Source organism: Pedobacter sp. N36a (assembly GCF_014472395.1).
In the GTDB taxonomy this organism is placed as follows: Bacteria; Bacteroidota; Bacteroidia; order Sphingobacteriales; family Sphingobacteriaceae; genus Pedobacter.
The window spans coordinates 173,015-230,685 of the sequence record NZ_JACSZW010000003.1 but is presented as its reverse complement, the minus strand read 5'-3'; the positions used below and the strand labels follow the sequence as shown (position 1 = coordinate 230,685).

General features: G+C 40.9%; 50 protein-coding genes (2 of these 50 running past the window's edge). 13 read left to right on the top strand and 37 right to left on the bottom strand.

Annotated elements, in window-relative coordinates:
- From H9X96_RS07410 to H9X96_RS07320, 19 genes are all read right to left on the bottom strand, one after another.
- Positions 1-515: the 5' portion of a DUF2461 domain-containing protein gene (locus H9X96_RS07410; protein WP_187665690.1), read on the bottom strand. 145 nt of this gene lie to the left of the window's left edge; only the first 515 of its 660 coding nucleotides appear in the window; its start codon is at positions 513-515; its stop codon lies beyond the left edge, outside the window.
- On the bottom strand, positions 512-910 hold the full coding sequence (locus H9X96_RS07405; protein ID WP_187665689.1) for a DUF983 domain-containing protein: 399 nt from the start codon (positions 908-910) through the stop codon (positions 512-514). The genes H9X96_RS07410 and H9X96_RS07405 overlap by 4 nt, the downstream gene beginning before the upstream one ends.
- A gap of 51 nt (positions 911-961) precedes the next feature.
- Positions 962-1,210, bottom strand: coding sequence for a hypothetical protein (locus tag H9X96_RS07400; RefSeq protein ID WP_187665688.1), 249 nt, complete (start codon positions 1,208-1,210; stop codon positions 962-964).
- 127 nt (positions 1,211-1,337) lie between these two features.
- Positions 1,338-1,907 (bottom strand): DUF420 domain-containing protein, encoded by a 570-nt coding sequence (locus tag H9X96_RS07395; RefSeq protein WP_187665687.1) that lies wholly within the window; start codon positions 1,905-1,907, stop codon positions 1,338-1,340.
- A gap of 22 nt (positions 1,908-1,929) precedes the next feature.
- Positions 1,930-2,637 (bottom strand): SCO family protein, encoded by a 708-nt coding sequence (locus H9X96_RS07390; protein WP_187665686.1) that lies wholly within the window; start codon positions 2,635-2,637, stop codon positions 1,930-1,932.
- Positions 2,637-2,987, bottom strand: coding sequence for a cytochrome C oxidase subunit IV family protein (locus H9X96_RS07385; RefSeq protein ID WP_187665685.1), 351 nt, complete (start codon positions 2,985-2,987; stop codon positions 2,637-2,639). The genes H9X96_RS07390 and H9X96_RS07385 overlap by 1 nt, the downstream gene beginning before the upstream one ends.
- A 19-nt stretch (positions 2,988-3,006) precedes the next feature.
- On the bottom strand, positions 3,007-3,714 hold the full coding sequence (locus H9X96_RS07380; RefSeq protein ID WP_062550593.1) for a cytochrome c oxidase subunit 3: 708 nt from the start codon (positions 3,712-3,714) through the stop codon (positions 3,007-3,009).
- 30 nt (positions 3,715-3,744) lie between these two features.
- On the bottom strand, positions 3,745-4,335 hold the full coding sequence (locus H9X96_RS07375) for a cytochrome c oxidase subunit 3 (RefSeq protein WP_062550594.1): 591 nt from the start codon (positions 4,333-4,335) through the stop codon (positions 3,745-3,747).
- 10 nt (positions 4,336-4,345) lie between these two features.
- Positions 4,346-5,221, bottom strand: coding sequence for a heme o synthase (gene cyoE, locus H9X96_RS07370; RefSeq protein ID WP_187665684.1), 876 nt, complete (start codon positions 5,219-5,221; stop codon positions 4,346-4,348).
- A 17-nt stretch (positions 5,222-5,238) separates the two neighbouring features.
- Complete coding sequence (locus H9X96_RS07365; RefSeq protein WP_187665683.1) at positions 5,239-6,297, bottom strand: heme A synthase; 1,059 nt, start codon at positions 6,295-6,297, stop codon at positions 5,239-5,241.
- A 92-nt stretch (positions 6,298-6,389) separates the two neighbouring features.
- A complete protein-coding gene (locus H9X96_RS07360) occupies positions 6,390-8,270 on the bottom strand; it encodes a cbb3-type cytochrome c oxidase subunit I (protein WP_187665682.1) in 1,881 nt (626 codons plus the stop codon).
- Between the two features lie 20 nt (positions 8,271-8,290).
- The gene (locus tag H9X96_RS07355) at positions 8,291-9,529 is read right to left on the bottom strand and encodes a cytochrome c oxidase subunit II (RefSeq protein WP_187665681.1); all 1,239 of its coding nucleotides are present in this window, start codon (positions 9,527-9,529) and stop codon (positions 8,291-8,293) included.
- Positions 9,530-9,597: 68 nt separating this feature from the next.
- Entirely contained in the window at positions 9,598-10,812 is a 1,215-nt protein-coding gene (locus tag H9X96_RS07350) for a quinol:cytochrome C oxidoreductase (protein WP_187665680.1), read from the bottom strand.
- Positions 10,813-10,826: 14 nt separating this feature from the next.
- Positions 10,827-11,414 (bottom strand): cytochrome c, encoded by a 588-nt coding sequence (locus H9X96_RS07345; RefSeq protein WP_255431036.1) that lies wholly within the window; start codon positions 11,412-11,414, stop codon positions 10,827-10,829.
- The gene (locus tag H9X96_RS07340) at positions 11,407-11,943 is read right to left on the bottom strand and encodes a DUF3341 domain-containing protein (RefSeq protein WP_187665678.1); all 537 of its coding nucleotides are present in this window, start codon (positions 11,941-11,943) and stop codon (positions 11,407-11,409) included. The genes H9X96_RS07345 and H9X96_RS07340 overlap by 8 nt, the downstream gene beginning before the upstream one ends.
- A gap of 2 nt (positions 11,944-11,945) precedes the next feature.
- Positions 11,946-13,418, bottom strand: coding sequence for an NrfD/PsrC family molybdoenzyme membrane anchor subunit (gene nrfD / locus H9X96_RS07335; protein WP_062550602.1), 1,473 nt, complete (start codon positions 13,416-13,418; stop codon positions 11,946-11,948).
- Between the two features lie 23 nt (positions 13,419-13,441).
- Entirely contained in the window at positions 13,442-16,516 is a 3,075-nt protein-coding gene (locus H9X96_RS07330; protein WP_187665677.1) for a TAT-variant-translocated molybdopterin oxidoreductase, read from the bottom strand.
- A gap of 44 nt (positions 16,517-16,560) precedes the next feature.
- Entirely contained in the window at positions 16,561-17,856 is a 1,296-nt protein-coding gene (locus H9X96_RS07325; protein ID WP_255431035.1) for a cytochrome c3 family protein, read from the bottom strand.
- Between the two features lie 252 nt (positions 17,857-18,108).
- A complete protein-coding gene (locus tag H9X96_RS07320; protein ID WP_187665676.1) occupies positions 18,109-19,089 on the bottom strand; it encodes a deoxyhypusine synthase family protein in 981 nt (326 codons plus the stop codon).
- A gap of 160 nt (positions 19,090-19,249) precedes the next feature.
- Here H9X96_RS07320 and H9X96_RS07315 point away from each other — a divergent pair, with 160 nt between their 5' ends.
- The gene (locus tag H9X96_RS07315) at positions 19,250-20,383 is read left to right on the top strand and encodes a BamA/TamA family outer membrane protein (protein ID WP_187665675.1); all 1,134 of its coding nucleotides are present in this window, start codon (positions 19,250-19,252) and stop codon (positions 20,381-20,383) included.
- A gap of 8 nt (positions 20,384-20,391) precedes the next feature.
- Here the strand turns inward: H9X96_RS07315 and H9X96_RS07310 are convergent, their stop codons facing one another.
- Positions 20,392-21,174, bottom strand: a complete 783-nt coding sequence (locus tag H9X96_RS07310) for an O-methyltransferase (RefSeq protein WP_187665674.1) — start codon at positions 21,172-21,174, stop codon at positions 20,392-20,394.
- Between the two features lie 44 nt (positions 21,175-21,218).
- On the opposite strand from H9X96_RS07310, the gene H9X96_RS07305 reads away from it, so the two are divergent.
- Positions 21,219-22,088 carry a transglutaminase-like domain-containing protein gene (locus tag H9X96_RS07305; RefSeq protein WP_187665673.1) on the top strand — a complete coding sequence of 290 codons (870 nt, stop codon included), beginning with the start codon at positions 21,219-21,221 and terminating at the stop codon, positions 22,086-22,088.
- 1 nt (position 22,089) lies between these two features.
- Here H9X96_RS07305 and H9X96_RS07300 read toward each other — a convergent pair whose 3' ends face one another.
- From H9X96_RS07300 to H9X96_RS07285, 4 genes are all read right to left on the bottom strand, one after another.
- The gene (locus H9X96_RS07300) at positions 22,090-23,007 is read right to left on the bottom strand and encodes an alpha/beta hydrolase (protein WP_187665672.1); all 918 of its coding nucleotides are present in this window, start codon (positions 23,005-23,007) and stop codon (positions 22,090-22,092) included.
- A 2-nt stretch (positions 23,008-23,009) separates the two neighbouring features.
- A protein-coding gene (gene prfB / locus H9X96_RS07295; protein WP_187665671.1) for a peptide chain release factor 2 occupies positions 23,010-24,087 on the bottom strand; the annotation gives its coding sequence in 2 pieces (ribosomal slippage) (positions 23,010-24,026 and positions 24,028-24,087; 1,077 coding nt in all).
- 83 nt (positions 24,088-24,170) lie between these two features.
- Positions 24,171-24,671, bottom strand: coding sequence for a hypothetical protein (locus H9X96_RS07290; protein ID WP_187665670.1), 501 nt, complete (start codon positions 24,669-24,671; stop codon positions 24,171-24,173).
- Between the two features lie 83 nt (positions 24,672-24,754).
- Positions 24,755-26,059, bottom strand: coding sequence for an amidohydrolase (locus tag H9X96_RS07285; RefSeq protein ID WP_187665669.1), 1,305 nt, complete (start codon positions 26,057-26,059; stop codon positions 24,755-24,757).
- A 100-nt stretch (positions 26,060-26,159) separates the two neighbouring features.
- Between H9X96_RS07285 and pgi the strand changes: the two genes are divergently transcribed.
- Both pgi and H9X96_RS07275 read left to right on the top strand, forming a co-directional pair.
- Entirely contained in the window at positions 26,160-27,806 is a 1,647-nt protein-coding gene (gene pgi, locus H9X96_RS07280) for a glucose-6-phosphate isomerase (protein WP_187665926.1), read from the top strand.
- 75 nt (positions 27,807-27,881) lie between these two features.
- On the top strand, positions 27,882-28,409 hold the full coding sequence (locus H9X96_RS07275) for a DUF4251 domain-containing protein (protein WP_187665668.1): 528 nt from the start codon (positions 27,882-27,884) through the stop codon (positions 28,407-28,409).
- A 66-nt stretch (positions 28,410-28,475) separates the two neighbouring features.
- On the opposite strand, the gene H9X96_RS07270 is transcribed toward H9X96_RS07275, so the two are convergent.
- The 9 genes from H9X96_RS07270 to secA form a co-directional block, all read right to left on the bottom strand.
- The gene (locus H9X96_RS07270) at positions 28,476-29,555 is read right to left on the bottom strand and encodes a glutaminyl-peptide cyclotransferase (protein WP_255431034.1); all 1,080 of its coding nucleotides are present in this window, start codon (positions 29,553-29,555) and stop codon (positions 28,476-28,478) included.
- Positions 29,556-29,559: 4 nt separating this feature from the next.
- A complete protein-coding gene (locus tag H9X96_RS07265) occupies positions 29,560-29,922 on the bottom strand; it encodes a YraN family protein (protein ID WP_187665666.1) in 363 nt (120 codons plus the stop codon).
- Positions 29,923-31,929, bottom strand: a complete 2,007-nt coding sequence (gene dnaG, locus H9X96_RS07260; protein ID WP_187665665.1) for a DNA primase — start codon at positions 31,927-31,929, stop codon at positions 29,923-29,925.
- A gap of 54 nt (positions 31,930-31,983) precedes the next feature.
- Complete coding sequence (locus tag H9X96_RS07255; protein WP_187665664.1) at positions 31,984-32,649, bottom strand: SGNH/GDSL hydrolase family protein; 666 nt, start codon at positions 32,647-32,649, stop codon at positions 31,984-31,986.
- Positions 32,650-32,661: 12 nt separating this feature from the next.
- On the bottom strand, positions 32,662-32,868 hold the full coding sequence (locus tag H9X96_RS07250; protein ID WP_187665663.1) for a hypothetical protein: 207 nt from the start codon (positions 32,866-32,868) through the stop codon (positions 32,662-32,664).
- A gap of 43 nt (positions 32,869-32,911) precedes the next feature.
- Positions 32,912-33,853, bottom strand: coding sequence for a hypothetical protein (locus tag H9X96_RS07245; protein WP_187665662.1), 942 nt, complete (start codon positions 33,851-33,853; stop codon positions 32,912-32,914).
- A gap of 61 nt (positions 33,854-33,914) precedes the next feature.
- Complete coding sequence (locus H9X96_RS07240) at positions 33,915-35,102, bottom strand: M20 family metallopeptidase (RefSeq protein ID WP_187665661.1); 1,188 nt, start codon at positions 35,100-35,102, stop codon at positions 33,915-33,917.
- On the bottom strand, positions 35,086-35,544 hold the full coding sequence (locus H9X96_RS07235) for an SPOR domain-containing protein (protein ID WP_255431033.1): 459 nt from the start codon (positions 35,542-35,544) through the stop codon (positions 35,086-35,088). The genes H9X96_RS07240 and H9X96_RS07235 overlap by 17 nt, the downstream gene beginning before the upstream one ends.
- 70 nt (positions 35,545-35,614) lie before the next feature.
- A complete protein-coding gene (gene secA, locus H9X96_RS07230; RefSeq protein WP_187665659.1) occupies positions 35,615-38,926 on the bottom strand; it encodes a preprotein translocase subunit SecA in 3,312 nt (1,103 codons plus the stop codon).
- A gap of 622 nt (positions 38,927-39,548) precedes the next feature.
- On the opposite strand from secA, the gene purD reads away from it, so the two are divergent.
- Positions 39,549-40,820 carry a phosphoribosylamine--glycine ligase gene (gene purD, locus H9X96_RS07225; RefSeq protein WP_187665658.1) on the top strand — a complete coding sequence of 424 codons (1,272 nt, stop codon included), beginning with the start codon at positions 39,549-39,551 and terminating at the stop codon, positions 40,818-40,820.
- Positions 40,821-40,919: 99 nt separating this feature from the next.
- Here purD and H9X96_RS07220 read toward each other — a convergent pair whose 3' ends face one another.
- From H9X96_RS07220 to H9X96_RS07205, 4 genes are all read right to left on the bottom strand, one after another.
- The gene (locus H9X96_RS07220) at positions 40,920-41,930 is read right to left on the bottom strand and encodes a hypothetical protein (RefSeq protein ID WP_187665657.1); all 1,011 of its coding nucleotides are present in this window, start codon (positions 41,928-41,930) and stop codon (positions 40,920-40,922) included.
- Between the two features lie 86 nt (positions 41,931-42,016).
- On the bottom strand, positions 42,017-42,874 hold the full coding sequence (locus tag H9X96_RS07215; RefSeq protein ID WP_187665656.1) for a DUF6266 family protein: 858 nt from the start codon (positions 42,872-42,874) through the stop codon (positions 42,017-42,019).
- A gap of 422 nt (positions 42,875-43,296) precedes the next feature.
- The gene (locus H9X96_RS07210) at positions 43,297-44,445 is read right to left on the bottom strand and encodes a TlpA disulfide reductase family protein (protein WP_187665655.1); all 1,149 of its coding nucleotides are present in this window, start codon (positions 44,443-44,445) and stop codon (positions 43,297-43,299) included.
- 124 nt (positions 44,446-44,569) lie between these two features.
- A complete protein-coding gene (locus tag H9X96_RS07205; protein ID WP_187665654.1) occupies positions 44,570-45,751 on the bottom strand; it encodes a formimidoylglutamase in 1,182 nt (393 codons plus the stop codon).
- A gap of 74 nt (positions 45,752-45,825) precedes the next feature.
- Between H9X96_RS07205 and H9X96_RS07200 the strand changes: the two genes are divergently transcribed.
- The 8 genes from H9X96_RS07200 to H9X96_RS07165 form a co-directional block, all read left to right on the top strand.
- A complete protein-coding gene (locus H9X96_RS07200) occupies positions 45,826-46,803 on the top strand; it encodes an NAD-dependent epimerase/dehydratase family protein (RefSeq protein ID WP_187665653.1) in 978 nt (325 codons plus the stop codon).
- Between the two features lie 4 nt (positions 46,804-46,807).
- Positions 46,808-48,106, top strand: coding sequence for an HAD-IB family phosphatase (locus H9X96_RS07195; RefSeq protein ID WP_187665652.1), 1,299 nt, complete (start codon positions 46,808-46,810; stop codon positions 48,104-48,106).
- 114 nt (positions 48,107-48,220) lie between these two features.
- Positions 48,221-49,183, top strand: coding sequence for a tryptophan 2,3-dioxygenase family protein (locus tag H9X96_RS07190; protein ID WP_187665651.1), 963 nt, complete (start codon positions 48,221-48,223; stop codon positions 49,181-49,183).
- A 120-nt stretch (positions 49,184-49,303) separates the two neighbouring features.
- Positions 49,304-50,368, top strand: coding sequence for a branched-chain amino acid aminotransferase (locus H9X96_RS07185; protein WP_187665650.1), 1,065 nt, complete (start codon positions 49,304-49,306; stop codon positions 50,366-50,368).
- Between the two features lie 98 nt (positions 50,369-50,466).
- On the top strand, positions 50,467-52,587 hold the full coding sequence (locus H9X96_RS07180) for a S9 family peptidase (protein ID WP_187665649.1): 2,121 nt from the start codon (positions 50,467-50,469) through the stop codon (positions 52,585-52,587).
- Between the two features lie 262 nt (positions 52,588-52,849).
- Positions 52,850-54,460, top strand: a complete 1,611-nt coding sequence (locus H9X96_RS07175) for a tetratricopeptide repeat protein (RefSeq protein WP_187665648.1) — start codon at positions 52,850-52,852, stop codon at positions 54,458-54,460.
- Between the two features lie 300 nt (positions 54,461-54,760).
- Positions 54,761-57,535, top strand: a complete 2,775-nt coding sequence (locus H9X96_RS07170; RefSeq protein ID WP_187665647.1) for a TonB-dependent receptor — start codon at positions 54,761-54,763, stop codon at positions 57,533-57,535.
- A 75-nt stretch (positions 57,536-57,610) separates the two neighbouring features.
- Positions 57,611-57,671: the 5' end (the start) of a right-handed parallel beta-helix repeat-containing protein gene (locus tag H9X96_RS07165; RefSeq protein ID WP_187665646.1), read on the top strand. 1,193 nt of this gene lie beyond the right edge of the window; only the first 61 of its 1,254 coding nucleotides appear in the window; its start codon is at positions 57,611-57,613; its stop codon lies off the right edge, out of view.

Genomic DNA, 57,671 nt, shown 5'->3' with positions numbered 1-57,671 from the left:
TCTATCTGCGGATGATCTTGCTCATATCCTTTGGGTGCATTTTTCAAAGTATCTTCTGTACTCAGCTTAAACGTACTTTTAAAACTTTTAGCATGAACAATATCTAAAAACTCCGAGGTATTATAGTCAATTTCTTCTCTTATTTTTTTCAGTACAGGTGCTTCAGGCATCCAAAAGCCTGCACCTAAAAAGCATTCCCCCGGCTGAAGGTGGAGATAATATCCAGGGCCCTGAATACCTCCTTTGATATTAAAAGAAATACCAAAGTTATTTTTATAAGGATCTTTATTTTTACTGAAGCGAACATCCCTATAAATACGCAACAAACATTTCTTTGCAGGGGTATCTATGGAAAAATCTGGATCTATTCCTGCGAGCACAGGGATCAGCTGATCTACAAAAGCCAGTACCTCTTCCTTTGCGTTTTCATATCTTGCTTTGTGTTCAGCAAACCATTCCCGATTGTTATTCCGGGCTACATCGGTGATAAAAGCGAATGTTTCAGGTTTAATCATGGTGTATCGTATGCGAGTTTGTATTTTATTTTAGGCGATAAGAAATGTAATAACATCACTCTAGAGTAGCGATAATTGAAAGGTGCTAATATTAAACAGCCCGTAAAGATGACCGTAATGTACATCCAGAAAGATTCATATTCCAGCCAACCTCCAGACAATATATAAGCAGCCACGCCTAAACTGATCATTTCGGCGCAATTCATCGCATAGCTGACATACATGGCGGCATAAAAGTAACCGGGTTCAATCTCAAATCGGAAACCACAATGACTACAATTGGTATTGGTATGCTGAATATTAAATCCATACAGACTTCCTGTAAAGATATCGCCTCTGCGACATTGAGGGCATTTACCATGCACAACTGCATACAATTTTGATGTTTTCTTCATAGAGTTCAGTAAATCGCAACAGGCGATGAGCGGGAATGGCAGGCTAAAATGTTAGGCGACTCCTTCAGTGTTTTTCTTACGGAACTTCACATACCAAAGGATGCCCATTCCAGTAATTAACAAATAGGGAATTGACAAAAGGTAAAGAATTCCTGAGTTCAGGCCATTCCCTTGTGTATTTCCATTTTTCACACTTTGTTCTGCACTCACAGTACACATGGCACATTGTGCATGAGCAACAGGAACATTAGAGATCAACAAAGTGACCATAAAAAGGAAGATAAAAACTATCTTTTTCATCCTGCAAATATAGAGAAAGAACGCTAGGAATAAGGCAATTACTATTGTAAAAAATATCACATAAAAAAAGTCGGTGAATTTAAATCCACCGACCTCAGTATCTTGTTTCTTAATGAAAGATCTAAAATTAGAAATTATAATAAGGAGAGATCATCAGATACACAATCACACCCGTTACGGCTACATATAGCCATACCGGATAAGCCCAGCGAACGATCTTTCTATGGAGCTCCACCTGCATCGTTAATCCTCTGTAAAAACTAACCAGGATTAAAGGCAATACCACTACTGCAAGGATGATATGCGTAGCTAAGATGAAGAAATAGACATACCTTGTACTGCCCACTGCTGCCAGTTCTGCTGCAGATAAGATACCGTTATGGTCAAGATCACCAAATTTGGTATCCTTTTCATACAAATGGAACAGAATATAAAATATCAAAAATATCGCCGACAAGATAAAGGTGATGATATTTGTAATTTTATGCGCTGAAATATTTCCCTTTTTAATGAAGATCAAGGATATGATCAGTAAAACTGAACAAACTGCATTGATTCCTCCAATAATATGAGGCAGTAAATAAATGAAAGCAGGTTTATTGCTGGGTGGTGGAACTAGTTTCAAAGCAATTACAACGGCTAGTACCACTGCAGTCACTATCCAAATTAGTCTTAGAAAAAACTTATCATTATTCATCTTAAATGGTATTTCGAAAGGTTTACCTTCCGTCGTTATTGTTTCTTAATTCTTCTGTGATCAATACTTTGATCTCATCATTCAACTGGGAGAGTGCTTCCTGACTACTTGCTGGGTAATAACCGCGAATGCGGCGCTGAGGATCCAGCAAGACAAACATATTACTGTATATAAATTTACGGTTTCCACTTTCGAATTCCTGATGTGCATCGATAGATAAACCTTGATTCACCAGTCTGTAAACTGCGGTACTGTCGCCGGTTAGCAAATCCCATTTCCCAGGCAGTGCGCCTAATGTCTGTGCATATTTCGCCAATAGCTCCGGAGTATCCCTTACAGGGTCTATGGTTAAACCAACAAAGTTCACCGTCTTATTGCCATTATATGTTGCTTCAAAAGCTTTCATCGCTTTATTCGCAAAACTTACTTTTCCAGGATTTTCGTTGGTATAAAATACATTTAACACCAATATCTTTCCTTCGTAGTTTTTCCAGGTGATGCTGTCCGCATTTTGATTGACCAGCTTAAAGTCGGGAACCTGGTAATAAATCGTGTCAGGAATTTGTTTCCCCTTTACAGAATGAAAGGTAGAGGCTACTTCTTTCTTACCAAAAATGGGAAGCGGTCTATACCTGTTCTTTCCTTTTTCCTGTAGTAAATAATACAAAAATCCTGGTACCGCTAAAATGGTGACCAGGATTAATATTTTTTTTATTTGTGAACTACTCATTAAACAAGGGGCATATGAAGATGCAGATATCCGCCTTCAATTAGCATTAGTGTTGTAAAATAGAAAATAAAAATAAACGATACGGTTAATGCTAATTGTAGTCCCAGCTTCTCATACTTTAAGTGCATGAAGTAAGCTACAATATAAAATGCTTTCACTAAAGTAAGCGCGATGTAGAAGAAGTTACCTACACCATGGCTCATGTAACCATGTGGCAATACCCAAAGGGCGATAAAGAATTCAATTACTGTGATCAGTAATAGAATACCAAATACCTGCCATATTTTTTTCTTGGTTAAGCCTTCGTGCTCTCCGTGTCCCTGCTCTGTGCTATGTGCGTGATCTGACATAATATTTTTTATTGAATGATTAAACTAAATAGAAGAATGTAAATACAAATACCCATACTAAATCCACAAAGTGCCAGTATAAACCAACTTTCTCTACCATTAGGTAATGTCCGCGTTTTTCGAACGTACCATTGATGGTCATAACCAAGATGATAATATTGATCAATACTCCAGTAAATACGTGAAATCCGTGGAATCCTGTGATCGTGAAGAATAGATTTGAAAACTGTAAAGCAGAAACGGTAGAAACCTCTCCGTTAAACAGGTGGTGAAGTGTTTCCATCGGAGGAATTTTACCCCATCCAAATCCTTCATGGAATAAGTGTGTCCACTCTAAAGCCTGACAGCCTAAGAACATGAAACCACCAATGATTGTAGCAACCATCCACCATACTACTTCTTTCTTAGAACGTCTGTGACCAGCTTCTACAGCCAATACCATGGTTACAGAACTCATGATCAGAATAAAAGTCATGATACCTACGAACACTAATGGCGCGCCTGTATCTACAATACCAGGGATCGATTGGAAAACCAAATCCGGATCTGGCCAGGTTAACTTAGTGAAACGCTGCGCTCCATAATAAATCAATAATGACGAGAATGTGAATGCATCAGATAGCAAGAAAAACCACATCATTAATTTACCGTACTCTACCGACCACGGCGAGCGACCTCCGCTCCAAGGAGTAGTTTTTACCTGATCTAATTGTGATAATGAATTCATTTTATAAATTGTAATAGTTTGTTAACAAATCTAACTGTTCAAAAGTAAAAAAACATACAGATATATCCATAATATATCTATAAAATGCCAAAATATAGAGGCAATTTCCATTCTATATTTCGCTCTAGGCAGTGATATCCCACCGTAAGCACCGAATATACAATTCAATATGAAACAAAGCCCACCAAAAATGTGCAATAAGTGAAATCCAGAAACGATATAAATTAAAGATATCGCTGCATTATTGTTCACTAATGTTGCTCCTGTTTGATACAAGGTGCTCCATGCGTCTACCTGAAGATAAGCAAAAACCAATGCTAATGCCATAGTTCCCCAAAGAAGAATTTTTTCCGAGCCGATATTTCCGGCCTTCAATGCTTTGGCAGCAAGAAACAGACAGATGCTGCTTCCGATTAGAATCAATGTGCTGTACATAAAGGCATCTGGAAGTACTAATCCATGTCCTTTACCTTTTGATGCTGCAAATACGATGTAAAAACTCGTAAAGCCTCCAAACATGATCGTGGAAGACACTACAAACAACCAAAGAATAAACTTCTTAGGCTTTGAGTTGACTACCTCTTCATATTTTACATCCTGCTCTTTTAACGTATGTACCATATTTAAATTATTAAGCTATAAAATCAAATAATAAAACCAACTGAACGATGGGTAGATAAAAGAAAGAGCAAAACATGACCTTCCTCGCACTGACCAAATCCAGATTCATCCACATTTTAAACGCCAGCGCTGCAAAAACCAGCCCGCCGAGGATAGATACTCCTGCAATATAATAACCACCAAAACCATAAAACGTAGGCATTAAGCTTACAGGGATTAGGATTAGTGTACTTAAAAACGTCATAAAAGCACTTGTTTTGTCCCTTTTAGTCGAAGGTAACAATCTAAATCCTGCTTTCTTATAATCGTCGTCCAATACCCAGGCAATGGCCCAGAAGTGTGGAAACTGCCAAACAAATTGAATTAAGAACAAGATCACCGCAATCTGATCAATCCTACCATGTGCTGCTACGTAACCAATTAACGGAGGTAATGCGCCAGGAATAGCACCTACAAATACCGCAATTGGACTTTTCCTTTTTAAAGGAGTGTAAGCAAAGGCATATAAAAAAATAGAAAATACGGAAAGTAAACCGGTCTCGATATTTAGTTTACCCAATAACCAGGTTCCGATCAATCCCATCACCAAACCAGAAACCAAACCCTGTCCTGTAGTCATGTGACCTGCAGGCATCGGACGGTCTTTAGTACGAGTCATTAGTTTATCCAAATCTACTTCAATCACTTCATTGAAGCAATTGGCAGCAGAAGTAACCAAAAAACCACCCACAATCAGGATCAACCAATTGGTCCAGTTGATATCCGGACTCACGCCATCTATAGGCACTTTAGAGCCAATTAAGAAAGTAACTGATGCGGAAAATACAACCAGAAAAGTTAGTCTGAATTTAATAAGCTTAGAAAAATCTGCTAAAAACTGTTTCAATTTATAAATTATTAATACTATTGATGGTAAGTCTCTGTTCTATACACCAGCAAATACAGGTAATACTGTAAAGTGAATAATGCAGTAGAAAACAGAATGTGTAATGCCTGCGCATATGGAGGCAGCGCAAAGTTAGACAATAATAAGCCCGTAACAATCTGAATAATTAAAACTATGGCAATTCCATTACCAACTAACAGCGCGGTAGCTTTACCATTCAACTTATCCTTTACGATTTTATAAATCACAACATTCAGGATCAAAACTAAAATGGCCACATCTCTGTGATACGAGAAAACCTCTCCTACTTTTCCAACCCAGCTTGCCCGATCATTGTACATCATGGCTTTTGAAATTGCATCGATCGCTTCCCTTACCTCTGTACCTAATACCACTTGAAGCGTAGTCAGGGCAACCGAAGCTAAGGTCAATATTTTCAACCAGGTAATGTTAGACATGATCACTACTTGCTGTTCATGCAGCTGTCTGGCATAATTATAAGTGTACACTAAAATTGCAAGAATCACCAATGCCAATAACATGTGCACGGTCACAATCCAAGGCATTAGGTTCGTAGAAACTACAATTGAACCCAACCAGGCCTGAAAACCAACGATGATCACATTCAGAATACTCAATATCAGTATTCTTGTAGCAGTTTTACGATAAGTAAAGGAGTAAACCAATAGCCCAACCAAGAAGAAACCAGTGATGGCCCCCATTAAACGGTTCAAATACTCCGTCCAGGTTTTAGCTACATTAAAAGTTTCAGGCTGTAAAATAGAAGCATCATGACGGATACTATCCGCTAGATGCGCCTTTCCCATCTTCTCTAATGTTTTTGCGAAACGTTCGTTTTTAGCCACACGTTCAGCAACATATTTGTCCTTATAATTAGCCGGTAACTGTGCAGCATGCGTTGGAGGAATATACTGGTCGAAACACTTTGGCCAGTCCGGACAACCCATACCGGAACCTGTACTTCGTACGATTCCTCCTGCCAGAATCAGCAATAAGGTCACGACAATGGTGAGAAGGTTAAGCTTGATAAATCTCTTTTCAGCTTTAGAAACCATGGTTGGTATTAGATTAAAAAAAACGGGGCATCTGTTGTAAGTATTTACCTACTGCAGATACCCCATTGTGTATTTAGAATACGATGTATGATCTATTTTTCTGCTACTGCAGGGTTTTTAGCTTCCCATTCTCTTTGGATACGCTCAGCTTCTGTATTACCTTCAAAATCGTGAGGCATGTTAGAAGTCATCGTTTGAGAGAAAGGAACTGTCTGAGGAATGAAATCCACATCAGAACCAGGTTTGCTATAATCATATGGCCAACGGTATACTGTTGGGATTTCTCCTGGCCAGTTACCATGTAGGTGTTCTACTGGTGTAGTCCACTCTAAAGTATTTGCTTCCCAAGGATTTTGAGGCGCTTTCTTTCCTTTAAAGATGGAGTAGAAGAAGTTCCATAAGAAAGCAACTTGTGCCAATGCACCAATAATAGCTGCCCAGGTCACAAATACGTTCACGGTTAACCATTTCTGCATGAACTCAAATTCAGTAAATGCATAGTAACGACGAGGTACACCATCAAGACCTAAGAAGTGTAATGGGAAGAATACCAGGTAAGCAGAGATGAAAGTTAACCAGAAGTGAAGGTAACCTAATTTGCTGCTCATCATTCTACCGAACATTTTAGGATACCAATGGTACACACCTGCAAGCATACCGAAGATCGCAGCAGAACCCATTACCAAGTGGAAGTGGGCAACAACGAAGTAAGTATCATGTAAGTTAATGTCCAAAGAAGCATTACCTAAGAAAATACCGGTTAAACCACCAGAGATGAAGAAAGATACCAAACCAATCGCAAATAACATTGCTGGAGTGAATCTGATGTTACCTCTCCATAATGTAGCCAGGTAGTTGAAAGTCTTTACTGCAGAAGGAACCGCAATAATCAACGTAGTGATCATAAATACCCCACCTAATAACGGGTTCATACCCGTCACAAACATGTGGTGACCCCAAACGATAAATGATAATACTGTAATACCAATCAATGAATAAATCATCGCATGGTAACCGAAAATTGGCTTTCTTGAATTTACTGAGATCACCTCTGAAGAAATACCTAATGCTGGCATGATTACGATGTAAACCTCAGGGTGACCTAAGAACCAGAATAAGTGTTGCCAAAGGATTGGGGAACCACCTTCATTAGGTAATACCTGAGTACCCATCACAATATCAGAAAGGTAGAAACTTGTACCAAAACTACGGTCAAAGATTAAAAGCACGACACCTGCCACCAATACCGGGAAGGAAAGTACACCTAAAATCGCTGTTAAGAAGAAGGCCCAGATCGTCAATGGCATTTTCCAAAGATCCATACCTTTGGTACGCATGTTTAATACAGTACTCACATAGTTGATACCACCCATTAGAGAAGAAGCAACAAACATGATCATACTGATCAACCATAAAGTCATACCTAATGCAGATCCCTTGATTGCCGTTGGTAAAGCAGATAGCGGAGGATAAATTGTCCATCCCGCACTAGCTGGACCAGTTTGGATAAAGAATGAACTCATCATAATCACACAAGCTCCAAAGAAGAACCAGTAAGATAACATGTTCAGGAATGGCGATGCCATATCCCTTGCCCCTATCTGAAGAGGAATCAATAAATTACTAAATGTACCACTCAGGCCGGCTGTCAATACAAAGAATACCATGATGGTACCATGTATCGTTACCAATGCCAGATAGAAATCCGGTTTAATTCGTCCGCCTTCTGCCCATGTTCCTAGGAACGTTTCCAGGATAGGGAAGCTTTTCTCTGGCCAGGCCAGTTGCAAACGAAACAGGATAGATAAGCCCATCGCAATAACAGCCATAATAATACCTGTTATCAGGAACTGCTTAGCGATCATTTTGTGATCCTGACTAAAGACATACTTCGTTAAGAAGGTCTCTTTGTGATGACCATGATCATCATGGCTATCGTGGTTATGTGTATCGTGTAATGATATAGTTGACATAATGTGCTATTCCAGTATTATTATTTTTTTAAAGCTAATTGATTTGTTTTAACTGCAGCAGTGTCTTTTTTAACACTATCTGCGGGTGCAACTGCAGCTGGTGCTGCTGCTACTGGCAGGTTAAACTCTTTTCTCAAATCGTCAGTTAAATAAGTTCCCTGTTTTTTAACCCATGCCTCATACTCAGCTTGCGAAACCACTCTAACTTCTTTCTGCATTTTGTAGTGACCTTCACCACAAATTTTAGCACATAAGAATAAGTAAGCAAATTTAGGATCGTTAGTTTTCACTTTCATCTCTTCAGTAGTGATGGTTGGCGTAAACTCGAAGTAAGAAGTCATACCTGGTACTGTATTCAATTGAATTCTGAAGTGAGGCATGTAGAAACTGTGCAATACATCCTTACTGGTCAAAATTAAACGAACTGGTTTGTTCACAGGAATCACCATCTCATCAGCTGTCTGATCATCTAAAGTGTTTTTGTCTTTAAAATCAATACCTAATGCGTTAATAGAGTTGATCAACTTGTAGTTTTTTACCCCAACAATACCATCAGCTCCCGGATAACGGATCGCCCATGCAAACTGAGATGAAGTAATCTCAATGTTTAATGGCTTGTTGTTTGGATCCTCAATTTTGTAGAAAATTGATCTCCAGGTTAAGAAACCCATCAACACCAACACAGTCAATACCAATGCAGGAACGATTGTCCAGATGCGCTCTAAAGCGTTGTTATGTGGATAGTAGTAAGCTTTCCTTTTTCCAGTGCTTCTATAGATATAAGCAAAAACAAATAGGATGATGTGCGTAGCGATAAATACAATCGTAGTGATGATCAACGTAATGTTGAACATCTGATCAATTTTCTTACCATGCTCGGAAGCAGCTTCTGGAAGAATCATCTTTCCATGAACTGTATATTCCCAATAAACACCATATAGGCCTACAATCAGGAACAATGCGAACAACACACCGTTTATTGTATTCCAGTTGATTCCTTTTGGTTTGTCCTGAGCCTCACGGGTCAATTCATATACCTTTAATGATTTTCCAATAATTGCTATAAATAAGCAAAGTAGTAGAAATGCCATGGTATAAAATATAACCGTTTTATAAACCGGACCCATATCAATAGGTTTGGCAACGGTCTCAGCGGCAGCGCCGGCAGCTTGTGCAAATGCGCTTGTGCTTGCAAAAACAGTAAGAATCACTGCTAGTGCCGCTATTGTTTTGTTACTTATAAATTTTCTTAAACTCATTTCCTTAAAAGTAGTAACGCTGTACTTCTATTATACTATTATTTTATATACTCTATTAAGATCACCTATTACAAGTGGTGATTCAAACTTTCCTGTAGGAAAGGATGGTTCTTTGCGATTAAAGGCTGCTTACTTAGTGCTCTTAAAACGGTAAAGGTAAACAATCCTACAAAACCTACAGCTGTTCCTATCTCAATAATACCAAAACCATGGTGTTCTTCCACCGTACCTGGCATAATCATTTGGTAATAATCAACCCAGTGACCGCACAATACGATGATACAAACCGTTAACATGATATTTTCCTGTCTCTTGTTGTCTCTGTCCATTAATAATAAAACAGGAGCTAAGAAGTTTAATACCAGGTTCAGATAGAACCAGAATTGGTAGTGATCAAATCTTTTGTAGAAATAAACCGTTTCTTCCGGCATGTTTGCATAATAGATCAACATAAATTGAGCGAACCATACATACGTCCAGAAAATAGAGAATCCGAAGATAAACTGACCTAAGTTGTGAAGGTGACTGTTGTTAACCCATTTCATGTAACCTGCTTTTTTCAACAGGATAATGATGATGGCCATCGTCGCTAAACTACTTACCCACATTGCTGCGAAGTTATACCAGCCGAACATCGTAGAGAACCAGTGTGCCTCAAGAGACATGATGGTATCAAAAGCAAAGATTGGCGTAGTAAAACCGTAGATTACTAAGAAAATACAAGAGTATTTAAAACTTTTTCTGTAAGAATCTAAACCACCTTTTAAATCTTCATTTACTGACAATTTAGCAAACCAAACTGCGAAGAAGGAATAAACACCCAAGAAGATCACCTGACGTGCCATAAAGAATGGAACGTTAAGGAAAGCCGATTTACCGTCGATTAATTTATCATAGTTAGGACTGTTCGGATCAGTTAAGCCCGGAGCATTCCAGTGATGATATAAGTTGTGTGTGTACAAACCGGCTGCCATAACTGCGATTAAGATAACAACCGCAATCGGCAAGGTTTTAGCCATCGCCTGTGGTACACGTAATATAGATGCAGACCAACCAGCCTGTGCTACAAATTGAACAGCAAGAAAGAATGCACCTGACATGCAAACACATGCGAAGTAATAAGCCATCAGTAACAAGTTAGCAAAAGTACGCTCATGAAGCGCCTCCGCCGAAAAGCCATATCCTATAGCTAGTACCCCTAGGACAATAGCGATCAGACTTAAGGTTTTTGCTTTACCTGTAAACTCAAACTGCTCAGTTAAATTATAATTGTGAGTTCCCATTTATTTGTGCTTTTCTATTGTATTTTTTGTAATTGTTGAACATACATCACTACTTTCCATCTTTCATCAGGAGATAGTTGAGAGGCATGTGAACCCATGTTATTTAAACCATACTCAATCGTATGATAAATTTTTCCTGCAGTAAGGTCTTTCATCAAACCACCGCGTGATGAAGCTGCATCACCATGGTAAGAAGGAATACCACTGACCTTATCGATTTTTACCAGGTGACCTTGTCCATCGCCTTTTTCACCATGACATGGCGAGCAGAATACGGTAAAGTAATGTTTACCTGCGATTAGATTTTGTTCTGTTTCAGGAAGCGGATTTTTCAGGTTAGCACCAGCAGCTTCATATCCTTCTTTAGTATTAGGATAATCATCGTACTTGTTGAATCCTACTGGAGTAGTATTCGCTGGCGGCGTTTGTGCCGTTGCTCCGTTCTTAAAGTTTTTGTTTGGCTGGTCCGGATTATATGCAATCGGATCATACATGTTCCTTGCATATTCTAAACCTGTACTCTGCGGATCTTTACATGCTGAAAATACAACAGCACTTGCAAGAATACAAAATGAGGCTAAAACTACTTTATTCTTATTCATAGCTGATATACTTCCTTTCATTGTGCTTAATTTCTAAAGCACCTGCATCTTTTAATAAACCATCAATTTTATTATGGTCGGCATTTTCTTTTGCATCTACAGCGATAATGAATCTATCATCTGTAGCTCTTAAGTCCATTACTCTAGGTGCTCTTCCTGGGAATAAATGCGTTGAAGCATAATAAGCCCCCACTAAACTGAATGCACAGAATAAAACTGTGACCTCAAACATAATCGGAATAAAATCCGGAAGTGCTAAAGCAGGTTTACCACCAATGTTGTGTTTCCAATCTACCACCGAGGTTAAGTAGATCAATGCGAATGCGGAAATGGTTCCGGCTACCCCACAAAAGAATGCAAGGATATCCAACCTGGATCTTTTGATCCCTAATTTAGCTTCGATGCCGTGAATAGGCATTGGTGTATAAACATCATGTATTTTAATGTTATTTGCCTGTAACTGGTCGATGCCGTGCATCATTTCGTCAGGATCACCAAAACTGCCTAAAATATATTTGATATTACTCATTGTTATATTTTTGCGTATTCTTCTTGTTTAACACTATCAAATTTCTCTAAAGACTCTACGTATTCTTTCACGTGTTCTTTGTCCAAATGACCTTCTTTAATTTGTTCCATTTTAGATTGCTCACTTGCACTCTTCAGTAACAGTTTCACCTCTGCAATTGCAATAGAAGGTAATACTCTTAAGAATAAAAGGAACAAGGTAAAGAACACTCCGATTGAGCCTACAAAGACACCCACATCTACCCATGTTGGATAGAACATCGCCCAACTTGAAGGGATATAATCACGGTGTAATGAAGTCACGATAATTACGAAACGTTCGAACCACATACCAATGTTTACCACGATAGATAAAATCCAGGTTGCTGCAATACTGGTACGGATCTTTTTGAACCAAAGTAACTGAGGAGAGATTACGTTACACGTCATCATCATCCAGTATGCCCACCAGTATGGTCCTGTTGAACGGTTAATGAAGGCGTATTGTTCATATTCTGAACCTGAGTACCAGGCAATGAAAAACTCAGTGATGTAAGCTACACCTACAATCGATCCTGTTAGAATGATGATCTTATTCATCGATTCAATGTGGAACATGGTGATGTAGTTTTCAAGACCTAATACTTTACGAGCGACTAGTAGTAATGTTAATACCATCGCGAATCCGGAGAAGATCGCCCCTGCTACGAAGTATGGAGGGAAGATCGTAGTATGCCATCCTGGAATTACCGAGGTTGCAAAGTCCATAGATACAATCGTGTGAACCGAAAGTACCAATGGTGTAGAAATACCTGCTAAGATGATACATACTGCCTCAAAACGCTGCCATGTTTTTACGTTACCAGACCACCCAAAAGAAAGGATAGAATAGATTTTACGTCTTGTTCCTACTGCACGGTCACGGATCGTCGCGATATCAGGCAATAAACCTGTGTACCAGAATAAAAGTGATACGGAGAAGTAAGTAGAGATCGCAAACATATCCCAAACTAATGGAGAGTTAAAGTTTACCCATAGCGATCCGAATTGATTCGGTAATGGAAGTACCCAGTAAGCCAACCATGGTCTACCCATGTGAGATACTACATACGTCGCGGCGCAGATTACGGCGAAGATGGTCATCGCCTCTGCAGAACGGTTAATGGAATTCCTCCAGTTCTGTCGGAAGAGTAATAGTACCGCAGAGATCAGTGTTCCTGCGTGACCAATACCTACCCACCAAACGAATCCGGTGATGTCCCATGCCCATCCAACTGTTTTATTTAATCCCCATGCACCGATACCAAACCAGAAGGTATATCCAACGGATACCAACCATAGTGTGGCACCACATAGTGCGAGTATAAATCCTATCCACCATGCCTTGTTAGGCTTGTTCTCAACTGGCATTAGAATATCATTCGTAATCTTTGCATACGTGATATCATTGCCGGTGATTAATGGCTCTCTTAATATTGATTCCTTATGTCCTGACATAATTTATTTTCTTTAATATCAGCTTACGCTTGTACTGTTGTATCTGTGTTTCTAATTTTTGTCATATAACCTATACCCGGTTGTACGTTGATCTCTTCCAATACATAGTAAATACGCTCACTACGTAATGCTTTAGATACTTCCGACTCAGGATCATTGGCATCGCCAAAGATGATCGCATTTGCCGAACACGCCTGCTGACATGCCATTTTGATATCACCGTCTTTTAATGGACGTTTTTCAATCTTAGCAGTTAATTTACCAGCTTGGATACGTTGGATACACATAGAACATTTCTCCATAACACCTCTTGAACGAGCAGTTACGTCAGGGTTAAGTACCAGCTGAGTAAATTCATTGTTCAGATAGTTGTCGAAACGAGAGTCATTCCAATAGTTAAACCAGTTGAAACGACGCACTTTATACGGACAGTTGTTCGCACAATAACGTGTACCTACGCAACGGTTATAAGCCATGTGGTTTAAGCCGTCCGAAGAGTGTACCGTTGCCAATACCGGACAAACCGTCTCACATGGAGCATGGTCACAGTGCTGACAAAGCATTGGCTGGTGAACTACAGATACATTATCAAGGTTGTCTAAATGAGCAATTTCTTTCTCTTTAGTTACCGCATTGATACCAGTACCATGAGCGTCATGTCCGCCTTCTGCATGTGCATCACCTTCTACATTAAAGCTGTAATAGCGGTCGATACGGATCCAGTGCATTTCTCTGCGCTTACGAACCTCTTCTTTACCTACAACAGGAATGTTATTTTCTACGTTACAAGCCACAATACAAGAACCACAACCTGTACAAGCATTCAAATCGATTGCCATCACCCAGTTGTTACCTGGTTTCTCATAAGCCGGCCATAAATCGTAAGTTTTATGTTTTGCATGGTCATTACCTGAACCTGCAGCTGGATTCTTTTTGTATTCTGTGAAAGTAGCTTCACGAATGATGTTTCTTCCTTCGAAAGAGTGGTGCGTTTGTGTCTGCGCCAATTCTTCTCTGCGACCTGTTCCAGTTAACTGAACCGTAGTTGCATATTTAGAAGTACCATTGCTGAAACTTACAAAAGGATAAGCATTTTTACCTACATTATTTCCAGCTTTACCAGTCATCGTTCTACCAAATCCTAAAGCGATTGAAGCAGTTCCTTGAGCTTGTCCTGGCTGAATCAGCACAGGTAAGTCAATAGTATAACCGTTTGCTGCTTTTACAGATACGATATCGAATTCTTTGTAACCTAATTTCTCAGCGAACTTAGGGGCAATAGCAATGTAATTGTCCCAGGTTACTTTCGAAACCGGATCTGGCAATTCTAATAAGAAAGCGTTGTTACCATGTCTACCATCGCGCATTGATGCACTTTCATAAACTTGTAATTCGATATCTTTTGCTAATGATTTGCTGTTATTTAAAATGGTAGGAATTACTGCTGCTAATGACAAGCTGAAGTTATAAGCTCCAGCTGGTTTAGCACCCGCAATGAATACACCAGTTTGTAATACTTCTTTCCAGGTTTTACCGAATAAAGGAAGGATGTTTTTATCCCAGTTGTTACGCACATACTGGTAGTAATCTTTAACCGCGTTATCAGACCAGATCAATAAACTCTCTTCTGCCTGACGGGTATTGAATACTGGATTGATAGTTGGCTGAACGATAGAGTAAACGCCTTCGTAAGCACTTGCATCACCCCATGACTCTAAATAGTTATGGTTAACTGCAATTACATCACATAAGCTGGCAGTCTCATCTTTACGATCTGCGAAAGATACTTTTAAAGCTACCTTAGCCAATGCATCAGCAAAAGCTTTCGCATTTGCTACATCATAACCAGGGTTAGCATTTAAGATGAATACCGCAGCAACTTCTCCTCTGTTCATTTCATTGATAAACTCAGCAAATTCTGCATCGTTACCTGCGTAACGTTTACAAGGATTGTCTAAGTCGATCGTTGTACCATAACTGCCGATTGCAGAGTTGATCGCATTGACCAGAATCTGAGTAGATACGTCATTTGAACCTGAAACTACTAATGCTTTTCCTTTGTTTTGCAACAATTCTTTAGCCACCAACTTAATTGCTTTATCAGCAGTTACGTTATTTGGCAAGCTAGCACCAGCTAAGTTATTTCCAGTAATGGTATTATATAAGGTAATTAATGCAGGTCCCTCTTCTGATAGTTTAACCGGCACACGCGTATCAGCGTTAGTACCTGTTACACTCATACCAGCTTCGAACTGGAAGTGACGTGACATTTTACCAGCCTTTAAAGACTTATGATTTCTATTCGCAACATACTGGGAAGTGAATTCTTCACCGCTGATCCAGGTAGACAAGAAGTCTGCACCGAAACTTACGATCAGGTCAGCTTTGTCAAATCTATATTGTGGAACTACTGCTTTACCAAAGCTATTCTCATTTGCTTTGATAATACCAGTATATGATACTGCATCGTATTGTACATGCTTAGTATTAGGGTACGCAGCAGCAAAGTCAGCAATTACTCCTTTAGTAGAAGGACTGCTTACTGTAGAAGAAACCACACGGATTTTCTTTCCTGATGCCTGAGCTTTATTTAATTCGCCTTTTACAAACTCATCAATCTTAGCCCATGATGCTTTTTCATCATCCTTTAAAACAGGACCATGTAATTTAGAAACATCATATAGATCTAAAACAGAAGCTTGCGCCTGTGCATCAGTACCTGTATTGAATACTCCTGAATTAGGGTTTGCGTCAATTTTAATTGGACGTCCCTCTCTGGTCTTCACCAATACACTCTGTCCATTGAAACTTGACACATAGTAATTCGGAATACCCGGAACTACCTCTTCAGGTCTGATGACATAAGGGATTGATTTATGAACCGGAGCGGTCTGACAAGCTGCAAGCGTTACCGCTCCCAGGCCGAAGCCTAGTGCTTTCAAAAAGTCCCGGCGCGGGGTTACCGTACTTAACCCTGCTTCATTTAAAACATCTTCTATTGGAAGGGGCTCAGCAAATTCGTTTTTGTTGTTTTCAACAAAATCGGGAGTGTTTTTATACTCCTCTAAGCCTTTCCAGTATTTTTTATTGCTTTCCATTTAAGCTATATTACTGTTTATCGAACGTTCTTATTAAACTCTTATTAATAGTGGCACTTACCACACTCTAAACCACCCAATAATGCTGGTGTGATTTTTTCGCCTTTTTTGATTTTCTCATGGGCTTCAATCACTTTCGTATAGAAAGCATTGTCTTTACCTGAAATCTCAGCGTCTTTATGGCAATTGATACACCATTTCATCGTTAGCGGAGAGAACTGATAAACTTCTTCCATGGTATTCACCGGACCGTGACATGCAAAACATACCGGCTCATTTGGCTGAAGACCTTTTTGTTTTCTGATCGCTTCCTCACCTACTACTACGTGTTGAGAGTGGTTGAAATAAGCAAAATCAGGAAGGTTGTGTACACGAATCCATTCTACTGGTTTCTCTTTAGACTTGTCGTAAGTCAAAGTTGCTGGATCGTAACCGATCGCAGTATAGATCTTTTGGATCTCAGGAGAGATTTCACCGTTGTACTTCTCAGTAGCCTGTACCGATTTGTGACAGTTCATACAAACATTCACAGATGGAATAGAAGCATTTTTAGATTTAAATGCACCTGAGTGACAGTACTGACAATCGATCTGATTTGTCCCAGCATGTAATTCGTGAGAGAACTTAATCGGTTGTACCGGCTGATATCCTGTGTGTACACCTGTATTCCACATCCCCATCCATCCGAATGAACCTAAGCTCACGACTAAACATAGAATAAAGAAGAATACAAATTTCTTGTTTTTGAATAATCTGCGAACACCTACTACTAAAGAAACGTTGTCTTCTTCTGTAAGTACAACACCACGTTTCTGTAAGATCAGACGCTCTAACATTTTAATCGCACGTCCTAGTACCACTAATACCGCAATCGATATTAATATAATAGCAACGATACCTGCGATAGAAAAATCAGATACACCTGTGTCAGCAGTTGCTGTAGTTGCTGCCGCATCACCTTCTTTCTTAGGCTCGCCCGCTTTAGCGTAAGCGATAACGTTTTTAATTTGGTCGTCTGTTAACGTAGGAAACGTCGTCATCTCCGATGGAGAGAACTTCGCTGCCTCAATCGCTTGCTTATCGCCAGCATCAACTAAAGCTTTCCAGTTCCTTACCCATTTGATGGTAAAGGCTTCGTCTAGCTCGTTCATTTTGGCAGTTAAAGCCGGACCTGTACTGTTACGGTCTAATTGGTGACAAGAAGAACATTTATCTTTAAATATTTTTCTTCCCTCCACTACATCTTGCGCTTGTGTTGCAGAAACGATTAAAACAGATAGAGCCGTGAACATGAATGCCGACTTCCAAACTCTTCTAATGATCAATGAGATATCCCTCATAATGAGTATTTTATGCTATTTTTTAAAAAACTTGTAAACCGCCTTTGGCAATCGAACTTAGGTTCTACACCAAAACGTCCACAAAAGTAAAATTTATTAACTTACCAATGACAAATAAATGACAGTAAATACAATTTATAATCAATCTAAATAGTTCGTTTTTGGGGCTTTAAACGAGGAAAATCAGCAATTTTCAAAAAACTGCTGATTCTTCTCAGCCAACCTCACATTGACAATATTTGTAAATTCAATTTACATTTTTAATATCCATGCAAAGATCAGTGGCGCAACGATTGTCGCATCTGATTCTACAATGAACTTTGGCGTGTTGATATCTAATTTACCCCAAGTGATTTTTTCATTCGGTACTGCACCTGAATAAGATCCATAAGAAGTAGTTGAATCAGAAATCTGACAGAAATAGCTCCAGAATGGAATATTCTCCATTTCCATATCCTGATACAACATCGGAACCACACAAATTGGGAAGTCACCCGCAATACCTCCACCAATCTGGAAGAACCCGATGCCTTTACCAGAACTGTTCTTAATGTACCAGTCTGCTAAATATCCCATATATTCAATACCACCTTTTACTGTAGTTGCTTTAACTTCACCTTTCATCACATAAGAAGCAAAGATGTTACCCATCGTTGAATCTTCCCATCCTGGTACTACAATCGGCAAGTTCTTCTCTGCTGCTGCAAGCATCCATGAGTTTTTAGGATCAATCTCATAGTATTGCTCTAAATCACCGCTCAATAACATTTTGTACATGAATTCATGCGGGAAGAAACGCTCTCCAGCATCTTCTGCATCTTTCCAGATTTTATTGATGTGTTTTTGCAACCTACGGAAAGCCTCTTCTTCAGGAATACAAGTATCAGTTACCCTGTTGTAATGGTTTTCTAAAAGATCCCATTCATCCTGTGGACTTAAATCACGGTAGTTAGGCACTCTTTTGTAATGCGAATGCGCAACCAGGTTCATAATGTCTTCTTCCAGGTTGGCACCAGTACAAGAAATAATCGAAACTTTGTCCTGACGGATCATTTCAGCTAATGAAATCCCTAGCTCAGCAGTACTCATCGCTCCTGCAAGGGTAATCATCATCTTACCACCTTCATCCAAATGTGTTTCGTATCCTTTAGCCGCATCCATCATAGCTGCCGCATTAAAATGGAGATAATTCGTCTCCATGAATTGCGAGATAGGTCCTCTTGTTGTACTCATTTTTGATTAATTTATGTTGTTGCCGCAAAAATAGGCAAATATTCGTAAAGGACTAATCCTAACCCTGCTTTAAAACAGAAAGCCATCAAATACTGGCGCTAATCTTGCTATGGGATCGCCAGTAACAAAATTTATATAAATCTTTCCCTATTTTAGGCCAATGAAGAGAATTTCGCTTTGCATCACGATCCTGATCATTACCGTCACCAATGCATCCGCACAAAAGAAGTTTATTAAACGATACTTATCAGAAAAAACGGATAGCTCACGCAGAGCGAGCTTTATGCCAGTGCCCATTTTCCGGTATGCTCAGGAAATCGGAGCAGAATTTGGCCTTGGCGCATTATATTCAACTTACCTGGATAGAAAAGACAGCACCAACCGCAGCTCCAACTTTTCAGGAGTCGCCTCTGTATCCACCAAAGGACAGTACAACTTTTCCTTAAAGAGCGATATCTGGACTAAAGGCAACGAATATCATTTCATCTCTGAGTTTAGATTTAAAAGAATGCCTTTCGACTTTTTCGGAATCGGCAATGAAACTCTATTTGCAGATAAAGACAGATTAATTCAACGCCAGTCGAGGGTGATGCTCGAAGCAGAAAAAAGATTATTACCGCATGCCTATACCGGACTCTCCCTGGGATTTGAAAACTATAATTTCAAAGACGAAATCGTAGGAGGCCTGTTTAACACAGCTCCTGACCTCTTTCAGAGATCAGGCGGAAACGTAGCCTATATAGGTTTGTCACAAAGCTACGACACCAGAAATTCCAACAATTACCCTACTAAAGGTTTCCTTGGCCGGATTGCCTACCAATATGCCCCAAAGCTCTGGTCAGGCGAAAGCTTCAGCGGAAGTGTCATCAGAGCAAACGTCAGAAACTTCTGGTCGCTCAGCCCTAAATTCGTTTTAGGCGTCAATGCTTTATTCCATACCATACAAGGAAAGAAGATCCCTTTCTATCTGTTACCGCAAATGGGGAATGATGAAATGATGAGGGGATATTATACCGGACGTTATCGCGATCAGAACTTATTGGCTGGACAAACAGAATTGCGCTACCGGTACAACAACCGTTTCGGAGCAGTCATCTTTGCCGGAACCGGACAAGTTTTTGCCAATGGCAATTTTTCGATGAAAAGCTTCAAGCCTTCTTATGGAATGGGAGGAAGATATTTCTTTGATCCGGAAAAAGGACTAAGTGTTCGCATGGATTATGCTGTAGGAGAAAAACGCAGCAACGAAAAACGCCAGAGCGGTTTCTATTTCACCCTGGCTGAAGCATTCTAAAAAAGAATTTAAAACTTAATCTTAAAATGTTCTTTTGCCTGTCCTTTTTTAAAGTAAACCAATCCGATCCAAAACAGATCTATGGTTACCGTAACATCAGGATGTCGCTTAATCTCTTCCCAGGCTTCTTTCATCCCTTCACTCCAATAAATATCATCAAAGATCAATAGTGAACCTTCATGTACTTTCGGCAAACACCAGTTGAAGTAATGGAGGGTCGCATCCTTTCTATGGTTCCCATCTATATAAACAAAATCCAACTGATCTGCCTGTGCGATTAAATCAGGCAGTAAGGCATCAAAATTCCCAACCCTTAACTCTACATTCTCGAGTTCCAGATCCACAAAGTTCTTGTAAGCTACTTTTGCTGTTTCAGGGCATCCTTCTATCGTAATGATATCTGCCTCAGGACAAGCTTTGGAAAGGTAAGCGGTAGTCAGCCCTAAGCAAGTACCCAGTTCTAAAATATGGTTTGGCTGGTTTTCTTTCGCAAGGCGATAAATCAACTGTGCCAACCTAGGGCTCTTTAAAGCATTTTTTGCAATCTGCTGTACCTTTTTAGTACGGTTCTTATTCAAATGAGAACCTGCACCGAGGTCGGTCACCGTAATTAAAGAATCGTCATTTAAAAGTTTTTTTCTTTGCGCTTCAATGCTTTTATAATCACTTTTAACGTTAAAATCGTAAATTACCTCATCTGTGAGCTTATAAACGAAAGGAGAATGAGTACCATGTCTGCTTTTTGAAGTCAATCGGTGCTTTAGATAGTCGCTGATAAAGTTGAAAACCATAGCTACAAAAATAAGCAATCACATGATTCTAAGTTGCATGTTTAATGGAAAATAGTAAAGAAATAAGTGCATTGGTCAAATTGTTGGACGATCCCGATCCGGAGATCTTCGAACATATTGAAAAACGCCTGCTGGAGTATGGACAAGAGGTGGTTCATTTTCTTGAAAATGCATGGGAAGAATCTTTGAATACCCTGTTGCAGGAAAGGATTGAGAATGTCATCCACAAAATCCAGTTCAAAAGTGTAAAAGAAGACCTGAACCTCTGGTATCAAAGTGGTGCTTTCGATCTCCTGCAAGGTGCATTGGTAGTGAATAGGTATCAATATCCAGATCTTGATGAGGAAAAGATCAAATTTCAGATGGAAGAAATGAAAAGAGAAATCTGGGTTGGACTGCAATATGAAATGAGTTCTATTGAAAAAATCAAACTCATTAATCATGTATTCTATAATGTATATGGCTTCAGTGGAAACACAAAAAACCACCATGACCCTCAAAACTCTTACCTCAACCAAGTACTGGACAGTAAAAAAGGAAATCAGATTTCTTTAGCCATCATCTATTCTACGATTGCCCAGAAACTGGATATTCCGGTATATGGCGTCAATCTGCCGCAGCATTTTATATTGGGCTATATTGATGAAAGCAAAAGAGAAGACCATGAATTTGGCGTGTTATTCTATATCAATGCCTTTAACAAAGGTGCCATCTTCGGTAAACATGATGTAGACCAGTTCCTTCGTCAGCTGGGGCTAGATCCTATGCCCGGATTTTATGCGCCATGCAGTAATGTAGAAATCATCAGAAGAATCATCAGAAACCTGATCTCCTCTTATGAAAACTTAGGTTCCACAGAAAAGGTAGCAGAATTGAAAGAACTGCAGGATATTATTGACAACAGCAACCTCTAACCTAGATTATTTTATTGGCTTTCATCCAATTGACCAGGCGGTCAAACCATTGGTCCTGCGTCGTCTTATTGTTTAATCCGAAACCATGTCCACCAGCTTGATATAAATGAAGCTCGGCCTTATTCCCTGCTTTTACCATCGCGCGATTAAAAGAAATACTGTTCTCAACAGGAACAGATTGATCATCATTTGCATGTACTAAAAAGGTAACCGGTGTTTCCGCATCTACATGACGCTCATTAGAAAAATATTCCTTCTGCGCATAGGTAGCGTCCGGCCCGGTCAGATTTTTTGCAGAACCGGTATGCGGCGACTCCAGAAGAGAGATCACCGGATAAATTAACACCGAGAAATCGGGACGAAGACTCAATCCTTCTTTATTCTCAACTTTGACATCCTTATAATGTACTGTCAACGTAGAAGCCAGATGGCCACCTGCAGAAAAGCCCATAATTCCTATTTTCGCAGGATCAATATTATATTTCGCGGCATCTTTCCTGACCAGATAAATCGCCTGTTCTGCGTCCTGTAAAGGACCGAACGACTTATCCACCATAATTGCATCATCTGGCAAACGGTATTTCAATACAAATGCGGCAACGCCGATATCATTGAAGCGTTTAGCCACATGATCACCTTCATGATTGATGGCCAGAATGCCATAACCACCCCCCGGACAAATGATCACTGCCGCACCCGTAGCTTTATCCTTCGATGGCAAAAACACTTTCAATGTGGGTACAGATACCTTACTTACCCTAATGATCCCATCTTTTCCTGTTTCAGAAAGCTCTTTATAATCCGAAGGCACAGGCTTCGATCCGGGAATTGCTCCAGGGTAAATCAATATACTTTCCTGCGCCATTGCGCTATTTGCAGTAAAAAGACCGGTCATCAGTAATACAATAAGGTATCTCATATTTAAAATTCCATTAAGTAAGCTTTCAAAAATTCGTTCAAATCTCCGTCCAATACGGCCTGGGCATTTGAAGTCTCATAATTGGTTCGTAAATCTTTCACCAATTTATAAGGATGCAGCACATAATTTCTGATCTGCGATCCCCATTCAATCTTCTTTTTAGAGCCTTCAATTAAAGCCGTTGCTTCCATGCGCTTGCGCATTTCCGCTTCATACAACTGCGATTTCAGCAAGCGCATTGCATTCTCTTTATTCTGCAGCTGTGAACGTGACTCCTGGTTTTTAATGACAATTCCAGAAGGCTTATGGTACAGCCTTACGGCAGTTTCCACCTTATTCACATTTTGTCCACCAGCACCACCGGAACGGAAAGTCTCGAATTCAATTTCTGAATCCTTCACTTCAATCTCAATCGTATCATCCACTAGTGGATATACATATACGGAAGCAAAAGAAGTATGCCTGCGGGCATTGGAATCAAAAGGTGAAATGCGCACCAAACGGTGCACGCCATTCTCCCCTTTAAGATAACCATAAGAAAAGTCTCCGGCAAATTGAAGCGTAACGGACTTTATACCGGTCACCTCCCCTTCCTGTGAATCCTGTTCTGTGACCTTATAGCCATTCTTCTCTCCCCACATGATGTACATACGCATCAGCATGGCTGCCCAATCACAGCTCTCCGTACCACCGGCACCGGCAGTAATCTGCATGACTGCATGCAGCTGATCTTCCTTACTGCTCAGCATGTTTTTCAGTTCCAGTTCTTCCACCATATTTAAACAGTTGTTATACTGTTCCTGCATTTCTTCCGCAGTGGCATCACCAGATTGGAGAAATTCAAACATCACTTCTGTATCTTCCAGTTCTTTGTTTACCGCTTGCCAGGCATCAGTCCATACTTTCTTAGAATTGATTCCTGCCAAATGTTTTTCTGCTTTTTTAGGATCATCCCAAAAATCAGTTTGCAGGGTCAGCTCCTGCTCAATATAAATTTCCTCAAGACGTGTTTCTACGTCAAAGATGCCTCCTCAGCGACGCTACTCTGTCCCTTAAATCCTGAATTTGTTCTTTTGTCATAATCACAAATATATAATAATACAAAGAGGTTCTGTCCCTGTTTTCAAAAACAAGCACAGAACCCCTTTAAACCTCTTCTTTTACTAACTAAAAAGTCCTTTTAGCTTATCCACTATACCAGGTTCCCCTTCTTTTCCAGGCTCGCCGCTGCCGCTGAACAAATTCGTCAGGTCCGACAACTGGAACTTCCCGTCAGGCCCTGAAATTTTCGTCAGCATATCCTGAAGATTAAAAGAACTGTCGTTCGGATCATTTGTCTTACTCACCAGCTTATCCATGACTCCCGGAATAATTGAAGCAGCAATGGCTTTCGCCGAATCCAGGTTGATGCCCATCCCAGACAGCTTGTCGATAAAGCCAGAAGAAGCGTCCTTTACTACCGAAGAGTTGGCTACATCTCCACCTTTAAAGGCATCTACAAGATTACCAATATTTCCCGACGACAATTGTTGTTTCAAGGAGTCAAAAATAGAACCGGAGGCCGCTTGAATCGCTGCCTCATTCTGCTCATTTGGAATGTCGGAATTGTTCACAATGGCATCCTGAGCGCTTTGTTTAACCAGTTCATTCAAATTTTCTAACATAAAATTGTTTTTCTAGGTGATGTACCAATATTAGTCTACTAAATATAACCAATTAAAATGATCCCTAAATCAAAAAACTATCCTTATTTTTTCAAATTCATGTAATCAAGTGCCAGGTTACTAAGCGCTTCCACGCCCAATCCAAATCCACTCTCATCGATAAAGAAATCTGGCGTATGGTGTGATGGTGCTTTTAATGGATCTTGTCCTTTAGGCATTCCGCCGAGGAAAATAAATAACCCAGGAACCTTTTCCTGATAAAATGAGAAGTCTTCAGCTCCGGTTACCGGCGGCTTTAATTTCACATGTGCTTTACCAGCAGTTGCCTGTAAACTAGGCAACATTTTTTCTGTCAAGGCCACATCATTAAAAGTAACCGGATAATGGTTGCTGTATGGAATTTTTACTTCTGCTGTTCCACCACCTGCCTCTGCGGTTTTTTTAGCGATCGTCGTCACCCTTTCAATAAACATCGCTTCATCTTCTTTAGAAAAGTTGCGGATCGTACCAATCATTTCCACTTTTTCCGGGATAATATTAGAACGAATCCCTCCATTGATCGCGCCAATCGTAACAACACCTGGATTTTCCGTCACATTCAGGTTCCTACTCACAATCGTCTGCAGGTTATTCACAATTTGTGCAGAAATCACAATCGGATCAATGCTGCTCCATGGATAAGCACCGTGCGCCTGTTTGCCGGTCACCGTAATCTTCAAATCATTCACTGCGGCCATAATTCCTGCCGGACGGTAGGTAATATCGCCTACCGGTGTTTGTGAATTGATGTGTAAACCAAAAATCACCTCCACTTTCGGGTTTTCCAATACGCCTTCTTTCACCATCAATGCAGCACCGCCTTCTTCCCCCTCAGGAACGCCTTCTTCTGCGGGCTGAAAAATAAATTTCACCGTACCTGGAATGTCTTTTTTCATGGAGGCCAATACCTCTGCCACACCCATTAAAATCGCCACATGGCTATCATGACCGCAAGCATGCATCACGCCTACTTCCTGCCCATTATACATCGTTTTCACTTTAGATGCGAAAGGCAAATCAACCCGTTCTGTTACCGGTAAACCGTCCATATCTGCCCTTAACGCAACTACTGGCCCTGGCTTCCCACCTTTGAGAATTCCAACAACACCAGTTTTCGCTACACCAGTCTGCACCTCAATTCCTAAAGACTTTAAGTGTTTTGCCACCAAAGCTGCAGTTCTGTTTTCCTGATTGCCCAATTCCGGATGCTCATGCAAATCCCGACGCCAGTCTACCACCTTTTGACTAATGCTCAAAGCCTTTTTTGAAACCTCAGGTCTCAGATTTTGCTTTTGCGCAAACGCATTAGCTCCAAATAAAACCAACAGTATAAAGTAAAATCTTTTCATAAACCTATTTTTTATACGTTAAATATAAGATAATGAGCGGATATTCATTTGGAATAGAAATATTATTATAAACTCCTACATTTACAGAAATACTCATATGATGCTACCAACGATAAACTTTACAGAAACCGCAGCTTATAAATACTTGACCGATCATTTTATCGGTATCAACGAAAAAAGCTTAAAGGATCTTTTTACGGATGATGCTTCCCGTTTTGAAAAATTCTCGATACTATTTGAAGACATCCTTGTGGACTATTCAAAGAACAGAATTGACGATACTACGATGGCTTTGCTGATGCAACTGGCCAGAGAGTGTAAATTGGATCAGGCCATTAAAGCCATGTTCAGCGGAGAGAAAATCAACCAGACAGAAGGCCGACAGGTACTTCACATTGCTTTACGTAACCAGGGCAGTACGCCGATTCTTGTAGATGGCAAAGATGTCATGGAAGAGGTAAACAAAGTACTGGAAAAAATGGATAAATTTAGTCAGGCCATCATCTCCGGATCATGGAAAGGCTACACCGGCAAAGCGATCACAGATGTAGTGAACATCGGTATCGGTGGTTCTGATTTAGGTCCGGTAATGGTTACAGAAGGCTTGAAAGCTTACAAGAATCATTTAAATATGCATTTCGTGTCCAATATTGACGGCACACACCTTGCGGAAACCCTAAAAAATGTAGATCCGGAAACGACCTTATTCCTGGTTGCTTCTAAAACTTTTACGACACAGGAAACCATGACCAATGCCAATAGTGCAAAGGACTGGTTCTTAAATAGCGGCGCAGCACAGGCCGATGTAGCCAAGCATTTTGCCGCATTGTCTACCAACGCAAAAGATGTTGCAGCGTTTGGAATTGACACCGATAACATGTTCGAATTCTGGGACTGGGTAGGTGGCAGATATTCTTTATGGAGTGCGATCGGCCTTCCCATTGCTTTAAGCATTGGTTTCGACAACTTCAAGCAATTACTTGCGGGTGCACATGCTGCAGATACTCATTTTGAAAATGCGGAATTTGAAAACAATGTGCCAGTCATCCTGGCTTTAATTGGCATCTGGTACATCAATTTCTTTGATGCAGAAACTCAGGCCATCTTACCTTACGACCAATATATGCACCGTTTTGCCGCTTATTTCCAACAAGGAGATATGGAAAGTAATGGTAAACATGTAGACCGTAATGGCAATGATGTAACCTATGAAACAGGACCGATCATCTGGGGAGAACCTGGAACCAATGGACAGCATGCTTTTTATCAGCTGATTCACCAGGGTACCCGTTTAATCCCATGCGATTTCATCGCACCTGCGCAAAGCTTAAACCCACTCGGCGATCATCACCCGATCTTATTGTCAAACTTCTTCGCTCAGACAGAAGCCTTGATGAATGGCAAAACCAAAGAACAGGTGGTTGCAGAACTGGAAAAAGAAGGCAAAAGCAAGGAAGAAATAGAGCAACTGGCACCATTCAAAGTTTTCGAAGGAAACAGACCAACCAACTCTATTCTTTTGAAAAAAGTAACACCATTTAGCCTGGGTAGTCTGATCGCTATTTACGAACATAAGATCTTTGTTCAGGGCATCATCTGGAACATCTTCAGTTTCGACCAATGGGGTGTAGAACTGGGCAAGCAGTTGGCCAAAAGCATTCTTCCGGAACTAGAAGGAGATCAAGAAGTTCAATCTCACGATGCTTCTACAAACGGTTTGATCAACCAGTATAAAAGCTGGAGATAAATACCAAAAAAATAGCGCTTGGAATTAAACCTTTTAGGCGCTATTTTGTTCTAACCAAATAAAAAGGATATGATCATGAGCGCATTTAAAAAATTGTTAGCACTTCTTATTGTTTTCTCTAGTGTGCAGGTAATGGCACAAACAGATAAAGCAACCACCGCCAAATTAGTCGCCGACAAGCATCTGGTGTTTGACGCGACCTCTGCGACTCCTATGGCGAATGCTGATTTGAATAAAATAATGAGCAGAATGCCTGGTGGTATGGGTGGCGGTATGATTCAACTTACCGGATCTCAATATCAACTGATCATCAACAAGGATAGCGTAGAAGCTTACCTGCCTTATTATGGAAGAGCATATAATTCTACCATGAATCCAGATGATTCAGGTATAAAATTTAAGTCTAAAAAATTCGATTATAAAACCACTGCGAAGAAAAAAGGAGGATGGATCATTGACATTACTCCTAAAGACACCAAAGATGTACGCATGTTATCTTTAAGTGTCTCTACAAGCGGTTATGCGACTTTAAATGTGATCAGCATGAACAGGCAGCCGATTACTTTTAATGGGGTCATTGCTGAACCTAAGAAAGCAGAATAAGAAGAAGAATTGCAACGAAAAAAGCCGTCATATCGAGGATATGACGGCTTTTTTTATCACAAAAATTTAAGGCTTAGGAACCAGATTCACTTGGAATAGATGCGGCCATTTTTTGCCTGTAACGAATAAACGTTTACCCGACTTATCCCAGGCAATGCCATTCAGTACATTGTTTGCAATATCTACTTCATCTTTATAGTATCCTGCTGGCAGCAATCCGGTAAAATCAATTTCTTTCTCAATCACGCCTGTTGCCGGATCAATCACCACCACTACATTTTTCGTGTAGACATTGGCATAAATTTTACCATCAATATATTCCAGCTCATTTAACTGTGGTACCGGACCATAGTTGTTGTAAACTTCAATAAAGCCTTCTTCTTTATAATTATCTTTATTCAGGAACCAGATTTTGTTAGTACCATCAGATTTGTATAATCTGGTACCATCAAAGCACAATCCCCAGCCTTCCATGCTCGATTGATAAGGAAAAGTAGCTTGCTGCGTCAATGATTTCGCGTCAAAGACCAAGCCCAATCTGTTCTGCCAGGTCAGCATTACAATCCTATCACCTACTAAACTAGAGCCTTCCCCAAAATACTGATCATCCAGTTTGGTTTGCTGTAAGATTTTCCCGGTAGGTACATCAACCCACCTCACAAAAGAATGCTGCTCCTGACCAGTACTTTCCAAAAAGCGGCCATCGTGGTATTCCAATCCCTGCGTATAAGCAGCGGTATCATGAGGTAAAGTCTTAATTACTTTATAACCGTATTGCGAAGGCGTTACAGCCGACTTCAACTCAAAGTTTACCGTTAACGTATCTTTCTTTCCATCTTCCTCTATAACGGCTGTAATGAGCTTATAGCCCAAACTTAAACCTGTAGTCGAAATTGCCACCGGATCTGCGTTGTTTTTCGTCGCTACGGGCTTTCCATCCAGGGTATATACCGCAGAAGTAATGTTGCTGCCCGAAGGAACTTCCAAAGCTACTTTCACCTCCGTTCCCAAAGGAAAACTCTGCCCTTGTTCAGGGGATTTAAAACTAACACCGGTTCCTACCGGTGCACTATTCTTACAGGAAATAACCATCGAAACGCTCCATAATAAGCAGGCCGATAGGGCTAATTTAGATAAACTCATCATTTTTTTAACTTGGCCAGAATGCATCTTCAATGTGATTAATTTTATAACTATTTTTTTGCTCAAAAGTAATGGCAATAATATCAAAACGGATTTCGCCCTGATGTTGTTTTAACTCAATATAGGCCGCGGAAGCAAATTCCAATTGTTTCTCCTTTTTGCGGTCTACAAAATCTTCCGGTTCCCCGAAATCAATGCTAGTACGCGTTTTCACCTCCACAAAAATCAGGGTTCCTCCCTGATCAGCTATAACGTCAACTTCTGCCCTTGCGTATCTCCAATTCACATTTAAAATGCGGTATCCTGCATTTTCCAGATAGGTTCTGGCGATCTCCTCCCCGCGTTGGCCGAGTTCATTATGCGCTGCCATCTATTTTAAAATTACCGTTCCCAGGAACTTTGAAATCTCTCTTTCTACACTTTTCATAAACATAAAGCGCTGCATCAGAATCTCTAGATTTACCGGATCATTTTCGGCCTTAATCTCTTTAGAAATATCCGCCAGCATCCTCGCTACTTTGCCTTTTTTAAGGTGGAAAATCCCCCCAAGCACGGTTGCCTTTAAGTTGACACTTTCATCCCTAACATAAATATTGTGCTTATTGTACCAGTTTTCACTTAAAGAATATGGAGAAGTAGACAGCGTAATTGCCAGTTCTACAATATTTCGGTTTTCATTGTTAATAAACTGGCTGGCTACCGGCAGGTGGCCATTCTCTATTTCTTCATTATAGGTATCAATGATGATTTTACAAGTCGGATCGGTAAAGCTCACATCAGCTAAATTTTGCATAATGAAAGAACCGATATACATGTTATCAATCTTATCCCAGCTCACCAGCTCATGCCCATAAGCCAATAGAAGACGTACCACTTCCTGCTCCTGCAGCAAATCACTTTCTTCCGCTGCAGCTGCTTCCGCTGCTTCTGCACCAGCACCTGGGACCTCAAAAAGATTGTCGGGCGGCCCATCAGGATAAGGCTGATATTGGTTTTGATTTTGCTGTTGGAAACCCGAAGAACCTAGTCCGGAATTGCCAGCGCCTGAATTACCCGCACCAGACTTTCTGAATTTCGCCATCCTGATCTTGTTCAGTTCAGACAGCAGAATGCGCTCTTCTACCTGCAGCAGGCTGCTGCATTCCTTAATGAAAATCGAGGCCTTAATGTCATCTGGAATCTTCGCAATACTTTCTACGATATCACGGATAATCCCTGCCCTTTTGATCGGATCTGTCCCTGCTTCTTTCAGCAGGATATTCGCTTTGTAAAGAATAAAATCCTGACGATGCTCTTCAATGTATTTTTTAAACGCGCCGGAGCCTACATGGTGCATGTAAGAATCGGGATCATGGCCATCAGGGAAGGAAACAACTTTCACGTTCAAGCCTTCCTCCAGGATCATGTCTAATCCACGTAATGAGGCCTTAATCCCCGCAGCATCCCCATCATAAAGAATCGTGACATTTTCTGTGAAACGACCAATCAGACGAATCTGCTCCGTCGTTAATGAAGTACCTGAAGAGGCCACTACATTTTCAATTCCTGCCTGATGTGCAGCCAGCACATCCGCATACCCTTCTACTAAATAACAGTTGTCCGTATCACGGATGGCCTTTTTAGCATGGAACAAACCATAAAGCACATTCGACTTATGGTAAATATCACTTTCCGGTGAATTGACATATTTAGGGACATTTTTATCTGTCTTCAGCGTTCTACCGCCAAAGCCGATGATCCTGCCCGTAAAATTGTGGATTGGGAACATCACCCTGCCCCTGAAACGATCATACAGTTTGCCTTTATCATTTCTGATCGCCAGGCCTGTTTTCTCCAGGTATTCTTCTTTATGTCCAGCCGAAACGGCATGCTGAATCAAGGCATCCCAAACATCCGGCGAATAGCCCAGCTGAAACTTCTTAACGATATCTTCCCGGAAGCCGCGTTCTTTAAAATAACTCAGACCAATGGCACGCCCCTGATCTCCTGTCCACAGTTCATTGGCAAAAAAACCTGCCGCAAATTCCGAAACAATGTATAAGCTTTCCCGCGCATTCTGGGCTTCAATATTTTGTGGAGACTGTACCGTCTCCTCCACCTCAATATGGTATTTCTGAGCCAGAAACTTTAACGCCTCTGGATAAGAATACTTCTCATGGTCCATAATAAAATGGACCGAATCACCCCCTTTACCGCAACCGAAACACTTGTAAATCCCCTTCGCCACAGAAACGTGGAAAGAAGGTGTTTTCTCATTGTGAAAAGGGCAATTCCCTATCAAACTGGTACCACGTTTTTTTAAAGACACAAAATCACCAACCACTTCCTCAATGCGGACGGTCTCCATGATTTTGCTGATGGTATCCTGGTTAATCATTCTTAATACTTTTATTGATCTCTTTCTCTAATCACCTTATTTTGTCCCTCTATTTTATTTCAAGAGCGGGAGTAATACTTCTGCCAGGGTCTGATTTCCTTTATCATTCAAATGTACACCATCAGTTGTTAAAACACCCTTAGCCACATCAGATGTATTATTTTTTTCCTCGTAGGCTTTAAACAAATTCCTAAGGTCACACAGCGGCAATTTATTTTTCGCTGCCAATGCACGGATCGCTCCAGAATATTTATCCAGGTCTGCGTCCATTTCATTAGCCCCATTTTTCTTCTCCCCGATCACGGCAGGCGTACATAAAACCACCTTTGAACCGCTTGCCTGAATCTTATCGATCAATGCCTGATAAAAGGCAATGAATTTATCATAATCCGTTCCTGTACGCATTGACTGTTTATGCCATACATCATTCACGCCGACATAAATCACCACCAGGTCCGGCTTTTTTGCCAGTACATTCTCCTCCAGCCGTAAGTAAAGATCATAAACCTTATTTCCACCGATACCAGATCCAATCACTTCATATTTCAAAGGATCCAGAGATTTACGAATCAGGTCGACATAACCACCAGGCGCGACCCCCATCTGGGTGATAGAATCACCGAAAAAAATGATTTTTTTAGGTTTAAAATTCATTGCCGTCAATAGAACAAGCAGCACCATTGGTACTAGTAAGAGACTTAACTTCTGATGATATTTCATGAGTATTATTTTTTAATTGAAAGTGTAAAATCGAGGTCCAAACCATGGGTCAGTAAAAGAGCCTTCACCTTTATAAACCGCAATCCCAGGAACCTCAAAAGCAGTCAGCGTCTTTTCCACCAGGCTATCCACCTGTTTACTGGTCAGTACCTGTGCATGAACAGTCCCTGTAAATCCAAGAATTACAAAAGAAAAGACGATGAACCTAATTTTTTTCATACAGAAAAATTTGTCTATCAAATATATTTTAAAATTCCGAAATCTATTTCCCGGTATCGTAGTCCTTGTGAACAATTAAAAAACTTGCCCGTTCTTCCTTTTTAAAAGGATAGTCCCAATTTCCCTGGTAGGTGATCTTTGTAGGCAGCTTCTCCCCTCCAAAATAACTCATTTCTATGTTCATCTGCACATTGAAATCAAACAGCATATTGCTGTATTTCATATCCACATAACGGCCCAGAATTTCAAAAGTACGCTGATCAAAAATAGTTGTCAGCTCCTTAATCATCAAGCCTTCTTTAGTACCATTACTCAGGTCAGGTTTCACCGTCACCTTGAAACGGTAAACCGGAATAGAATCCAGGTAAGTCCCGCTCGCATAGCTATAGTCGTAATACTGACGCATATTGGCCGTAAAGATTTGTGTTTTACTGCCGATAAATGGCAAGCCTTTAATCGGTCTTCCGGGAGCAAAAATGAGGGTCTTTAGTTTATCTTTATAGCTTTCATTACTTTCGGCTCCTTTACCAGTAGTCATCGGGCCTTCAGATACAAATTCCGACTGATACGCGTTCATAAAAATATAATCGAACATCTCAATAGTATACAATTGGTATTTACCATTTTTCTTGTATACCTTTCCCGTATCCTGTTTCACCAGGTATTCCATCTTGACCGGTCCTTTAGGACTATGTCTGATTTTCCGGTAAATCCTGCCGTTTACTTTGTTTTTCTTATCGTAGGTATAAATTCTGTTTTCGGCGATGAAACCGTACTTCTTCATGTTCCGGAAAGACTGATAAAAGCTATTATCGGTAATGATGGCATTGATAAACGTTTCCACGCCGAACTTTTGCGACACGATATTGACTGCCGAGTCCAGCTGGATCGTTTTAATGGTATCCGGGTTAAAGCGCGGAATTTCCTGGCTAAAACCCTTTCCAAAAAACAAAATGCAAACCGCTAACAAAAGTATTTTCTTCATTGGGAAATCCGGGAACAGTACACAAAAATTAAGGCCGATGTGCTGGTTGAACAACCGCAACCTAATTACCCAACTGCTTTAATGCCAGATAAGCCATCAAGCCAGTCGACAATTTTAAAGCATCCTCATCAATATCAAAGTTTGGCGTATGCACAGAATAACTCGTTCCTTTTTCCTTATTACCGGTACCTAACCTGTAGAAACAGGCGTCTGTTACCTGCGAATAATAAGCAAAATCTTCTGCTGCCATCCAGATATCCAGTTCCAGTACATTCTCTTTCCCTAAATAATCTTCTGCATGCGCACGTGCATTGTCGCTCAATACCGGCTCATTGATCAGGTAAGGATAACCGTTCATGATGTTAAAATCACAGCTGCCACCCATACTTTCGGCAATACCTTCTGCCATTTTCTTCATCAAAACTTTTGCTTCCTTACGCCATTCTTCATTTAGTGTCCTGAAAGTACCTTCCATCTTCACTTCATTAGGAATAATATTCGTTGCCCCGTTTGCCTGTACCTTTCCAAAAGAAAGGACCGAAGGTAAGCGTGGATCTGCATTTCTGCTCACAATTTGCTGCAAAGCGATAATGATGTGCGCAGCAATCACTACCGGGTCAATATTCTGGTGAGGCTGTGCACCATGGCCGCCTTTACCATGCACCGTTACGTATAATTCGTCTGTAGAGGCCATATAAATACCAGAGCGGAAGCCAACCTTACCTGCATCAATTAATGGCATCACATGCTGCCCAAGGATCGCCTGTGGCTTAGGATTCTCTAATACCCCTTCTTTAATCATGATACTCGCTCCACCAGGAAGCACTTCTTCTCCCGGTTGAAAAATCAATTTAATGGTTCCTGCAAATTCTGCTTTCAGGCTGTTCAGGATGAAAGCCGTTCCCAGTAAGGAAGAACTGTGTACATCATGACCGCAGGCATGCATCACTCCTGGATTTTTTGAAGCATAAGGTTTATCATTTGCCTCTGTGATTGGCAAAGCATCCATATCCGCACGCAATGCAATAACCTGATCAGATGGAATGTCACCCTTAATCAATCCAACTACCCCTGTATTGGCCATCTCAGTATAAGGGATTCCCCATTCTTCCAGGTGACTTTTAATATAAGCTGAAGTTTCAAACTCTTTAAAGGAGAGTTCAGGATTGGCATGAATATGCTGACGGTAGCCGCTCACCTGATCAAAAATATCAAGCGCTAGGGTTTGGATCTTATCTTTCATTGTCATTGCTATAATCTAGGTTAGGTGCGTTTATTTTCTCCCTAAAAATAAATAGGGTTGGAAACATGGGCCTTAGCTCATTTAGCAGACGCTGGGCTTCCAGACGTGTTCTAAAATCGCCAACCCGCAAATAATAATTAGGTTCTTTGTAGGTAATATACGTGTTTAAATTCTGGTACGCAGATTTAAAGCGGGCTTGTTCCGCAAATACCTGACGCCTGTCGGAGCCATAGTATACCTGTACGCGGTAACCCATCTGACCAACAATTGCAGCTCCAGGTTTAACAGGAGCGCCGCCGGCAGTACCGGCAGACTTCGTGTACAAAGCGATCCGCTTTGCAATCAGGCTATCAATCATGGGATCTTTAACCACCACCACCTCTCCTTTCTGCTGGGCAAAAAGAACGATGGAGCAACAACAAAATATACTGGTAAATAATATCTTCATGAAAGGGCTTAAAAAAAAGAATGCCGAATTTTTTGTTACAAAAATCGGCATTCTAAATGTGTATTACAAATTACAATCCTGCGCCGTGGCAGTTTTTGAATTTCTTACCGCTTCCGCAAGGGCACATATCATTTCTGCCTACCGTCACTTCTTTACGGATGGGCTGCTGTGGTGCTGCTTCACGAGTATCTTCCATAGTCATTGGCGCATTACCTACTGAAATTTCAAAATCCGGTTTTGACATTTTCAATTTGCTCGGAGCGGGTCTTGGTGCCTGAGCTTCTCTAACGTCATTAGGATCTGTTTCAATTGGAATACCACCTTTATATAAGAAACTAACTACTTCTTTATTTACAGCATTCAACATGTTTTTAAACAAGTTAAAGGCTTCCATTTTGTAAATGATCAGTGGATCTTTTTGCTCGTATACCGCATTTTGAACCGACTGCTTCAACTCATCCATTTCACGCAAGTGTTCTTTCCATGATTCATCGATCAAGGCCAGTACAATTGTTTTCTCGAATGATTTCGTCACCTCACGGCCATGATTGTCGATTGCCTTTTTCAAACCAACCGGCACCTGGATGCTGCGAATACCATCTGTAAAAGGAACGATGATCTGCTCAATGTGTTCTCCGCGCTCTTCAAATACCTGGTTCAATACCGGCATTGCCTGCTGGATAATGCCTTCAGATTTTCTGGCATAGAATGCCGTTACTTCTTCAAACAATTTATCAGTCAGGTGGTGAATATTTCTTGCACTGAATTCTGCTTCATCAATAGTCGTATCTGCAGAGAAATTTTTGATCACTTCCAGTTTGAAACCTTCGTAATTTCCTTCTTCTTTATATTCAGTAACGATATCTTCTGCTACGTCGAAGGTCATGTTGTTCATGTCCACGTCTAAACGCTCACCGAACAATGCATTTTTACGTTTTGCATAAATTACAGTACGCTGTGAGTTCATCACATCATCGTACTCTAATAGACGCTTACGGATACCAAAGTTGTTTTCTTCTACTTTCTTCTGTGCACGCTCAATAGATTTGGTGATCATCGAATGCTGAATGACTTCACCATCTTCGATACCCATTTTCACCATGATATTAGAGATTCTTTCAGAACCAAATAACCTCATTAAGTTATCTTCAAGAGATACGAAGAACTGAGAAGAACCTGGATCACCCTGACGACCGGCACGACCACGCAGCTGTCTGTCTACACGACGAGACTCATGACGCTCCGTACCTACGATAGCCAAACCACCGGCTTCTTTAACGCCAGCACCTAGTTTAATATCCGTACCACGGCCAGCCATGTTGGTTGCAATTGTCACCTGTCCAGCCTGACCTGCTTCAGCAACAATGTCCGCCTCTCTCTGGTGCATCTTCGCGTTCAGCACATTGTGTTTAATTCCACGAAGTTTCAGCATTCTGCTCAATAACTCAGAAATCTCAACTGAAGTTGTACCTACCAATACCGGGCGGCCAGCTTCTGTTAATTTAACAATCTCTTCTGCTACTGCATTGTATTTTTCACGAACCGTACGGTAAACATAATCCTGGTGGTCAATTCTAGAGATCACTCTGTTCGTAGGGATTTCCACTACATCCAGTTTATAGATCGACCAGAACTCGCCAGCTTCAGTAGTTGCTGTACCTGTCATACCACAAAGTTTATGGTACATACGGAAGAAGTTCTGAAGGGTTACTGTCGCATAAGTCTGTGAAGCATCTTCTACTTTCACATTTTCTTTTGCTTCAATCGCCTGGTGTAAACCGTCAGAATAACGACGGCCATCCATAATACGACCAGTTTGCTCATCTACAATTTTGATCTTTCCTTCATCGATGATGTATTCCACATCAATCTCAAATAAGGTATAAGCTTTCAGCAATTGGTTTACCGAATGAATTCTTTCTGCCTTAATCGAGTAATCGCGCATCAGCGCATCCTTCTGTGCAATTTTCTCTTCGTTAGTCAGGTTAGATTTTTCAATCTCAGCGATCTCAGTACCTACATCTGGCAATACAAAGAAATGCGCATCTTCACCAGATTTGGTGATCAGCTCAATACCTTTTTCAGTCAGCTCTACCTGGTTGTTTTTCTCATCAATATAGAAGTACAATTCCGAATCTACTTTCGGCATGTTCTTCGACTGATCAGCCATGTAATGATTTTCAGTTTTCAATAAGGTTTGTTTAACACTACCCTCACTTAAAAACTTGATCAATGCTTTATTTTTAGGCAAACCACGGTGTGCACGTAAAAGTGCTAAACCACCTTCCCCTTCTTCGGTTCCGGCCTTACCATCATTAATTAATTTTTTAGCTTCATTTAAAGCTTTAGTTACATATTCTCTTTGTGCAGCTACCAATCTTTCGATCCTTGGTTTCAGCTCATGGAATTCATGCTGATCTCCAAAAGGAACCGGACCAGAGATGATCAAAGGTGTACGGGCATCATCAATTAAAACTGAATCGACCTCATCCACCATCGCGAAATGCAGTTTACGCTGCACCAGCTGATCTGGTGTTTGCGACATATTGTCACGCAGGTAATCAAAACCAAATTCATTGTTGGTACCATAAGTAATGTCAGCAAGGTAAGCATCACGACGCTCCTGAGAGTTTGGCTCATGCTTATCAATACAATCTACTTTAATCCCATGGAATTCGAATAATGGACCATTCCACTCCGAGTCACGTCTTGCCAGGTAATCATTCACAGTTACAATGTGAACTCCTTTTCCAGCAAGCGCATTCAGGTAAGCAGGCAGTGTACTGACTAAAGTTTTACCCTCACCAGTAGCCATCTCAGAGATTTTACCACTGTGCAATACCATACCACCGATCAACTGAACATCGTAATGTACCATGTTCCACTTCACCAATGTACCGGCAGCATCCCATGAATTTGCCCAGAAAGCTTTATCTCCTTCAATGGTTACATTGTTTCTGCGTACCGCATAATCTCTGTCGTGCTGACTGGCAGTTACCTCTAGGCGCTCATTTTCTGAGAAACGTCTGGAAGTCTCTTTAACCACGGCAAATGCCTGTGGTAATATATCTAGTAATACTACTTCTAATTCTTTATCACGTTCTTTAATCAGCTCATCGATCTGATCATATAAGGCCGTTTTTGCTGCTAATGACAAATCCTGACTTTCACCATCAGCTTTTAAGCCACTGATTTTTCCATCAATCTCCGCTAAAGCCTGTGCAATCACATCTTTAAAATAAACCGTTTTGTTACGCAACTCATCATTGCTCAGTACAGAAAGCTTCGAATACTCTTCGTTGATTTTGATAACGATAGGCTGTAGTGCCTTGATATCTCTTTCCGATTTGCTTCCAAATACTTTGGTTAAAAATCCTAACATCTTTTATGTTTGTGTTTATTGTTTATTAATATTGAAAAACGTACAAATTACAACAACCAAGCCATATCAAACAATAAGTCAGAATGGCAGTCATCGGGCGCTAAAATTACAAAATATCCTGTACTTTGCTTTAGCATCGCGCTTTTATTTAAAAAACTTTAACAATTTAGCAGTGGCTGAGATAAAAGCTGCTAAAAACCTATAAAAGAGCACAGTAATCAGACTTGATCTTTTCTCAATTCTGCAGTCAGTTCCCGCAGTTCTTTCAACTCCTACTCTATCTGCTTCAAATGGTAAGGCTCCCCTGCTTTAAACCAACGAAACTTTTACGAAAAAAATGTCCTAAACACCCCAGAATAGACCCTGACTGGCTATATTTTCAGACAATTTCAAAGAAGGAAGTACAATGAAGAGGGTACCCAATGCAATTACAACAAATACGCTGACCATCCGCATGGCCAGGTGCTCGCCTGCGCCAGACCTAAAAATGCGCCCTCGTTGCTCCTTTAATTTTAATATTCAAGTTAAACTGTGATAATTTCCCTAAAGCGGTATATTTGCCGGTAAGAACCGGGCAGGTACCCGATCCACCTACACAATTCAAACAAAAAACCATACATAGATGAATATCTTACTATTAGGTTCCGGCGGCAGAGAAAGTGCATTAGCCTGGAAAATGAGCCAATCTTCTCAATGTTCTCAACTGTTTATTGCACCAGGCAACGGTGGTACCGGCGCTTACGGGAAAAATATCAGCCTGAATCCTAATGATTTTGAAGCCGTAAAAGCTTTTGCCTTAAAAGAAGCCATTGAACTTTTAGTAGTTGGCCCGGAGGAACCTTTGGTAAACGGCATCCATGATTTCTTTGCGAATGATTCTGAACTGTCCCACATCCCGGTAATCGGTCCTAAAAAAGAAGGCGCGATCCTGGAAGGAAGTAAAGATTTCTCTAAACAATTTATGGTACGCCATGGCATCCCCAGCCCAGGATCAAGATCTTTCAGCAATGAAAGCCTGGAAGAGGGATTAACTTACCTGGCTTCACATACCCTTCCAATTGTATTAAAAGCAGATGGTTTAGCTGCAGGAAAAGGCGTGTTAATCCTGGATACGATCGAAGAAGCACAATCAGAATTAAAACTGATGCTAGGTGGCAAATTTGGCAATGCTGGAAGTACGGTAGTTGTAGAAGAATTCCTCACCGGAATAGAGCTGTCGGTGTTTGTATTGACAGATGGTGAAAACTATGTCATCTTACCTGAAGCGAAAGACTATAAAAAAATCGGCCAGGCAGATACTGGCTTGAACACTGGTGGAATGGGTTCTGTATCTCCAGTACCTTTCGCAGATGAAGCTTTCTTAAATAAAGTAGAGCAGAAAATCATCATTCCTACCATTAACGGTTTAAAGAAAGACAAAATTGATTATACCGGTTTTATCTTCTTTGGTTTATTCAAAGTTGGTGATGAGCCATTAATTATAGAGTACAATTGCAGAATGGGCGATCCGGAAACGGAAAGTGTCATTCCACGTATCGAAAACGATCTGGTAGAGCTTTTCATAGCAACTGCTCAAAAGAAATTAAAAGATTATAAATTAACCATTAGCCCTAAAAATGCAGCAACTGTAATGATCGTTGCAGGTGGCTATCCTGGCGATTACGAAAAAGGTAAGACGATTACTGGTATTGCTAACCTGCGCAATTCTCATGTATTCCATGCAGGAACAAGCTTAGAAGGCGGTGTTGTGAAAACTAACGGAGGTAGAGTGCTTGCGGTAACGAGCTTGCAGGACAGCCAGTTTGACGCTTTACAGTGTGCCACAGGCGATGCAGCACGCATTTACTTTGATGGTAAATACTTCAGAGAAGATATTGGATTTGACTTAGTATAAGTTGAACTCAAGTAAAAAAGGGGTTTGTTCTGAGCACAAACCCCTTTTTTTATCGTTAATGAATTCAGGTCATTGACTGTTGTTCCTAGTTCTTGAGGGCTATTTCCTTTTCAGAGATTTACTTCCAAAAAGATTATACCTTAATCCAAATGCCTGCTGACTGTCTACTACGCCATCCACAAAGTGGAAAGATAAGACCAATTTAGCTTCCAGATTTTTATAAACGATCGGACGCCAGGTCAAGTCTGTTCTGTTGTAAGTTTTTGCGGTATAGAATTTATCGCCCATAATCAGGTGATGGCCTTCTCCTTTATAAAAGGAATTGACGATCCCAAACTTATGGTACTCCATATTCAATTCCAGCAACATGCCTTTAGGTGTCTTCCAGCCACCAACCGTACGAACACGTTCAAATGAGATCAATCCGCCGGCACTCAGGGTTAAAGAATCCAGGAAAGTCTTTTTGGAAAGGTCCAAACCAACTTTTACACTTGCCGCACCATTGTCTTCCACATGGTCGTTAGGAATAGCAATACCTGGTCCTGCATTGTGCAGCATCATCGCATGATGAGACACAAAGAACAAATCTTTTTTATAAGTACCGGAAAAACCGAAAATAAAATTCTCTCTTGCGGTTGCCGTTTGTCTACTGGTCCAATCAATGAAAATGATTTGTTTCCAATTTTCATTCTCATACTTCACCAACATCCCTTCAATATTAGGACGGTAGTAACTTAAAGTGTCATTTAATATGGCACGCGGAAAATCAGAGATTAATCCCTGTCTTGGAAAAGCGCCCAGATAAAAATTCCAGTCCTTCTTCATGTACTGGTAGTAAGCTACCGGCGCAATACTGGTGGTAAATTTTGGCGATCCAAATTCATGGAACGCATTGAACCCAATTCTGACTCTGTGGGTGCTATCCACCAGCAAGCCTACTTCAGGAGAAACGCGCATTCCAAAAATAGTTTCAGAAAAGCGGTTTGATCTGGAATATTCCCTGTTATCAGCAAAGCCGTGGAAGTTTAAATTACCTTCCAGTTCCTGGGCATAAGTATTGGTAATGGCTGTAAATAGTACAGCAAAAATGAGTAGTAAACGAATCCGCATAGGTTGTTTTTATGGTTCAAATCGTTAAAATAAAACGAAGACCAAAATTAGTATATAATTCCACTATCCGGCAATTAAAAATAAGGCTAAAATCCACTTGTTTTTGCTTGTCGCGATCGCCACTGATCCTGTAAAACTAGGTATTCCGTTTCTAAATTTCGAAAAACCTTGCCGGAGAGCCGCTCTGCAGGCTTCAGCTTCATTTGTGCCTCATACTGCGTAGTGATCTGTTCATATCGCAGGTTGAATTGCAAATCCAGGCCACGTTTTTTCTCCTTAAATTCGGTAATTTTAGGATCCTCATAAGTACCGTTTAGATTGCCCAGATAAACCGTATCAGAAACCGAGTCATGGTTTGCTGCTCTTAAAAAGAGGTACACTTCCATAGGCTGCAGCAATTCTTCCTCTGATAAAGGCAGAAAAGCAGTACCATCTTTCCTCTTCGCAAAATTCAGCTCGATCGTTTTCTTTCCTGTCGCCGGAAAACAAACCGCCAGCTGTAAAGTATCGTCATACTGCGCTCCTGTCCCATAAGAATAGGCAGAATCCCAGCTGATCTGTAGTCCTTCTGCGATTTTTTCCATCTGAAGATCTTTCGGCTTGATCAAAGTACCTTTACTAAGCTCCACTTTCTCATAATCAATGTTAATGTTCGGATATGCACCCTTTAAGGCATTCTTCTTAATCTGAGAAACAGCCAGATTGTGTTGGTTCCTGATCGTTCCACGCGTTTCCAGCTCGAAACCATTATTGATAAAATCCTTCAAATGGCTCAGAAAACGGGTAGTCACAGCCATCGCCTGGTGATTTGCCTGCTGCTTTAAACTCGGTTTTCCGGCTTTGCCAATACTTCGCATTACGGGTTGTCCATTCAGCTCATAATAAACTATTCTCCCAATTTTACCACTTGGCCATCCATGAAGGCCATTTTTTCCTATTGCCATAATACTATTTATTTTTATACGTAAATAATTTGAATATGGAATAACAAGATGATTACACAATAGTTTTAGCACAATGCACATTTCCCTTAATATGGAATCATACTGAATATCATTTGTTTAAAGAAGAGCTGGCGTCATGCTTCGGGAAGTGCTTTCAGCTGAACAAATCAGCGGCGTACCCAAAGCGCCCTTGGAAGGGCATAAGGCCGGCTTAGGCCCCGGCAACCCCCTCACAAAAACCATTAGACATCCGAAGAGATGGAGTCTCTTCCAGAGCAGTAATCAGTAGTTACCGTACTTGTCAGAATACCCTCTCGGGTATCTCAGCATCCTGACTGATAACAAGTCACCATTAACCAGAAAAGGTTGCCTGTTTAGGCAACCTTTTCTGGCAATAAATAGCTTCAGCGATTAAGCTTAAACTATTTTGATTTTGCCGCTCCTAAGATTTCAGCAAGTTTTGTTTGCAATTCTTCACCTCTGATATTTTTAGCGATGATTTTTCCTGTTGGATCGATCAAGTAATTTGCAGGAATAGACTGGATGCCATAAGTTTTTGCTACAGCATTGTTCCAGAAGTTCAAGTCAGAAACATTTGTCCAGGTTAAGCCGTCTTTTTCAATTGCTTTCAACCAAGCGTCTTTTTTACCAGGTTGGTCTAAAGAAACACCAAGAACAGTAAAGTTTTTGTCTTTATATTTATTGTAGGCCGCAACTACGTTAGGATTTTCCTGACGGCAAGGTCCGCACCATGAAGCCCAGAAATCAAGTAACACATATTTACCTTTGAAATCAGATAATTTTACTGGCTTATCATTCACATCATTTTGAGTGAAATCCATTGCCATTTGACCTACTTGAGTATTTTTTGACGAAGCGATCATACTGGCAATATTTTTACCTAAATCTGTGTTTTTAACTGCTGCTGAAAACTTGTTGAACTGAGGCTCTACAACTGCTGGATCAACCTCTCCTAAACCACCACGGAAAGCTACTAAGGCCACGTAAGAGTCTGGATTTGCTGCAATAAAGGTAGCATTGATCGCTTCAAGTTCTTTTTGAATCGCTTCATCACGGGCATATACCGTTTTCATGTACGCTTCATCTTTACGTTCTTCTTCTGTTTTACTACGGTATTCCGCCATTAATGCTGCACCCTTTGTACTAGGTACTTTAGTCAACTCTTTATATTTTAAATTGTCATCATTTACTTTAGAATTTTTAACCACTGCATTCTTGATAGAATCTTTAGGAGCAACGATCTGAATTACTTTTGGCTCTAGGTAAAAAGCCACTACATCAGGATTAGGGCGTGCACTTGGGTCAATTACATGATCATTATGTTTGATTCTGATTTGTGCCTGAGTAATGCCCGCTAAAGAACCTTGAAAAGTAAATTTTCCACCTACAATTGCTGTTGAATCAGTTTTCTGCTCTGATCCTACTCTATAAGCAATATAAGCCTTTGCAGGTGCATTTAAGTTTCCTACTTTACCTTCAACGGTAAATTTTCCTTGAGCCATACCTGCAACTGGCAATAAGCACATTGCGGCGATGATTGATCTTTTCATTTAATATGTTTTTTCGTTAGTTTAAATTTTAATGCGCAATAAAACAGAGAATTTATTTGTTTTATATGTCGATACTTCAAATATAAGGAAGCGTATACAGAATAACGTGAATTTCCCTATAAAATTACAATAGCTTTTGATAGGTTCTCCACCATAAATCAGGCATCTCTCCATTCACGGCCATTGTATAATCGTCGTATCGGCAGGGCACGAGATGATAGCGTTCGTTCTTGGTAATTCCGGATGGATAAGGGACTTGCATCCACCACCTGTCGGACTTTTTACTCTTCACAAACAGCATATCTCCAGAGCCGTCATTTAAGCTGGCGCGATAGATCAGATATTGTGATTTCGGGCTGAGTGGGAAATCTTTTTTACGGTTATAAAAGCCTTCTATGAAGTACCAGACCATTTGCGCGAGTAATAAAGCGGTTTGTCCGTTCTGGTCGAATGCCGGGTTAAACTCATAAAAACCAATCGAAGTCAGCTTGTCGCTCATGCCTGCATAGCGCGTAATCCGGCAGGCTTGTTCGCCATAAAAACCATTTGGCCCGGCATTGGCATTGGCTACGGCATCCGAAGATCTGATCGCGCCAATATCAAAGCTAATCATGGTCGCATTGCGAATAATCGGCTCCGTTAAAGTGATGTCGTTACTGAATTCTCCCAGTCGGTGGGCATCAAAATACAACTTACTCATGACCTTCAAGCTATCCTGATTCACGAAGTAAGTCTGGTAGCCTACATTGCTGAAGTTAAACAGGTAATTGGGCTGATGTAATAATATTTTGTTAAGGTAGGTATCTGATTTTGCAGCCAGTCCTTCCTGATCTTCTTCGTCGAGGTCAAACTTACTGTCTACCACAACCAGGTCTACCTTTTGCTCCAGACTTTCATAAGCCAGGTACTGCGCATAAGTCAGGTCTTGTCCGCCGCCAATAATGACCGGAATGATATTCAATTTAATCAATTCCCCTACCGCCATCTTTACCGCTACATAAGTATCCGAAATAGAAGCGCCAGGTTTGATGTTCCCAAGATCGATGATCCTGCTGTCGAAAGCACCTTCATGTAAGGCGTAAAATTGCGCCCTGAAATAGTCGGGACCAAGGCCACAGCCCTCATTATTTACCGCGGCACGGTCATCTTGCACACCAAAAATGGCAATATCATATTGATTTTCCCCAAGTTCCGGAAATTTATCGGTGTAGAATCCTGCCCTTAAACCTAACTGACTGGCATAGAATCCTTGTTTCGGTGCAAATTTATCGGGGTTGACTGGAGAGAAAAAATCTGATAATGACATATTGTATTATAAATGTATCTGTCAAATATCTATTTTTGAGATCATATTTTAATGAACATCCTAAAAATAATGAAATGATATTGGTTACCGGTGCTACTGGATTTTTAGGGGCAGAATTAATACATCAACTGACGGGACAAGGAATTAAGCTCCGTGCATTAAAGCGCGAGCATTCTGTGGTTCCGGCGATCCTGAAAGACAATACCCTGATCAGCTGGGTGGTAGCAGACCTGAACGAATTTTCTACCCTGGAAGATGCTTTTGAAGGTATTTCGCAGGTGTATCACTGTGCGGCCATGGTTTCTTTTGATCCGAAAGACAAAGCTACATTACTGAGAGTAAACATTGAGGGCACCAGTAATGTGGTCAATCTCTGCGTAGAAAATCAGGCGAGGCTCTTACATGTCAGCTCAGTGGCGGCATTAGGGAACGCGAAAAAAGACGCGCTCATCACCGAAAAAGACTTCTGGGAATACGATTCCAAAGCACATAGTTATGCCATTTCCAAATATGAAGGAGAGATGGAAGTATGGCGCGGCATTGCGGAAGGGCTGGATGCGGTGATCGTGAATCCATCGGTCATCATTGGTGGCGGAGCTGGATTTGAGGGCAGCGGTGCAATCTTTAAACTGGTGAGAGATGGTCTTTCTTATTATACAAAAGGGGCTACAGGTATTGTAGACGTGGAAGATGTGGCGAAATGTATGATTGCTTTAATGGATAGCAGCATCAGCGAGGAACGTTTTACCATCTCCGCTGAAAATTATAATTACCAGCGTTTCTTTGGCGAGATTGCCAAAGGTTTTGGCGTCAAAGCACCATCAAAAGAAGCGAAACCATGGATGCTGGGCATTGCCTGGAGGGCTGCAAAGCTGGCTTCCTTATTTACCGGAAAGCCTGCAGCCTTGACCAGTGATGCCGCGAGAAGCAGCCTGAATGAAAGTTTATACAGCAATAAAAAGATAATTGATACGATTGGAATAACCTTTAAGCCCTTGGATCAGAGTGTGGCAGAAACTTGTCAGGCCTTGAAACAGGTTTCACTTCATTAAAATTATGAACCAGAAGAACATTTACATCATTGATTTCGACAGCACCTTTACACAGGTAGAGGCATTGGATGAGCTGGCCCGTATCTCCCTAAAAAAGCATCCTGATAAGGAAGCCATCTTCAAAAAGATTGAGGATTATACCAACCTGGCCATGGAGGGAAAACTTTCCTTCGGCGAGAGCTTAGCGCAAAGGGTAAAACTTTTGGAAGCTACAGAAGACCATTTGAAGCAGCTGATTACGCGCTTAAAGAAAAAGGTATCTGCCTCTTTCTCCCGCAATGCGGATTTCTTCAAGAAACATGCAGATGAAGTCTTGATCGTTTCTGGTGGTTTTAAAGAGTTTATCACCCCTGTGGTGAGCCAATATCACATCAAAAAAGAGAATATTTATGCCAACACCTTTGTCACCACTGGAGATGGCAAAATTATAGATTACGACCATTCCAATCCTTTAAGTGAGGAAGGTGGCAAAGTGAAGTTAATGCAGCAGCTAAACCTGGAAGGTAATCTTTACGGTATTGGTGATGGCTATTCTGATTTCCAGCTGAGAGAAAGCGGATTGATCAAGAAGTTCTATGCTTTTACAGAGAACATTTCCAGAGAAAGTATCGTTAAAAAAGCAGACCATGTAACGCCAAGTTTCGACGAGTTTTTATATGTGAACAACCTTCCAAGGGCGATTTCTTATCCGAAAAATAGAATTTTATGCCTGGTGATCGGGGATGTAAATCCGGAAAGCATCGCCTTGCTGAAAAAAGATGGTTTTTCCATCCGTCATAAAACTGCATTTGAAGAAAAGTATGTGGCAGATGTGCACATGCTATTATTGGCAGATGGCGAGAAACTGACCCTGGATCAATTGACCAGAGCGGTAAAACTAAAAACTGTTGGCTATCTCGGACAATCAAAAAACAAGATCGATCTGGCTGCTTGTACCAAACAAGGAGTGGTGGTATTTGATGATTTGAAATCAAACCCAAGAAACCTGACTTTCATTCCTAAGCGAATGATCGACTTTATGAATACAGGAACGACTCATTTGAGTAACAATTTTCCGAACCTGCAATTGCCAAGAATTGAGAAATCACACCGTCTGATCCATATTCACAAGAATGTTCCTGGAATTATGGCAAAGATCAATACCGTATTTGCAAAACACGACATCAACATTGTCGGACAGTTTTTGATGACCAACCCGGAGATCGGTTATGCGATCACCGACATCAACTCGGAGTACGACAAACAACTTTTTAAATCTCTGAAGAAAATTGAACATACCATTAAATTCAGGGTATTGTACTAGGAATTCAGGGGAATGCACTGAGCAATCTGAGTGATACCCGGTAAATTAAGGTTCTGCCTGTATAAACAAGGTGTAATAAGGAGCATTCAGTGCATTTGTAATATCGATTAAATCATGGAACTGACCCCACAAATTAAAGACAAACTGGACAAGCTGCAGGAAAAGTATGCAGCGATGGGCCAGGATATGTCGGCCTATCTGGATGGCTTATTATATGCAGATTTCTTAACATATTGGGATTATATTCATCTGGATACTTTGCTCAGTTTGCAGCATCCGAAGACTTCCTTCCCTGACGAAGAGATTTTCATCATGTATCACCAAATTACAGAGCTGTATTTTAAACTTTGTTTACATGAGTTCAGCCAGATTGCTGCCGCCAAAGAAACCTTGACTGTTACTTTTTTTACGGATCGTGTGAAAAGAATCAACGCTTATTTTACCGCCTTGGTTTCTTCGTTTGAGGTGATGGTAAATGGCATGGAAAAGGAACAATTTTTGAAATTCCGCATGTCATTATTACCGGCTAGTGGTTTTCAATCCGGCCAGTACCGGATGATAGAAATTTCTGCAACTGATTTTATCCGCCTCGTTGAGAAAGGTAAAAGAGAAGAATTGAAAGACGCTTCCATTGAGGAACAATTTGAAAACATTTATTGGAAAGCTGGCGCGACAGAACTGGCTACCGGCAAGCAAACGCTCACCCTAAAGCAGTTCATCAACAAATATGCGACTCAATTTTTACAATTGGTGAAAGACCGTCAGGATAGCAATTTCTCTGCGCTTTACCACCAATTGAAAAGTCAGGGAGCAGAGCTCAGTGCCTTGGAAGAAGAGCTGAGAAAGCTGGATCTTTTTGTGAATGTGGAATGGCCGCTTTCGCATTATAAATCCGCAGTGCGCTATCTGGAAAGAGATCCGGTAGACATTGCCGCAACCGGTGGCACGAACTGGCAGAAATACCTGCCTCCACGTTTTCAAAAGAGAATCTTCTACCCTTTCCTATGGACGGAAGCACAAATGGAAGAATGGGGCAAAGGATGGGTGGTCAGCGTACTGAAAGATTTACGGGGATAACCGGCAGCAGCAAGGGAGCTTAGTGTAAGTTAAACACCAATAAAGCCCCTTTTTAAATGCAAATAAAACAAATAAGAGTGGCAATTTTTAGTAGATTTGCCTATAGAAATACGAATTGAAATGAACGAGACACTGGATATAACCATTACGAAAACTGAACAAAGCAGACTAACTGTAACAGACTTTTCACAACTTCCCTTCGGAAAGGTGTTTTCCGATCACATGTTTATTGCCGATTATGAAGATGGCGCATGGAAAAACTTACGAGTGCTTCCTTACGGCCCGATTCCAATGAGCCCGGCAATCTCTGCCCTACACTATGGACAGGCGATTTTTGAAGGCATGAAAGCTTACCGTCAACCAGATGATACGGTTAGCGTATTTAGAGCGGACAAGAATTTTGAGCGTTTTAATAAATCAGCGGCACGCATGGCGATGCCAGCTATTGATGAAGATATTTTCATGAAAGGTATTGCAGCCTTAATTGATATCGATAAAAACTGGGTACCTAATCAGGACGGTTACTCTTTATACATCCGTCCGGTTATGTTCGCTACAGACCCTTACCTGGGTGTGAGAGCATCAGATACCTATACTTTCGCTTTATTAACGACCCCAACAGGTCCTTACTACAGCAAAGCTTTAAAAGTAAAAATTGAAACAGAATATACCCGTGCCGATGAAGGTGGTGTAGGCTTTGCCAAAACTGCTGGTAACTATGCGCGTTCCTTATTCCCGTTTGCGGAAGCTACGAAAGCTGGTTTTGACCAGTTGATCTGGACAGATGCAGTAACGCATGAGTTTATCGAAGAAGCAGGAACAGCGAATCTGATCTTTGTGATCGATGGTAAACTGGTCACCCCTTCGGTAAGAAGTACCGTATTAGACGGCGTAACACGTGACACGATTATCAAATTGGCTCAACATGCCGGTATTGAAGTGGAAGAAAGACGTGTGAGCGTAAAAGAAGTGATTGAAGGAATTGAAAATGGCCGTTTAACAGATGCTTTTGCAGCTGGTACTGCCGCTACAGTGACGCCAATCGGTGAAATCGGTTACGAAGGTAAATTATATACTTTAACAGATCCTGCAACACGTACCATTTCTGCAGGGATCGCGAAAACATTAAATGACATCCGTTACGGACTTGCTCCGGATGAATTCGGATGGAATTTCATCTTGTAAATTTATAGCACATTGCTGTAAATAATTTTTGTGAGGCGCCTTTGAACCAGGGCGCCTTTTTTTATTAGGTTTATCCTTAACACACAATTATAACCACAATGAAAAAAACATTACTTATCGGTTTAGCGGCATCGTTTTGCTTCAGCTATACGGTACAGGCGCAGCTGAAAAGGCTGAGCCAGCAACAAACCCTGGGGGGCCAGGCCTCATTAACCAAACCAATGAACATGGTAAATGGCTGGTCTGACGACAACCATTATATTGAAATGGACCTTTCTGATCGTAAATTATACGCGGTGGAGGTAAAAACAGGACGTAGAACACCTTATACTCCTGCCCCGAAGAGCAATGTGAACGTGAACATCAGAAATCACGATGTTTTTATTCAATACGGAAAAGAAGCCGCAAAACAACTGACCAATACTAAAGCAGAAGAAAAGAACCCAACCCTGTCTCCAGATGGAAAACATATCGCTTTTACCCGCGACAATGACCTTTATTCGGTAGATGTAGCGACAGGAAAAGAAACGAGATACACGACAGATGGAACTGATGTGATTTATAACGGTTGGTCGTCATGGGTATATTTTGAGGAGATTCTGGGCCGGGCTACCGCCTACAAAGCCTTCTGGTGGTCGCCCGACAGCAAAAACATTGCGTTTATGCATTTCGATGACACCAAGGTGCCGATGTTCCCAATCAATGGCTCTACCGGTCAGCATGGTTATGTTGAAAAAACAAGGTATCCAAAAGCAGGAGATCCTAATCCGGAAGTAAAAATAGGTTTCGTCCCTGTTGCAGGCGGCACAATTACCTGGGCAGACTTCAATGAAAAAGACGATCAGTATTTCGGTACGCCTTACTGGAGCTATGATGGCAGCAGCATGATGGTACAATGGATGAACCGCGGTCAGGATAACCTGAAATTCTATTCGGTAAATCCGAATACAGGGGTAAAAACAGAGATTTACGATGAAAAACAGCCTTCCTGGGTAGACCTGGATTATGATGGTCGTATTGAATATTTACAGGATAAAAAACACTATATCCTGAAAAGTGATCAAACAGGCTGGGCACATTTTTACCTGTATACGTTGGATGGAAAACTGATCAATCCAATCACCTCTGGAAAATGGCAGGTAACGAGTCTGGTTCATGTAGATGAGAAAAATAAAGTAGTTTATTTCAATGCCCGCAAAGAAGCTTCTACCCGTTCTGACTTTTACCGCGTAGATTACAGCGGTAAAAACTTGAAAAGACTGACTTTTGGGGAATACAATCACCAGATCCAGCTTTCACCAAATGGCCGTTATTTTGTAACTACTTATTCTAATGTAACTACGCCGCCAAAAAGAACATTGGTAGACAATGAAGGAAAAGTAATCAAGGAATTAGGCGATAGTAAGTCGGCCGATTTTGCGCAATATAACTTTGGTAAAACGGAAATGATCACCATTCCTACAGATGATGGTTACCAATTGCCGGCAGTGATTACTTACCCCACAGATTTTGATGTCAATAAGAAATATCCAGTGGTGATGAGCATTTATGGCGGTCCGAATGCAGGTACCGTAACCAATACCTGGAAAGGTACTGCTCCACAGTACTGGTCGAATGAAGGGATCATCCAGATTGCAGTAGATCACCGTGCTTCAGGACAATTCGGTAAAGAAGGTGTGGCTTTAATGCACCGTAACCTGGGTAAATGGGAAATGAAAGATTATACAACTGCAGCGAGATGGCTGAAAGCCAAATCTTATGTAGACCATAAAAAATTATTGATCACTGGTCATAGTTATGGCGGCTACATGACTTGTATGGCTTTAACCATGGGTGCCAATGATTTCGATTTTGGTATTGCAGGCGCACCGGTAACGAGCTGGGAGCTGTATGACAGTCACTATACAGAACGTTTCATGGATACGCCTCAGGAAAACCCGGAAGGTTATAAAAACGGCTCTGTGCTGACTTACGTAAACCAATACAAAGGGCTATTGCGCATTATGCATGGCGATATGGACGACAATGTGCACCTGCAGAACACGATTCAGTTAATAGATAAATTGCAGGATGCCAACAAACATTTTGAGCTGATGATTTACCCTGGTGGCCGTCATGGCTGGGGTGGTCTGAAAACAGCGCATGACAAAGCGGAAAGAATTCGTTTCTATTACGACCATCTGCTGGAAAAACCTGTTCCTGCAGATTTACTGAACTAAGATTTTAATAGACGCTTTTAAGCGTTGATGAATTAAAAAAGACCCTGAGCGCTTAAATGTTCAGGGTCTTTTTTTTAAACTTCCAAACCAATGTGGATTTCATTGTTGAAATATCCATCTCATTCATTTTTCGATTCATCATCCAGTTGAGCGAGCTGCGCATTAAGGGTGCTGATCTTTGCCCTTCAATCCCCCATTTCGGCCAGTTCACATTGCGGCTTGATTTAACATTAGCTTAATATCTGCACTATAATTTTAGGAGGTGAAACAACAGACTACCATACCATTCCACAACTACATCGGCCTAGTGCTATGTTTTATCTTACTTTATGCCTTCCCCACCTCTGCCGAAGAAGTCATAAAGCCCAAATTCCACCCGATAGACACCCTGACTAACAAGGCGCCGAATACTTCCTTTCTGAAGATCAAAAAGACCTTAAAAGAGGCGCTGGAAAAAGACGATTTCATCACCGAAGGTTTGTGTTATCAGGAAATCGGAGCCCTTTTTTATGTTCAGGCAGCCTATGCTCAGGCCATCAATTACTACTATAAGGCGGATAAGATCTTTCGAGAGAAAAATGCGACCCATCAACTTGCCGGAAACCTGAATAAGATTGGGGAAACGTATTATTATGCCAGGCAATATCGCGTTGCCTTAGAAAAATATCAGGAGGCTTTAAAACTGTATCAGCAGCTGGGTATTCAGAAAGGCATTGCTGATTCTTATGGCCTGATCGGGCAGACTTATGAGAAAAGCCAGAACTATCTCGCTGCCATGAAATACCAGCAATTGGCATTGGCAGTTTACCATAAAGAAAAGGACCAGACGGGCATCGCAAAGATCTATGAAAACATTGGCAGTATCTATGAAGATAAGCCACATTTAGATTCGGCATTGAAATATTATACGCTGGCCTTGGCAGGAAATGCCATCGAGAAGAACCTCCATGGACAGATGGAAATCATCAATAACATCGGTGATGTGTACCGGAAAACGGGGCGGTATCCAGAGGCCTTAAACTACACCAAAAAGGCAGAAAGTATGGCTAAAGCCATGAATGACCAATATCAGCTGAGCAGCGCCTTCCGGGATCTCTCCAAAACTTTTGACCTGATGAAGCGCTACGACAGCGCTTATCATTACAGCGAACTGGGTCGGGATATCTTTCTTAAAATCTTTACCGAAGATAATAACAAGCAGCTCGCTTTATTACAAACCTTATTTGAAATCCAGCAGAAAGACGATGCCATTGCGCAATTTGAACAGGAAAAATCAGCAGATAGAATCCTGCTCATTGCCACCATAGTCATCATTGTACTCCTCCTTTGTCTGGCCGCAAGTGTCATCAGCAGACAGCGCTTAAAAATTAAAAATGAGCAGCAGGTTAACGAGCAGAACCAGCGGTTATTTGAAACCCAAAAAGACGCCATTAAAGATGCACTGGAATTAAAAAGCAAGGAACTCACCAGTACTACACTCCATACGATTCAGAGTAATCAGTTTCTGGAAGAACTCCGCAGCAGCATAGAATGCCTGGTAAAAGACGATAAAAGAGACCAGAAAAAAGCTTTGCAGCAATTGATCCAGCGCATCAATCAGAACATTAATCAAGACCAGCACTGGAAAGATTTCAGCCGGATGTTTGAGCAGATTCACCAGACATTTTTTGACCATTTGAAAGCCCATTGTGATGACCTGACCGCGAATGATATTCGCCTGGTCGCACTGATAAAAATGAACCTGAGCTCAAAAGACATGGCCGTTCTTTTTGGCATTTCCCAAGACAGTTTAAGGGTAGCAAGGTACCGTTTGAGGAAGAAACTGAACCTCCCGCAAGGAGAAAATCTGAGCACATTTATTCAGACTTTATAATGGATTTCCAGAAACATACGGTGATTAACAATTTGGTAACATTACGCTAATCAAATGGTAATGGCGATTTAGGTTACACAAAAACACCTAATTACCAATTACTTAACTAATCCCTGTTCACACTGTACGCGTTTTGTATCCCTGTCATGTAACGCTGTATACATTTTGTTAACGGTCATAATTTTAAAGCTCGAAAGCCAGTAGGCATTTTTGGAGAACGTTAACAAAACAGCAGAAATTGTCTATTGAGAACAAATGAATAACAGCAAAATAAACAAATCCAACAAAATTAATCAGAAAATGAAGACACTATTATCCGTTCTTTTTTGCCTATTATTTAGCATTACAGCCGCGCATGCTACCAGCCTGAAAGGTTACGTTTACGACCAGAAAACAGGAGAGGCAATGGTGGGTGCATCTGTGCAGCTGGAAAAAACAAACCAAGCTGTTTTAACCGGTCTGGATGGATCCTTTGAGATCAAACATCCTACCGCAGGAACCCATACCTTAAAGGTATCGTACTTAATGTACAAAAGCTTTTTCAAGCAGATCCTCATCCTGAAAGAAGACAATCCGGTATTGAAAATTTACTTATCAGAAACCAATGCCGCTGAATTAAATGAAGTGACGGTTTCTGCAAAAGGGGATGGATCTTCAGAGAAAACAGCCAGAAGGATTGAGCAGAAGGCCTTGCAATTGGTCAATGTAGTTTCAGGAAGAGCGATCCAAATTTCTCCAGACCTGACTGTGGCCAATGTAATCCAACGTGTATCCGGCGTATCTGTAGAAAGGAGCAGCAGCGGCGATGGCCAGTATGCCATCCTTCGCGGTATGGATAAGCGCTACAGTTACACCTTGGTTAATGGCATTAAAATTCCCAGCCCGGACAATAAATACCGTTATGTACCGCTGGATATTTTCCCTTCGGAATTGCTGGAAAGATTGGAAGTTTCAAAAACACTGACGCCAAATATGGAAGGTGATGCCGTTGGTGGTGTCATCAATATGGTGATGAAAGATGCGCCAAACAAATTAAAAATTGATGCCAACCTGGCCACTGGTTATAGCCAGATGTTTCTGGATCGCGGATTTACCTCATTCGACAACAGTGGGAACAACAGCAAATCCCCTTATGAATTGCATGGTAAGGATTATAAAGCTACTCCTCTGGATTTCTCCACAGGAATGCTGGATTACAAAACCAAACACCCTGCACCAAATGTAGTGGGTGGTTTATCTATCGGACAACGTTTTCTGGACCATAAACTAGGTGTCTTAGTTGCTGGCAGTTACCAGAATACCTATAGAGGAGCCAATAGTACTTTTTACAATTCCAGCGTAGTAGCTGCCGCAAATAAAGTAGGCACGATTATGAGTCAGGACGACAGGGAGTACTCTGAACAGCAGAAACGCTATGGTGCCCATGCCAAACTGGACTATACCTTCAATAAAAACCATAAACTGAGTTTATACAATGCTTATGTGGATTTGAACAGCTTACAGCTGCGTGATTCCAAGGTAACAGATTTCAGCAGTGAGTACCATCCTGAAATAGGCAATGCCAAACTCACTTATTCTACCCGTTCCCGTTTCTCAGCGCAGCAGATTTACAACAGTACTTTACAGGGTGAGCATCAGCTGATCCCGGAAAAATTGAAAGTACGCTGGTCGGCGGTATACTCTTCAGCAAAAAATGAAAGCCCTGATCAAAGTATCATCAATATCTTAGGTGTAAAAGAGAATTTTGTGGATCGCCGCACTTTTGCTCCTGCCATTGGTGATGCTTATACCCGCCGCTGGGAACGCAGTACAGAAGAAGATAAAGCCGGTTATCTGGACATCGATTACACTCAGCCAATTGCCGGAATCAATGTACTGTTCAGCGCCGGAGGAATGTACCGCGACAAACAGCGCAGCAGTTTCTTCAACCAATATACCTTAACAAATGCGAATCCTACCGCAGTTTTTGGCAAGGATTTCAACAACTATACAGAAATTGTATGGAATGTTAAAAACCAAACAGGATCTGTAGATAACGCACTGACCTACGATGCTGCCGAAAAAACGGCTGCAGCCTATGGGATGTTCAACTTTACCGTAAAAGACCTGCAGGTAATTGGTGGTTTACGTATGGAACATACGAATCAAAGCTATATGATGCTGTTTCCAGGCGCACAGCCTCGCCCGAATGGCAAACAAATATATACTGACCTACTGCCAAGCATGAATTTGAAATATAAATTGAGCAGCCACCAGGCCCTTCGTGCTTCTTATTTCCGCTCTTTAAACCGTCCTGGTTTTTATGAACTGGTTCCAGGAATCGGAGTGGTTCAGGACGACTATAAAGAAAGAGGAAATCCAGATTTGAAACGTGCGATTGCAGACAATTTTGACCTTCGTTATGAGTTATTCCCGAACAGCAGCGATCAGTTATTGGTCGGTGTATTTTATAAAAACATCGCCAATCCAATAGAATATACCTTCCAGCCAGACCCGATTCGTCCACAGGATACTTATTATACCCCTGGAAACTTCGGTACCGCTAAAAACTATGGATTGGAACTGGATTACATCAAGTTTATCCACAAGTTCGGATTCAAAGCAAATTACACGTATACCCATTCCAGAATCACCACGCCTAAAACATCAAGAATCCGGAATGCAAATGGCGATTTAGATCCGATTTTAGTAGATCAGACCAGGCCTTTATTTGGACAATCGGCACACATTGCCAACCTATCCCTGCTTTTCAAAGACCCCAAAACTGGTTGGGATGCACAATTGGCTGCTTCTTATACCGGCCCAAGGATCAATACCATTTCTCAGTTCTTAGACAACGACCTGTGGCAGCAAGGATTTATCCAGATGGATGCCTCTGCAGAGAAAAAATTCAAGAACAATTTAAGTGTATTTGTTAAAGCTGGAAACTTGTTGAATACACCGTTAAAGCTATTCATCAAAGGCACCAATACGGAAGCCAATGGAACTACAGGAACTGAATACAATGGCAAAACACTGATCCGTAACGACTATTATAAACAAACTTACTTATTGGGGCTACGCTATAAATTATAATCGACCTCCTCATTTCGTAAACAGTTATCACTATTTCACATACAAAACTGATCATTTCATAAAAATACAAACAAGATGAAAGCAACAAAAATATGGATGGGTCTGGCAGTATTAGTAGTCGGATTCAGCAGCTGTA

Excerpts from the sequence above, each read along its gene's own strand:
- H9X96_RS07355 (WP_187665681.1), bottom strand. The coding sequence starts at position 9,529 with ATGAGTTTAAGAAAATTTATAAGTAACAAAACAATAGCGGCACTAGCA.
- H9X96_RS07325 (WP_255431035.1), bottom strand. The coding sequence starts at position 17,856 with ATGAGGGATATCTCATTGATCATTAGAAGAGTTTGGAAGTCGGCATTC.
- H9X96_RS07195 (WP_187665652.1), top strand. The coding sequence starts at position 46,808 with ATGAACCAGAAGAACATTTACATCATTGATTTCGACAGCACCTTTACA.
- H9X96_RS07315 (WP_187665675.1), top strand. The coding sequence starts at position 19,250 with ATGAAGAGAATTTCGCTTTGCATCACGATCCTGATCATTACCGTCACC.
- H9X96_RS07240 (WP_187665661.1), bottom strand. The coding sequence starts at position 35,102 with ATGACAATGAAAGATAAGATCCAAACCCTAGCGCTTGATATTTTTGAT.
- H9X96_RS07245 (WP_187665662.1), bottom strand. The coding sequence starts at position 33,853 with ATGAAGAAAATACTTTTGTTAGCGGTTTGCATTTTGTTTTTTGGAAAG.
- H9X96_RS07270 (WP_255431034.1), bottom strand. The coding sequence starts at position 29,555 with ATGATGAGTTTATCTAAATTAGCCCTATCGGCCTGCTTATTATGGAGC.
- H9X96_RS07340 (WP_187665678.1), bottom strand. The coding sequence starts at position 11,943 with ATGAGTAATATCAAATATATTTTAGGCAGTTTTGGTGATCCTGACGAA.
- H9X96_RS07400 (WP_187665688.1), bottom strand. The coding sequence starts at position 1,210 with ATGAAAAAGATAGTTTTTATCTTCCTTTTTATGGTCACTTTGTTGATC.
- H9X96_RS07190 (WP_187665651.1), top strand. The coding sequence starts at position 48,221 with ATGGAACTGACCCCACAAATTAAAGACAAACTGGACAAGCTGCAGGAA.
- dnaG (WP_187665665.1), bottom strand. The coding sequence starts at position 31,929 with ATGATTAACCAGGATACCATCAGCAAAATCATGGAGACCGTCCGCATT.
- H9X96_RS07375 (WP_062550594.1), bottom strand. The coding sequence starts at position 4,335 with ATGGTACATACGTTAAAAGAGCAGGATGTAAAATATGAAGAGGTAGTC.
- H9X96_RS07330 (WP_187665677.1), bottom strand. The coding sequence starts at position 16,516 with ATGGAAAGCAATAAAAAATACTGGAAAGGCTTAGAGGAGTATAAAAAC.
- H9X96_RS07220 (WP_187665657.1), bottom strand. The coding sequence starts at position 41,930 with ATGCGGATTCGTTTACTACTCATTTTTGCTGTACTATTTACAGCCATT.
- H9X96_RS07380 (WP_062550593.1), bottom strand. The coding sequence starts at position 3,714 with ATGAATTCATTATCACAATTAGATCAGGTAAAAACTACTCCTTGGAGC.
- H9X96_RS07200 (WP_187665653.1), top strand. The coding sequence starts at position 45,826 with ATGATATTGGTTACCGGTGCTACTGGATTTTTAGGGGCAGAATTAATA.
- H9X96_RS07350 (WP_187665680.1), bottom strand. The coding sequence starts at position 10,812 with ATGGGAACTCACAATTATAATTTAACTGAGCAGTTTGAGTTTACAGGT.
- H9X96_RS07305 (WP_187665673.1), top strand. The coding sequence starts at position 21,219 with ATGGAAAATAGTAAAGAAATAAGTGCATTGGTCAAATTGTTGGACGAT.
- H9X96_RS07320 (WP_187665676.1), bottom strand. The coding sequence starts at position 19,089 with ATGAGTACAACAAGAGGACCTATCTCGCAATTCATGGAGACGAATTAT.
- H9X96_RS07180 (WP_187665649.1), top strand. The coding sequence starts at position 50,467 with ATGAAAAAAACATTACTTATCGGTTTAGCGGCATCGTTTTGCTTCAGC.
- H9X96_RS07170 (WP_187665647.1), top strand. The coding sequence starts at position 54,761 with ATGAAGACACTATTATCCGTTCTTTTTTGCCTATTATTTAGCATTACA.
- H9X96_RS07365 (WP_187665683.1), bottom strand. The coding sequence starts at position 6,297 with ATGGTTTCTAAAGCTGAAAAGAGATTTATCAAGCTTAACCTTCTCACC.
- H9X96_RS07275 (WP_187665668.1), top strand. The coding sequence starts at position 27,882 with ATGAGCGCATTTAAAAAATTGTTAGCACTTCTTATTGTTTTCTCTAGT.
- nrfD (WP_062550602.1), bottom strand. The coding sequence starts at position 13,418 with ATGTCAGGACATAAGGAATCAATATTAAGAGAGCCATTAATCACCGGC.
- H9X96_RS07360 (WP_187665682.1), bottom strand. The coding sequence starts at position 8,270 with ATGTCAACTATATCATTACACGATACACATAACCACGATAGCCATGAT.
- H9X96_RS07405 (WP_187665689.1), bottom strand. The coding sequence starts at position 910 with ATGAAGAAAACATCAAAATTGTATGCAGTTGTGCATGGTAAATGCCCT.
- H9X96_RS07345 (WP_255431036.1), bottom strand. The coding sequence starts at position 11,414 with ATGAATAAGAATAAAGTAGTTTTAGCCTCATTTTGTATTCTTGCAAGT.
- H9X96_RS07290 (WP_187665670.1), bottom strand. The coding sequence starts at position 24,671 with ATGTTAGAAAATTTGAATGAACTGGTTAAACAAAGCGCTCAGGATGCC.
- H9X96_RS07255 (WP_187665664.1), bottom strand. The coding sequence starts at position 32,649 with ATGAAATATCATCAGAAGTTAAGTCTCTTACTAGTACCAATGGTGCTG.
- H9X96_RS07395 (WP_187665687.1), bottom strand. The coding sequence starts at position 1,907 with ATGAATAATGATAAGTTTTTTCTAAGACTAATTTGGATAGTGACTGCA.
- H9X96_RS07205 (WP_187665654.1), bottom strand. The coding sequence starts at position 45,751 with ATGTCATTATCAGATTTTTTCTCTCCAGTCAACCCCGATAAATTTGCA.
- H9X96_RS07235 (WP_255431033.1), bottom strand. The coding sequence starts at position 35,544 with ATGAAGATATTATTTACCAGTATATTTTGTTGTTGCTCCATCGTTCTT.
- secA (WP_187665659.1), bottom strand. The coding sequence starts at position 38,926 with ATGTTAGGATTTTTAACCAAAGTATTTGGAAGCAAATCGGAAAGAGAT.
- H9X96_RS07265 (WP_187665666.1), bottom strand. The coding sequence starts at position 29,922 with ATGGCAGCGCATAATGAACTCGGCCAACGCGGGGAGGAGATCGCCAGA.
- pgi (WP_187665926.1), top strand. The coding sequence starts at position 26,160 with ATGCTACCAACGATAAACTTTACAGAAACCGCAGCTTATAAATACTTG.
- purD (WP_187665658.1), top strand. The coding sequence starts at position 39,549 with ATGAATATCTTACTATTAGGTTCCGGCGGCAGAGAAAGTGCATTAGCC.
- H9X96_RS07310 (WP_187665674.1), bottom strand. The coding sequence starts at position 21,174 with ATGGTTTTCAACTTTATCAGCGACTATCTAAAGCACCGATTGACTTCA.
- H9X96_RS07215 (WP_187665656.1), bottom strand. The coding sequence starts at position 42,874 with ATGGCAATAGGAAAAAATGGCCTTCATGGATGGCCAAGTGGTAAAATT.
- H9X96_RS07250 (WP_187665663.1), bottom strand. The coding sequence starts at position 32,868 with ATGAAAAAAATTAGGTTCATCGTCTTTTCTTTTGTAATTCTTGGATTT.
- H9X96_RS07300 (WP_187665672.1), bottom strand. The coding sequence starts at position 23,007 with ATGAGATACCTTATTGTATTACTGATGACCGGTCTTTTTACTGCAAAT.
- H9X96_RS07185 (WP_187665650.1), top strand. The coding sequence starts at position 49,304 with ATGAACGAGACACTGGATATAACCATTACGAAAACTGAACAAAGCAGA.
- H9X96_RS07210 (WP_187665655.1), bottom strand. The coding sequence starts at position 44,445 with ATGAAAAGATCAATCATCGCCGCAATGTGCTTATTGCCAGTTGCAGGT.
- H9X96_RS07390 (WP_187665686.1), bottom strand. The coding sequence starts at position 2,637 with ATGAGTAGTTCACAAATAAAAAAAATATTAATCCTGGTCACCATTTTA.
- H9X96_RS07285 (WP_187665669.1), bottom strand. The coding sequence starts at position 26,059 with ATGAAAAGATTTTACTTTATACTGTTGGTTTTATTTGGAGCTAATGCG.
- H9X96_RS07385 (WP_187665685.1), bottom strand. The coding sequence starts at position 2,987 with ATGTCAGATCACGCACATAGCACAGAGCAGGGACACGGAGAGCACGAA.